Annotated in this window: 43 protein-coding genes and 2 pseudogenes (2 of these 45 cut by a window edge); 14 read left to right on the top strand and 31 right to left on the bottom strand. The window is 71.0% G+C overall.

Features of this window, described 5'->3' with window-relative positions; all coding sequences use genetic code 11:
• Window positions 1-700, bottom strand: partial view of a glycoside hydrolase family 3 protein gene (locus tag ACZ4WS_RS34015; protein ID WP_467986592.1) — the 5' portion only. Its footprint begins 2,333 nt before the window's first position; the window shows 700 of its 3,033 coding nt (coding positions 1-700); it begins with the start codon at window positions 698-700; the stop codon falls past the left edge of the window.
• A 290-nt stretch (window positions 701-990) separates the two neighbouring features.
• On the opposite strand from ACZ4WS_RS34015, the gene ACZ4WS_RS34010 reads away from it, so the two are divergent.
• Together ACZ4WS_RS34010 and ACZ4WS_RS34005 are read left to right on the top strand one after the other, a co-directional pair.
• Complete coding sequence (locus ACZ4WS_RS34010) at window positions 991-2,868, top strand: ricin-type beta-trefoil lectin domain protein (protein ID WP_467986590.1); 1,878 nt, start codon at window positions 991-993, stop codon at window positions 2,866-2,868.
• A 35-nt stretch (window positions 2,869-2,903) separates the two neighbouring features.
• Entirely contained in the window at window positions 2,904-3,446 is a 543-nt protein-coding gene (locus ACZ4WS_RS34005; RefSeq protein ID WP_467986589.1) for a hypothetical protein, read from the top strand.
• Between the two features lie 90 nt (window positions 3,447-3,536).
• On the opposite strand, the gene cimA is transcribed toward ACZ4WS_RS34005, so the two are convergent.
• From cimA to ureA, 6 genes are all read right to left on the bottom strand, one after another.
• Window positions 3,537-5,141: a citramalate synthase gene (gene cimA, locus ACZ4WS_RS34000; protein WP_467986588.1), complete on the bottom strand. Its 1,605-nt coding sequence runs from the start codon at window positions 5,139-5,141 to the stop codon at window positions 3,537-3,539.
• A 280-nt stretch (window positions 5,142-5,421) separates the two neighbouring features.
• Window positions 5,422-6,732, bottom strand: a complete 1,311-nt coding sequence (locus tag ACZ4WS_RS33995) for an MFS transporter (protein ID WP_467986587.1) — start codon at window positions 6,730-6,732, stop codon at window positions 5,422-5,424.
• An 85-nt stretch (window positions 6,733-6,817) separates the two neighbouring features.
• Window positions 6,818-7,408 carry a TetR/AcrR family transcriptional regulator gene (locus tag ACZ4WS_RS33990; protein WP_467986585.1) on the bottom strand — a complete coding sequence of 197 codons (591 nt, stop codon included), beginning with the start codon at window positions 7,406-7,408 and terminating at the stop codon, window positions 6,818-6,820.
• A gap of 19 nt (window positions 7,409-7,427) precedes the next feature.
• Window positions 7,428-8,465, bottom strand: a complete 1,038-nt coding sequence (locus tag ACZ4WS_RS33985) for an agmatine deiminase family protein (RefSeq protein ID WP_467986584.1) — start codon at window positions 8,463-8,465, stop codon at window positions 7,428-7,430.
• A gap of 9 nt (window positions 8,466-8,474) precedes the next feature.
• Complete coding sequence (locus ACZ4WS_RS33980; protein ID WP_467986583.1) at window positions 8,475-10,145, bottom strand: urease subunit alpha; 1,671 nt, start codon at window positions 10,143-10,145, stop codon at window positions 8,475-8,477.
• Window positions 10,142-10,834: an urease subunit gamma gene (gene ureA / locus ACZ4WS_RS33975; RefSeq protein ID WP_467986581.1), complete on the bottom strand. Its 693-nt coding sequence runs from the start codon at window positions 10,832-10,834 to the stop codon at window positions 10,142-10,144. The genes ACZ4WS_RS33980 and ureA overlap by 4 nt, the downstream gene beginning before the upstream one ends.
• A 145-nt stretch (window positions 10,835-10,979) precedes the next feature.
• Here ureA and ACZ4WS_RS33970 point away from each other — a divergent pair, with 145 nt between their 5' ends.
• On the top strand, window positions 10,980-12,407 hold the full coding sequence (locus ACZ4WS_RS33970; protein WP_467986579.1) for a cytosine permease: 1,428 nt from the start codon (window positions 10,980-10,982) through the stop codon (window positions 12,405-12,407).
• A gap of 277 nt (window positions 12,408-12,684) precedes the next feature.
• Here the strand turns inward: ACZ4WS_RS33970 and ACZ4WS_RS33965 are convergent, their stop codons facing one another.
• A complete protein-coding gene (locus ACZ4WS_RS33965; RefSeq protein WP_467986578.1) occupies window positions 12,685-13,773 on the bottom strand; it encodes a branched-chain amino acid aminotransferase in 1,089 nt (362 codons plus the stop codon).
• Between the two features lie 581 nt (window positions 13,774-14,354).
• Window positions 14,355-15,398, bottom strand: coding sequence for a 3-isopropylmalate dehydrogenase (locus tag ACZ4WS_RS33960; protein ID WP_467986577.1), 1,044 nt, complete (start codon window positions 15,396-15,398; stop codon window positions 14,355-14,357).
• 142 nt (window positions 15,399-15,540) lie between these two features.
• Between ACZ4WS_RS33960 and ACZ4WS_RS33955 the strand changes: the two genes are divergently transcribed.
• Window positions 15,541-17,100, top strand: a complete 1,560-nt coding sequence (locus ACZ4WS_RS33955; protein ID WP_467986576.1) for a purple acid phosphatase family protein — start codon at window positions 15,541-15,543, stop codon at window positions 17,098-17,100.
• A gap of 56 nt (window positions 17,101-17,156) precedes the next feature.
• On the opposite strand, the gene ACZ4WS_RS33950 is transcribed toward ACZ4WS_RS33955, so the two are convergent.
• Window positions 17,157-17,288, bottom strand: a complete 132-nt coding sequence (locus ACZ4WS_RS33950) for a hypothetical protein (protein ID WP_467986575.1) — start codon at window positions 17,286-17,288, stop codon at window positions 17,157-17,159.
• 288 nt (window positions 17,289-17,576) lie between these two features.
• Complete coding sequence (locus tag ACZ4WS_RS33945; protein WP_467986574.1) at window positions 17,577-18,476, bottom strand: LysR family transcriptional regulator; 900 nt, start codon at window positions 18,474-18,476, stop codon at window positions 17,577-17,579.
• Window positions 18,477-18,588: 112 nt separating this feature from the next.
• On the opposite strand from ACZ4WS_RS33945, the gene ACZ4WS_RS33940 reads away from it, so the two are divergent.
• Window positions 18,589-19,581 (top strand): NADP-dependent oxidoreductase, encoded by a 993-nt coding sequence (locus tag ACZ4WS_RS33940; RefSeq protein WP_467986573.1) that lies wholly within the window; start codon window positions 18,589-18,591, stop codon window positions 19,579-19,581.
• Window positions 19,582-19,599: 18 nt separating this feature from the next.
• On the opposite strand, the gene ACZ4WS_RS33935 is transcribed toward ACZ4WS_RS33940, so the two are convergent.
• Window positions 19,600-20,142: a GNAT family N-acetyltransferase gene (locus tag ACZ4WS_RS33935; RefSeq protein WP_467986571.1), complete on the bottom strand. Its 543-nt coding sequence runs from the start codon at window positions 20,140-20,142 to the stop codon at window positions 19,600-19,602.
• Window positions 20,143-20,200: 58 nt separating this feature from the next.
• Between ACZ4WS_RS33935 and ACZ4WS_RS33930 the strand changes: the two are divergent.
• The 3 genes and pseudogenes from ACZ4WS_RS33930 to ACZ4WS_RS33920 form a co-directional block, all read left to right on the top strand.
• Window positions 20,201-21,202 (top strand): annotated as a pseudogene (locus ACZ4WS_RS33930) (glycoside hydrolase family 97 catalytic domain-containing protein); the annotation flags it as partial.
• A gap of 105 nt (window positions 21,203-21,307) precedes the next feature.
• Window positions 21,308-22,216, top strand: a complete 909-nt coding sequence (locus ACZ4WS_RS33925; RefSeq protein WP_467986570.1) for an alpha/beta fold hydrolase — start codon at window positions 21,308-21,310, stop codon at window positions 22,214-22,216.
• A 51-nt stretch (window positions 22,217-22,267) separates the two neighbouring features.
• A complete protein-coding gene (locus tag ACZ4WS_RS33920; protein ID WP_467986568.1) occupies window positions 22,268-22,474 on the top strand; it encodes a DUF5988 family protein in 207 nt (68 codons plus the stop codon).
• 31 nt (window positions 22,475-22,505) lie between these two features.
• Here ACZ4WS_RS33920 and ACZ4WS_RS33915 read toward each other — a convergent pair whose 3' ends face one another.
• The 3 genes from ACZ4WS_RS33915 to ACZ4WS_RS33905 form a co-directional block, all read right to left on the bottom strand.
• Window positions 22,506-23,381, bottom strand: a complete 876-nt coding sequence (locus tag ACZ4WS_RS33915) for an alpha/beta fold hydrolase (protein WP_467986566.1) — start codon at window positions 23,379-23,381, stop codon at window positions 22,506-22,508.
• A 91-nt stretch (window positions 23,382-23,472) separates the two neighbouring features.
• Window positions 23,473-25,104, bottom strand: coding sequence for an L-glutamate gamma-semialdehyde dehydrogenase (gene pruA / locus ACZ4WS_RS33910; RefSeq protein WP_467986565.1), 1,632 nt, complete (start codon window positions 25,102-25,104; stop codon window positions 23,473-23,475).
• A 239-nt stretch (window positions 25,105-25,343) separates the two neighbouring features.
• Window positions 25,344-26,270, bottom strand: coding sequence for a proline dehydrogenase family protein (locus ACZ4WS_RS33905; protein ID WP_467986563.1), 927 nt, complete (start codon window positions 26,268-26,270; stop codon window positions 25,344-25,346).
• Window positions 26,271-26,444: 174 nt separating this feature from the next.
• On the opposite strand from ACZ4WS_RS33905, the gene ACZ4WS_RS33900 reads away from it, so the two are divergent.
• Entirely contained in the window at window positions 26,445-27,875 is a 1,431-nt protein-coding gene (locus ACZ4WS_RS33900; protein ID WP_467986561.1) for a PucR family transcriptional regulator, read from the top strand.
• Window positions 27,876-28,161: 286 nt separating this feature from the next.
• On the opposite strand, the gene pdxR is transcribed toward ACZ4WS_RS33900, so the two are convergent.
• Complete coding sequence (pdxR, locus tag ACZ4WS_RS33895; RefSeq protein WP_467986560.1) at window positions 28,162-29,604, bottom strand: MocR-like pyridoxine biosynthesis transcription factor PdxR; 1,443 nt, start codon at window positions 29,602-29,604, stop codon at window positions 28,162-28,164.
• Between the two features lie 47 nt (window positions 29,605-29,651).
• Here pdxR and ACZ4WS_RS33890 point away from each other — a divergent pair, with 47 nt between their 5' ends.
• Window positions 29,652-30,824, top strand: coding sequence for an MFS transporter (locus tag ACZ4WS_RS33890; protein ID WP_467986559.1), 1,173 nt, complete (start codon window positions 29,652-29,654; stop codon window positions 30,822-30,824).
• A gap of 45 nt (window positions 30,825-30,869) precedes the next feature.
• Here ACZ4WS_RS33890 and ACZ4WS_RS33885 read toward each other — a convergent pair whose 3' ends face one another.
• Window positions 30,870-31,469: a TetR/AcrR family transcriptional regulator gene (locus tag ACZ4WS_RS33885; protein WP_467986558.1), complete on the bottom strand. Its 600-nt coding sequence runs from the start codon at window positions 31,467-31,469 to the stop codon at window positions 30,870-30,872.
• A 110-nt stretch (window positions 31,470-31,579) separates the two neighbouring features.
• Between ACZ4WS_RS33885 and ACZ4WS_RS33880 the strand changes: the two genes are divergently transcribed.
• Entirely contained in the window at window positions 31,580-33,145 is a 1,566-nt protein-coding gene (locus ACZ4WS_RS33880) for an MFS transporter (protein WP_467986557.1), read from the top strand.
• 323 nt (window positions 33,146-33,468) lie between these two features.
• Complete coding sequence (locus ACZ4WS_RS33875; protein WP_467986556.1) at window positions 33,469-36,534, top strand: helix-turn-helix transcriptional regulator; 3,066 nt, start codon at window positions 33,469-33,471, stop codon at window positions 36,532-36,534.
• A 56-nt stretch (window positions 36,535-36,590) separates the two neighbouring features.
• Here the strand turns inward: ACZ4WS_RS33875 and serA are convergent, their stop codons facing one another.
• From serA to ACZ4WS_RS33845, 6 genes are all read right to left on the bottom strand, one after another.
• Entirely contained in the window at window positions 36,591-38,180 is a 1,590-nt protein-coding gene (gene serA, locus ACZ4WS_RS33870; RefSeq protein ID WP_467986554.1) for a phosphoglycerate dehydrogenase, read from the bottom strand.
• Window positions 38,181-38,611: 431 nt separating this feature from the next.
• Window positions 38,612-39,613 carry a ketol-acid reductoisomerase gene (ilvC, locus tag ACZ4WS_RS33865; protein ID WP_467986552.1) on the bottom strand — a complete coding sequence of 334 codons (1,002 nt, stop codon included), beginning with the start codon at window positions 39,611-39,613 and terminating at the stop codon, window positions 38,612-38,614.
• Window positions 39,614-39,783: 170 nt separating this feature from the next.
• Window positions 39,784-40,311, bottom strand: coding sequence for an acetolactate synthase small subunit (ilvN, locus tag ACZ4WS_RS33860; RefSeq protein ID WP_385741503.1), 528 nt, complete (start codon window positions 40,309-40,311; stop codon window positions 39,784-39,786).
• A 20-nt stretch (window positions 40,312-40,331) separates the two neighbouring features.
• Window positions 40,332-42,188 (bottom strand): acetolactate synthase large subunit, encoded by a 1,857-nt coding sequence (locus ACZ4WS_RS33855; protein WP_467986550.1) that lies wholly within the window; start codon window positions 42,186-42,188, stop codon window positions 40,332-40,334.
• A gap of 226 nt (window positions 42,189-42,414) precedes the next feature.
• The gene (locus tag ACZ4WS_RS33850; protein ID WP_467986549.1) at window positions 42,415-45,414 is read right to left on the bottom strand and encodes a putative bifunctional diguanylate cyclase/phosphodiesterase; all 3,000 of its coding nucleotides are present in this window, start codon (window positions 45,412-45,414) and stop codon (window positions 42,415-42,417) included.
• A gap of 408 nt (window positions 45,415-45,822) precedes the next feature.
• Window positions 45,823-46,764 (bottom strand): 2-hydroxyacid dehydrogenase, encoded by a 942-nt coding sequence (locus tag ACZ4WS_RS33845; protein WP_467986548.1) that lies wholly within the window; start codon window positions 46,762-46,764, stop codon window positions 45,823-45,825.
• Between the two features lie 76 nt (window positions 46,765-46,840).
• On the opposite strand from ACZ4WS_RS33845, the gene ACZ4WS_RS33840 reads away from it, so the two are divergent.
• Both ACZ4WS_RS33840 and ACZ4WS_RS33835 read left to right on the top strand, forming a co-directional pair.
• Complete coding sequence (locus ACZ4WS_RS33840) at window positions 46,841-47,839, top strand: aldo/keto reductase (RefSeq protein ID WP_467986547.1); 999 nt, start codon at window positions 46,841-46,843, stop codon at window positions 47,837-47,839.
• A gap of 110 nt (window positions 47,840-47,949) precedes the next feature.
• Window positions 47,950-49,119: a PQQ-dependent sugar dehydrogenase gene (locus tag ACZ4WS_RS33835; protein WP_467986546.1), complete on the top strand. Its 1,170-nt coding sequence runs from the start codon at window positions 47,950-47,952 to the stop codon at window positions 49,117-49,119.
• 43 nt (window positions 49,120-49,162) lie between these two features.
• Here the strand turns inward: ACZ4WS_RS33835 and ACZ4WS_RS33830 are convergent, their stop codons facing one another.
• The 8 genes and pseudogenes from ACZ4WS_RS33830 to gatB all read right to left on the bottom strand — a co-directional run.
• Entirely contained in the window at window positions 49,163-49,465 is a 303-nt protein-coding gene (locus ACZ4WS_RS33830; protein ID WP_467986544.1) for a DUF6191 domain-containing protein, read from the bottom strand.
• Window positions 49,466-49,503: 38 nt separating this feature from the next.
• Window positions 49,504-52,557, bottom strand: coding sequence for a helix-turn-helix transcriptional regulator (locus ACZ4WS_RS33825; RefSeq protein ID WP_467986543.1), 3,054 nt, complete (start codon window positions 52,555-52,557; stop codon window positions 49,504-49,506).
• A 185-nt stretch (window positions 52,558-52,742) separates the two neighbouring features.
• Window positions 52,743-52,940 carry a hypothetical protein gene (locus ACZ4WS_RS33820; protein WP_467986542.1) on the bottom strand — a complete coding sequence of 66 codons (198 nt, stop codon included), beginning with the start codon at window positions 52,938-52,940 and terminating at the stop codon, window positions 52,743-52,745.
• Between the two features lie 183 nt (window positions 52,941-53,123).
• The gene (locus tag ACZ4WS_RS33815) at window positions 53,124-53,735 is read right to left on the bottom strand and encodes a hypothetical protein (protein ID WP_467986540.1); all 612 of its coding nucleotides are present in this window, start codon (window positions 53,733-53,735) and stop codon (window positions 53,124-53,126) included.
• Window positions 53,736-53,770: 35 nt separating this feature from the next.
• Window positions 53,771-54,346 (bottom strand): GNAT family N-acetyltransferase, encoded by a 576-nt coding sequence (locus ACZ4WS_RS33810; RefSeq protein WP_467986538.1) that lies wholly within the window; start codon window positions 54,344-54,346, stop codon window positions 53,771-53,773.
• Window positions 54,324-55,880: pseudogene (locus ACZ4WS_RS33805) on the bottom strand (MMPL family transporter); the annotation flags it as partial. The gene ACZ4WS_RS33810 and the pseudogene ACZ4WS_RS33805, both read right to left, overlap by 23 nt.
• 70 nt (window positions 55,881-55,950) lie before the next feature.
• The gene (locus ACZ4WS_RS33800; RefSeq protein ID WP_467986537.1) at window positions 55,951-56,244 is read right to left on the bottom strand and encodes a hypothetical protein; all 294 of its coding nucleotides are present in this window, start codon (window positions 56,242-56,244) and stop codon (window positions 55,951-55,953) included.
• Window positions 56,245-56,376: 132 nt separating this feature from the next.
• Window positions 56,377-57,671, bottom strand: partial view of an Asp-tRNA(Asn)/Glu-tRNA(Gln) amidotransferase subunit GatB gene (gene gatB / locus ACZ4WS_RS33795; RefSeq protein ID WP_467986536.1) — the 3' portion only. Its footprint extends 223 nt past the window's final position; only the last 1,295 of its 1,518 coding nucleotides appear in the window; its start codon lies off the right edge, out of view; the stop codon is at window positions 56,377-56,379.

Here is a 57,671-nt window from a genome sequence, read left to right as displayed (position 1 = left end):
CGGCCGTGCCGCCCTCCTTCACCGGGTACACGGCGGAGTCGGTGGTGACGGAGGCCCGCAGGGACTGGTCGGCCTTGCCGTACAACTCGACGTCGTCCATGGCGAACTGGCCCTTGACGCCGACCGGGAGCGTGACGGCGTAGCCCCACATCTGGGTGAGGCCGAGGACCTGGTCGATGCCGCCGACGGGCTGGTAGTCCGTGCGATACGTGAAGTCGGTGAACGGGATCTCGATCTGTTTCCAGCCGGTGAAGTCGTCGGTGAAGGACGTCGTCCACAGCTCGGAGGCCTCGCCGTTGGCGCCGCCGTCCTTGATCTCGAAGGCGATCTTCTTGGCGTTGTTCTGGCCGTCCCACCAGAAGCGGATGCCCTTGTGCGTGGACCAGTCGTGGGCCGGCTGGGCGTAGGCGAAGTCGTGGGTGAAGCCGCCGTAGCCGCTGATGTCGTACGTCCCGGAGAGGACCTTGGCACCCTCGGGGGCGTCGGCGCGGGCGGTCAGGGCCAGTTGGGGCGGGTCGTCGGCGTCGCTGCCCCAGGTGAAGATGCCGTCGGCGGGCGGATTCGCGAACGGAACCTCGCCCTCGAAGGTGTCCACGGGGACGGGGGGCGGGTCGTCGGCCCCGGCGGCGGCGCCGGCGGAGGCCAGGGGCAGCAGCCCGGTGAGCAAGGCGGCGGAGACGAGCAGGGCGGTTCTTCGCATGGACCTTCCCTCGGCTCTCGTGAATCCACTTCGGTGAGCGTCAGTGAACTTCAGCGATCCTCAGTAATCCTCTTGAGTACTCTTACGACTTAGATCACGGCGTGAGTTAACTGACGTCCCGGGAACCCGTCAAGACTTCACGTCAGAACCGGTACACAGCCAAGGGGCGGCCGGATCAGGGCTGTTGTTCCTTCAGTCTTTGAACGCGCACCCCCTTGACGCGCGCCCGCAGCCGTCATTTACTCACGCCTCGCACGCCCCACTCCCCCACTCCCAGAAGGGCGGCGCACATGAGCCTCCTGAGAAGACCCACCCGGACGGCACGGCTGCTGCTGGCCGGGCTGCTGACGACCGCCGGACTCACGACTGTCGGCTCCGTGCCCGCGCACGCGGCGGGCGAGCAGGTCACGGCCTGGCTGACCACGACGGACGACAGCGGCGGCCGCCATGTCACCCGCGGATTGCAGGCGCAAACCCCCTTCGCCTTCCAGTCCGGCAGCGGCGGCAGCGGCGAGAACATCACCGTCGACGAGAACACCCGCTACCAGACCTTCACCGGCGGCGGCGCGTCCTTCACGGACACCGCGGCCTGGCTGATGAACAGCAGCGGCGCGCTGTCGCAGACCACGCGCAGCGCCACGATGACGAAGCTGTTCTCACCGACCGACGGCATCGGCCTGTCCTTCCTGCGCAATCCGATGGGCGCGTCGGATCTGGCGCGGTACGGCTACACGTACGACGACGTGCCGGCCGGGCAGACCGACCCGAACCTGACCCAGTTCTCGATCGCACACGACCTCGCGGACGTGGTGCCGCTGACGAAACAGGCCCTCCAGCTGAACCCCTCGCTGACCGTGATGGCCTCGCCGTGGACGGCGCCGGCCTGGATGAAGGACAGCGGGTCGCTCAACGGCGGGTGGCTGAAATCAGAGGACTACGGGGCGTACGCCTCGTACTTCGTGAAGTACCTCCAGGCGTACCGCGATCAGGGTGTGCCGGTGTCGTACGTGACGGCGCAGAACGAGCCGACGTGCTGCTCCGGGTACCCGTCGATGAGCTGGAACGCCTCGGGCCTCGCGTACTTCACGAAGAGCGAGCTGCTGCCGAAGCTCCAGGCCGCGGGGCTGTCCACGAAGGTGCTGGCGCACGACTGGAACTGGGACGTGTACGACTCGTACGCCGCCCAGACCGTCGACGACGCGGCGGTGCGCTCGCACCCGAACTTCGGCGGGATCGCGTGGCACGGCTACGGCGGCGACGTCACCAAGCAGACCACCGTGCACAACCAGTACCCCGCGCTGGACGCGTTCGGGACCGAGCACTCGGGCGGTACCTGGATCGCCAACCAGCAGCGCGAGGACATGCTCAACATCGTCGACTACACCCGGAACTGGGCGAAGTCGGTGACGAAGTGGTCGCTGGCCGTGGACCAGAACATGGGCCCGCACAACGGAGGTTGCGGCACCTGCACGGGTCTCATCACGGTCCACAACGGTGACGGGCAGAGCGGGACGGTCGACTACACCATCGAGTACTACACGATGGGGCATCTGACGAAGTTCGTACGGCCGGGCGCGCAGCGCATCGCGTCGACCGCGAGCTCCTCCGTCCCGAACGTCGCGTGGCGCAACCCGGACGGTTCGAAGGCGCTGATCGCCTACAACGACGCGTCGGCCGCGAAGACCGTGACCATCAACTGGGGCTCGCAGCACGCGACGTACTCGCTGCCGGGCAAGACGTCGGCCACGTTCACCTGGTCGGGGACGCAGGCGGGCGGCGGCGACCAGTCGGGAGCCTTCGTCGGGCTCGCGGGCAAGTGCCTCGACGTGGCGGGCGGTTCCAGCGCCAACGGAACCGCCGTGCAGCTCTACGACTGCAACGGTTCGACGGCCCAGAACTGGACGGTGAAGGCAGACGGTTCGATCCAGGCGCTGGGCAAGTGCCTGGACGTGACGTCCGCGTCGACCGCCGACGGCGCGAAGGTCCAGCTCTACGACTGTAACGGTACGGGCGCACAACGCTGGTCGTACAACTCTTCGACGGGAGACGTGGTCAATACTGCTGCCAACAAGTGCCTCGACGTGACGGACAGCTCGTCGGCGAACGGGGCGCGGGCGCAGATCTGGAGCTGCACGGGGGCCGCCAACCAGAAGTGGCGGCTGCAGTAGGCCCTTGCACTCCTTGCGGTGGAGGAGGCGGGTCCATGCGACGTCGTTGGGCGGGCGTGGCGGGCGTGCTGGCGGGGCTCGGGCTGCTGAGCGGTTGCAGTCCGGCCTGGCTGCCGCTCGCCGCGGTGTGGCCCGGCGCGGACGGACAGCCGGTCGTGGCGATCCGTCCGTGCGGCGGCGATCACGCGAAGGACCTCGACCTCAGGAGCTGGGCCGAGGACGCCTACGTCGAGGACGAGCACGGTGAGCTGATCGACAACCCCACCAGCACGGCGTCCCCCGGGCAGGAGGACACAAACTGGGACGTGGCGAGCGGAGTCGAGGTCGGCAGGATCACCTTCCCGCTGTTCTCGCCCCCGTCCGCCTGGCAGGTGCGGAAGACCGGGCAGCAGAGACTGCTGCCCGGTCGTGCGTACGCCCTGCACTTCACCGGCGCGCGCACGGGCTGGTCGCCGTACGACGGCGACCTCACTTTCAGCGCCGAGGACCTCGCCTCACTGCGCCCCGGCCAGGTCTGGGCCGACGGCCGCGCGATGAGCCGCGGCGAGTTCGAGAAACTCGCCGCGAACTCCTGCTGAAGCGAGGACTCCTGAAGTGAGGACTCCCGCTGCAGCGGGCCTGCGCCACGGTTGTCGAAGCCGGCCCACGCCACGGGCCCTGAAGCGGTACTACTTCGCCGGCTCCACCCCGGCCCGCAGCAGCCCGTACGTGTACGCGTCCTCCAGTGCCTGCCAGGACGCGGCGATGACGTTCTCGGCCACGCCGACCGTGGACCACTCGCCCGCGCCGTCGGACGTGGAGATCAGGACGCGCGTCGTGGACTGGGTGCCGTGCTTGCCCTCCAGGATGCGGACCTTGTAGTCGACGAGCTCCAGCTTGGCGAGCTGGGGGTAGATCTTCTCCAGGGCCACCCGGAGGGCGCGGTCGAGGGCGTTGACCGGGCCGTTGCCCTCCGCCGTGGCGACGATGCGCTCGCCCTTGGCGAAGAGCTTGACCGTGGCCTCGTTGGCGTGGCTGCCGTCGGGGCGGTCCTCGACGATGGCCCGCCAGGACTCGACCTGGAAGTACGTGCGGGGCCTGCCTTCGACCTCGGCACGCAGGAGGAGTTCGAAGGACGCGTCCGCCGCCTCGAACGTGTAGCCCTTGAGCTCGCGCTCCTTCACGCGTTCCACGATCCTGCCCACCAGCTCGCGGTCGCCGCTGATGTCGATGCCGAGCTCTTTGCCCTTGAGCTCGACGGAGGCGCGGCCCGCCATGTCGGAGACCAGCATCCGCATGGTGTTGCCGACCTGCTCGGGTTCGATGTGCTGGTACAGGGCCGGATCGACCTTGATCGCAGAGGCGTGCAGGCCCCCCTTGTGGGCGAAGGCGGAGACGCCCACGTACGGCTGGTGCGTGGCGGGGGTGAGGTTGACGACCTCGGCGATCGCGTGCGAGATCCTCGTCATCTCGCGCAGGGCGCCTTCGGGGAGCACCTTCTTGCCGTACTTCAGCTCCAGCGCCGCCACCACCGGGAACAGGTTCGAGTTGCCGACCCGCTCGCCGTAGCCGTTGGCCGTGCACTGCACGTGGGTCGCGCCCGCGTCCACCGCGGCCAGGGTGTTCGCGACCGCGCAGCCCGTGTCGTCCTGGGCGTGGATGCCGAGCCGGGCGCCGGTGTCCGCGAGCACCGTGGCGACGACCGCCTGGACCTGGGCCGGGAGCATGCCGCCGTTCGTGTCGCAGAGCACGACCACGTCGGCGCCCGCCTCCGAGGCCGCGCGGACCACGGCCTTCGCGTACTCCGGGTTCGCGCGGTAGCCGTCGAAGAAGTGCTCGCAGTCGACGAAGACCCGGCGGCCGTGGGAGCGGAGGTAGGACACCGTGTCGCGGACCATCTCCAGGTTCTCCTCGAGGGTGGTCCGCAGGGCGAGTTCCACATGGCGGTCGTGGGACTTCGCCACCAACGTGATCACCGGGGCACCGGACTCCAGCAGCCCCTTGACCTGCGGGTCCTCGCTCGCCTTGGCTCCCGCGCGGCGCGTGGAGCCGAACGCCACCAGCTGGGCGTGCTTGAACTCGATCTCCTGCTGGGCACGGGCGAAGAACTCGGTGTCGCGCGGGTTGGCGCCGGGCCAGCCGCCCTCGATGAAGCCCACCCCGAAGTCGTCCAGGTGCCGTGCGATGGCCAGCTTGTCCGCCACCGTGAGGTTGATGCCCTCACGCTGCGCGCCGTCACGCAGGGTCGTGTCGAAGACGTGGAACGAATCGTCGAGCTCGCTGGTTGCGGTCATGGTCTCTGGCTCCTGTGTTGGATCTCGGTCTACCGGAATGACCGGCTCCACCGCCCTCAATGATCCCTCGCGCTCTCCTCCCGGCTTGAGGTGGGCCAGGAAAACGAAAAACCTCTCGCGGGTGCGAGAGGTCTGCGCGCGGGTCGAGGACGACGATGGCCGCCCGTACCTGGTCGTACGTGGCGGTCACTGCGGACCGGCGCGCCTGCTGCCAATAATCATGGCGAACGAGAGCACGGGGGCAGTCTGGCACAGGCCCGCCCCCGAGCTCACCGGTGTCTCAGGATGCGAGCTGCGCGTCCGGCTCCTGCGGCTGCTTCCGGACATCCCCGACCCGGTTCAGGTCCACGTCCCGCGTCTCCCGCATCGTGGTGTACACCACGAGTGAGACGGCCGCGCAAGCCGCCACGTACCAGTAGAAGCCCGACTCGATTCCGCCGTTCTTGAACCACAGGGCGACGTATTCCGCGGTCCCTCCGAAGAGGGAGTTCGCGAGGGCGTACGGCAGGGCGACACCCAGGGCGCGGACGCCGGTGGGGAAGAGTTCGGCCTTCACCACCGCGCTGAGCGCCGTGTACGGGGTGATCATGATCAGCGCGAAAAGGGCGAGGCCGAAGGCCGGCCAGAAGCTGTCCACGCCCGACAGCAAGGTCATCACGGGCACGGTGAGGAAGGTCGCGCAGACGCCGAAGGTGATCAGCATCGGGCGGCGGCCGATCCGGTCGGAGAGCGCTCCGGCGAGCGGCTGGAGGCAGGCGAAGACGAGCAGCGCGAAGAAGGAGACGAGGGTCGCGGTCTGCTTGGACAGGCCCGCGGTGTTCGACAGGTACTTCGTGAGGTACGTCGTGTACGTGTAGTACGCGAGCGTGCCGCCCATGGTGAGGGCGACGACGAGGAACGCCTCGCGCTTGTGCTGCCACAGCGCCCGCAGGGTGCCCTTCTCCCCGCCGGAGGCGTCCTCCTCGTACACCTCGGTCTCCAGCATGGTGCGCCGCAGGTAGAAGACGACCGCCGCGCCGGCGGCTCCGACCACGAACGGGATGCGCCAGCCCCAACTACCCAGCGCATCCTCGGACATGGTGCGCTGGAGGATGATCTGCAGGGCCAGGCCGATGAGTTGGCCGACGGTCATCGACACGTACTGGAAGCTGGAGGCGAAGCCGCGCTTCTTCGGGTCGGTCGCCTCCGTCATGTAGGTGGCGCTGGCCGCGTACTCGCCGCCGACCGAAAGTCCTTGCAGCAGACGGGCGATGAGGAGGACCACCGCACCGCCGTAGCCCGCCACCGCGTAGGTGGGAGCGACGGCGATGAGGATGGCCGAAACCGACATCAGGGTGACGGTCAGCGTCAGCGCGGTCTTGCGTCCCTTGCGGTCGGCGACCCGGCCGAGCAGCCAGCCGCCGACCGGGCGCATGAAGAAGCCGACCGCGAAGATGCCCGCGGTGTTCATCAGTTGGGCCGTGGGGTTCCCGTCGGGGAAGAAGGCCCCCGCGAAGTACGTGGCGAAACTCGCGTACACGAACCAGTCGAACCACTCGACCATGTTGCCGGCCGAACCGACCCAGATCTTCTTCCAGTGCTCTCGTCCCATGTGCGGCCACGGTGCCGGGTGATCGCCGCCGCGACAAGGGCGCCTCGAGTTTTGTTCATTGCGTTCACTGTCCGCGAGCGGCCGGTCAGCCGAGCGACTCGTCGAGGAACTCCCTTACGTGGCCGAGGACTTGACCCCGATCGGTGCCGCGCAGGCCGATCGCCACATGGATGGAGAAGCCGTCGAGGAGGGACCGCAGCCGGGCGGCGAAGCGGTCCGGGTCGAGTGTGCGGAACTCGCCGCGCGAGACGCCCTCGGCGAGCAGCGCCACCAGGTCGCGGTGCCAGGCGCCCTCGATGGCGGCCTGCCGCTCGCGGGCGTCGTCGTCGGCGTTCTGCGAGCGGTTCCAGACCTCCAGCCAGAGCGTCCAGTGCGGGTCGCGGTGGCCGTCGGGGACGTACAGGTCGACGTACGCGTCGAGCCGCTCACGGGCGGTCCCCCGCCCGGCCAGCAGCCGGCTGCGCTCGGCACCGAGCCGGCCCTCGCTCCACTCCAGGGTCCGCAGCAGCAGTTCGTCCTTGGAGTGGAAGTAGTACAGGAGGTGGCCACTGCTCATGCCCACCTCTCGGCCGAGCGCCGCCATGGTGAGCTTCTCCAGACCGCGCTCGGCGATCATGTCCATGGCGGCGGCGAGGACGTCCTCCCGCGGGGGTGCGTTCTTGCGCGCACCGGCCATCCGTGACTCCTGTTGCTCTTCAGACCTTCGGCTGCTGCTGGGTGATGCAGTGGATGCCACCGCCCCCGGCAAAGATCGTACGTGCGTCCACCAGCGTCACCGTCCGCTCCGGGAACAGCCGCCGGAAGATCCCGGCCGCTATCTCGTCGCGCGGGTCGTCGAAGCCGCAGAGCACGACGCCGCCGTTGCAGAGGTAATGGTTGATGTAGGAGTAGTCGGCCCAGTGGCCGTCGGCCTCCAGGACGGTCGGGGCGGGGACCTCGACGACCTCGAGACGGCGGCCGCGCGCGTCGGTCTGCGCCTGGAGCAGCCCGATGATCTCCTTGCTCACCTCGTGGTCGGGGTGCGCCGGGTCCGGCTGGGAGTGCGCGACGACCACACCGGGGCGCGCGAAGGCGGCGACGATGTCGACATGGCCGAGCGTGCCGAAACCGTACGGCGGATAGTCGCCGGTCAGTCCGCGCGGCAGCCAGATCGCCTTGCGGGTGCCGAGCTGGGCGTGGATCTCCGCCTCGACCTGCTCGCGGGTCCAGTCGGGGTTGCGCTCGGGCCCGAGCTGCACGGTCTCGGTGAGCAGCACGGTGCCCTCGCCGTCGACGTGGATCGCGCCGCCCTCGTTGACCAGCTTCGAGGCGTACGTCCGTGCCCCCGCGAGGTCGGAGACGTACGCGCCGATCTTGGAGTCGTGCTCCCAGCAGGCCCAGTCCTGGGCGCCCCAGCCGTTGAACGTCCAGTCCACCGCCGCGAGTTCGCCCTTCCCGTCGGTGAGGAAGGTGGGGCCGATGTCACGCATCCAGGCGTCGTCGAGTTCCCGTTCGACGGTGTCGATGTCGGCGCCGAGGAGCTCGGAGGCTTCCCTGGACTGTCCCGGACCGCACACGACCGTGACCGGCTCGAAGCGGCGGATCGTACGGGCCACCGCCGCCCAGGCCGCCCGCGACTCGGCGAGGTCGTCCGGGGTGTCGAAGGTGGGGTTGGAGCCCGGCCACGCCATCCAGGTGCGCTCGTGCGGGGTCCACTCTGCGGGCATTCGGAAGCCGTCGGCGGCAGCAGACATGGGTGATCCTTAGAGGAAGTACAGGCGGTTGAGAGACACGGAGTCGGCGGGTTCGGAGCGCAGCGGGTCGCCGTCGAGGGTGACCAGGCCGGTGCGCTGGTCGACGTCGACCGCTCCGGTGCGGGAGTTGAGCCGCAGGTCGGCCGGGCCGATGCCGCGGGTGCCGCGGACGGCGACCCGTCGGCGGCGCGTCGGCATACGGTCGTTGCCCTGGTCGAGCGCCGCCTGCGCCACGAAGGCCACCGAGATCTCGGCGGGCGTCGCGCCGTGCGCCCCGAACTGCGGTCCCAGGACGAGGGGTTCGCAGGTGTCGGTGGCCGCGTTCGGGTCGCCGACGACGCCGTACGCCGGGAAGCCGGACTTCAGGACCAGTTGTGGCTTGGCGCCGAAGAACTCGGGCCGCCACAGCACGATGTCGGCGAGCTTGCCGACCTCGATGGAGCCGACCTCGTGCGAGAGTCCGTGCGCGATGGCGGGATTGATGGTCAGCTTCGCCATGTAGCGCAGCACGCGTTCGTTGTCGTGGTCCTCGGGGGCACCGAACTCGGCCTTCATCTTCCCGGCCATCGCGAAGGTCCGGCGTACGGTCTCGCCCGCGCGGCCCATGCCCTGCGCGTCCGAGGACGTGATGCCGATGGCGCCCAGGTCGTGCAGGACGTCCTCGGCGCCCATCGTCCCCGCCCGGATCCGGTCGCGCGCCATCGCCGCGTCGCCGGGCAGGTCGGTCTTCAGGTCGTGGACGGAGACGATCATCCCGTAGTGCTCGGCGACCGCGTCCCGGCCGAAGGGCAGGGTCGGGTTGGTGGAGGAGCCGATGACGTTCGCGACTCCCGCCATCTTCAGCACGTTCGGCACGTGTCCGCCGCCGCAGCCCTCGATGTGGAAGGCGTGGATCGTGCGCCCGTCGAGGACCCGCAGCGTGTCCTCGACCGACAGGCATTCGTTCAGCCCGTCGCTGTGCAGGGCGACTTGGACGTCGTGCTCCTCGGCGACGCGCAGCGCGGTGTCCAGGGCGCGGGTGTGGGCGCCCATGTCCTCGTGCACCTTGAAACCGGAGGCTCCGCCCTCGGCGAGGGCCTCGACCAGGGGCGCGTCCGAGGACGACGAACCCCGGCCCAGGAAGCCGATGTTGACGGGCCAGGCGTCGAAGGCGCTGAAGGCGTGGCGCAGCGCCCAGGGCGAGTTGACTCCGACGCCCCACACCGGGCCGAACTCCTGGCCGATGATCGTGGTCACCCCGGAGGCCAGCGAGGCCTCCATGATGCGCGGCGACAGCAGGTGGACGTGCGTGTCCACGGCGCCGGCGGTGGCGATGAGCCCCTCGCCGGACACGATGGACGTGCCCGTACCGACCACCACGTCGACGCCGTCGAGGGTGTCGGGGTTCCCGGCCCGCCCGATCGAGCAGATCCGCCCCTCGCGGATACCGATGGAGACCTTCCGGATCCCCTGGGCCGCGTCGATCACCACGACATTGCTGATGACGACGTCGCAGGTCTCGCGGACGGCGGCGGCCTTGAGGTGCAACCCGTCGCGGGCCGTCTTGCCGAAGCCCGCCAGGAATTCGTCGCCGTGCTTCTGGGCGTCGGACTCGACGCGGATCGTCAGCCCCGAGTCGCCCAGGCGAACGCGGTCGCCCGCGCGCGGACCATGGGTGGCGGCGTACTCGTACGGATTCATCGTTCCGCTCCTCGTTCCGCTCCTAGATATCCGCAGGCGGCGGCCCTGCGCAGAGCCTCTTCCTTCGCCCCCGGCGCGTCCAGCGGTCCGTCGACCAGCCCCGCGAACCCGATCGCGATCCGCTCGCCCCCGATGGGCAGCAGCCCGACCTCGACGCTGTCGCCCGGCCCGAAGCGCACCGACGATCCGGCGGGAACGGCGAGCCGCATCCCGTAGGCGGTCGCGCGCTCGAAGTCGAGCCGCGGGTTGGCCTCGAAGAAGTGGAAGTGTGAGGTGACGGAGACCGGCACGGTGGCCGTGTTGGTGACGAGGAGCCGTACGGCGGCCTCCGGCTCGGCGTGCTCCGGTCCCGGCAGCAGCGCGCCCGGGGCCTGATCCCCCAGCCCGCCCCCGATGGGATCCGACACCACCGCGAGCCGCGAGCCGTCGTCGAAGACGGCCTCGACATGCACCTCGGTGACGACATCGGCGACGCCCGGCAGCACGTCGTCCGGACCGAGCACGGCCCGCGCCACGGCGATCGCCTCGGCGAGCCTGCGCCCGTCGCGAGCGGCCTCGCAGACGGTGTCGGCGATGAGAGCGGTCGCCTCCGGGACGTTGAGCCTGAGACCGCGAGCCTTGCGCGCGCGGGCCAGCTCGGCGGCCCCGAAGAGCAGCAGCCGGTCACGCTCCGTGGGGGTCAGTCTCACGACGCGACACCTCCTTGCCTTCCACGATTTAGAACACCACTCTAACCAAGAGATTCACAAGACGGAAACATTGACTGGCCACCATTACTCAGTACACATTGAACGTCGCTCTAACTCGCAGGCGGCCGATCGAAGGAGACCAGCCATGCCGATAGAACAGCGCGGCGTCGACACCATCCCGGACGAGGAGCGCACCAGCGGGCCGCGCGACCTCGTGTCGATCCTGCTGGGGTCCAATCTCTGTCTCGGCGTGATCATCTTCGGCTGGCTGCCGCCGTCCTTCGGGCTCGGCTGGTGGGCGTCGGTGAGCTCGATCGTGGCGGGCACGGTGGTCGGGACTGCGCTCACGGCCCCGCTCGCCCTGGTGTCCCTGCGCACGGCGACGAACCTCTCGACCTCCTCCGGCGCCCAGTTCGGCGTGCGGGGACGCCTGGTCGGCTCGGTGGTCGGCCTGCTCCTCGCCCTCGGCTACACCGCGCTGACCGTCTGGATCGGCGGCGATGTGATGGTGAGCGTCCTGAACCGGCTCTTCGGGCTGCCGGTGAGCGGTCTCTCGTACGCCGTGGTCTACGCGCTGCTCGCCGCCGCCACCGTCACGGGCGCGGTGTACGGCTACCGCGTACTGCTCGCCATGTCCCGCGTGCTGGCGATCGGCATGACGGCGCTCCTGGTGGTGGGCGTGATCGCGTACGCCCCGCACTTCACCACCGCCGCGCTCCCGGAGACCGGTGGCTATCTGCTCGGCTCCTTCTGGCCGACCTGGCTGCTGGCGGCGGTGGCGGCGGGCCTGTCCGGGCCGATCGCGTTCATCACCCTGCTCGGCGACTACACGCGCTACATCTCCCCGTCCCGCCACTCCTCCCGAACGGTCCTGCACGCCACCTGGCTGGGGCTGATCGCCGGTCTCCTCGTCCCCCAGCTCTTCGGCACCTTCACGGCGTACGCGGCCCGCGCGGCCCTCGACTACGCGGGGCCGCTGGTCTCCGCCTCCCCCGCCTGGTACCTGGTCCCGCTGCTGCTCGCCGCCTCCGCGGGCTCGGTCGGCAACGCGGGTCTGATGCTCTACTCCATGGGTCTCGACCTCGACGCGATCCTGCCCCGTGCCTCGCGCGCCCGCGCCACCTGCACGGTCGCCGTGGTCGCCACGGTCTGCGTCTTCGTCGGCCACTACGCCTGGAACGCGCAGTCCGCGATGACGTCCTTCGTGCTGCTGCTGACCGCGATCGGCACCCCCTGGGCGGTCATCACCCTCATCGGCTTCGCCCGCTGCCGCGGCGTGTACGACCCGGACGCCCTCCAGGTCTTCAACCGGCGCTCCCGGGGCGGGGTTTACTGGTACCGGGGCGGCTGGAACCTCCAGGCCACCGCGTCATGGGCGCTGGGTGCCTTCGTCGGACTGCTGGCGGTCTCGCTCCCCTCGTACCAGGGTCCGCTGCTGTCGGTGACGGGCGGGGTGGACTGCAGCTTCGTGCTGTCAGGGGTGGTGGGCGGTCTGGCCTATCTCGCGCTCGCCCCGCGCCCCGACCGGGCGCCGACGCCCGCGGAGGCCGAGCGGTCGACGGTGGCGTCGTGACACGCGGGAAGGCTTCACAACGCCCGGCGGGAGAGGGTCGTAGCGCTCGGCGGGAAAGCGTCGCGGCGCCCGACAGGAGGGCTACATGACGCCTGACGGGAAGGCGTCGTAACGCCCGGCAGGAAGGCTGAATGCCCCCCGGCGCGAAGGCGCCGCAACGCCCGGCAGGAGCGCTTCATCACGCCCGGCGCGAAGGCGCCGCAACGCCCTGCCGCAAACGAGAAGGGGCCCGCCCCGGTCACACACCGGCGCGGGCCCCGTCTCACGGGCACTCGGGTCAGCCCAGGGGGTGCATCCACCCTTGCTTGTCCTCGGCGACGCCCCGCTGGATGTCCAGCAGCGCCTCGCGCAGCTTCAGGGTGACCTTGCCGGGCTCGCCGCCCGACTGCTGCCACTCACCGCCGGCGCGCTTGACCGTGCCGACGGGGGTGATGACGGCGGCGGTGCCGCAGGCGAAGACCTCGGTCAGGGTGCCGTTCTCGGTGTCGCGCTGCCACTGGTCGATGGAGACGCGGCCCTCCTCGGCCGTGTAGCCGAGGTCGCGGGCGAGGGTGAGCAGGGAGTCGCGGGTGACGCCCTCCAGGATGGAGCCGGTGAGCGACGGGGTGATGATCTTGTCGCCGTACACGAAGTACAGGTTCATGCCGCCGAGTTCCTCGACCCACTTGTGCTCGACGGCGTCGAGGTAGGCGACCTGGGCGCAGCCCTGGGCGGCGGCCTCGGCCTGCGCGAGCAGGGAGGCGGCGTAGTTGCCGCCGGTCTTGGCGTCACCCATGCCGCCGGGGACGGCGCGGACGCGGTCCTCGGAGAGCCAGATCGACACCGGCTTCACGCCACCCGGGAAGTACGCGCCCGCGGGGGACGCGATGACGAGGAAGAGGTACTCGTTGGCGGGCTTCACGCCCAGGCCGACCTCGGTCGCGATCATGAACGGGCGCAGATAGAGGGACTCCTCGCCACCGTGCGCCGGGACCCAGTCGCGGTCCTGCTGCACGAGCACGTCACAGGCCTTGATGAACGTCTCGACCGGCAGCTCCGGCATGCCCAGACGACGGGCGGACGCCTGGAAGCGCTTGGCGTTCTTGTCCGGGCGGAAGCTGGCGACCGAGCCGTCGGGCTGGCGGTACGCCTTGAGTCCCTCGAAGATCTCCTGCGCGTAGTGCAGGGTCATGTTCGCGGGGTCGAGGGAGAGCGGGCCGTACGGAACGAGCTGGCCGTCGTGCCAGCCCCGTCCCTCCGTCCACTTGATGGTCACCATGTGGTCGGTGAAGTGGCGGCCGAATCCGGGGTTGACCAGGATCGCCTCGCGCTCCGCGGCGGAGAGCGGACTGGCGGAGGGCTTGAGCTCGATCGTGGGCGTCGTCATGAGTGTTGTCCTTCACCGGTTGTGTGTGACGGGCCGCGCTCACGCCTGTACTGCCAGTGGCCAGTGCTAGGACGTCCGAGCATTCCCTCATTCCGCGGCTCCTCGTTCGATTATCGCGTGCGGGGCCCTGGGGACGAAATGGCTCGGATGGTTGCGACGTGAGGCACTATCTGCGGATAACTCGTTCGTGTGATGTTCGGCCCCCGAGCTTGCGGTCCGATGCGAGAGTCGACGTACCGTGATCACGCGACTTGGAACGTCGGGCACGGCGCCAGCGTGCGGGGCCCCTGCTCCACCAGCGAGATGGTTCAGGGCCTCCCCGTCGCCTCTGGCCGCGTCCATATGGCCGAGTCGCCAGGGACTCCGCCCGCCCGGATCGGACCACGGACAGGATCCATGTTGCCGCCTGGGATGCGAAAGCGGACGACCAGTGCGCCCAAGACCGTTCGGGGCGTGCCAGTACGAGGGATCGCTCTCGAGTACTGCCAAGGAACGGTTGATGGTGGCACCCGGTAACCGGTGCCCAACACAGGAAGCCGCCGGGCCCATGCGACCCGGCGGCTAGCGTGAGAGTCGACGGGTCAGCCGGCTACTCGTACGGCGAGCGCGTCGCCGATTTCGTCGGTCGAGCGGGCGGGCTGCCCGACGCGCTCCGCGAGGTCGGCGGCGACGGCGTCCTCGACGCGGGCGGCCTCGGTCTCGTAGCCGAGGTGACGCAGCAGGAGGGCGACGGACAGGACGGTGGCGCTGGGGTCGGCCTTGCCCTGGCCCGCGATGTCGGGCGCCGAGCCGTGCACGGGCTCGAACATCGAGGGGAACTCGCCGCTCGGGTTGATGTTGCCCGAGGCGGCGACGCCGATGCCGCCGGAGACGGCCGCGGCGAGGTCGGTGATGATGTCGCCGAAGAGGTTGTCGGTGACGATCACGTCGAAGCGGCCGGGGTCGGTGACGAGGTAGATCGTCGCGGCGTCGACGTGGATGTAGTCGGTGGTGACCTCGGGGAAGTCCTTGGCCACCTCGTTGAAGACGTTCGTCCAGAGGTGACCCGCGAAGGCCAGCACGTTGTTCTTGTGGACCAGCGTCAGCTTCTTGCGCGGACGGGCCTGCGCGCGGGCGAAGGCGTCGCGGACGACACGCTCGACGCCGAACGCCGTGTTGACGGAGACCTCGGTGGCGACCTCGTGCGGCGTGCCCTTGCGGATGGTGCCGCCATTGCCCGTGTACGGGCCCTCGGTGCCCTCGCGGACCACGATGAAGTCGATCTCCGGCTGGCCCGCCAGCGGCGTGGGGACACCCGGGAGGAGCTTCGACGGGCGGAGGTTGACGTGGTGGTCGAAGAGGAAGCGGAGCTTCAGCAGGAAGCCGCGCTCCAGCACGCCGGAGGGGACGGACGGGTCGCCGATCGCGCCGAGCAGGATGGCGTCGTGCTGCTTGAGGGCCTCGACGTCCGCGTCGGTGAGGGTCTCACCGGTGGCGTGGTAGCGCTTGGCGCCGAAGTCGAATTCCTTGGTCTCCAGCTTCACATCCTGCGGGAGGACGGCGGAGAGGACCTTGAGACCCTGGGCCACGACTTCCTGGCCGATGCCGTCACCGGGGATCACTGCGAGATCGATGCTGCGAGACATGACGGCACCGTACTCCTTGTCCCATGGAATGACACGCCATGTCCGCCATACGGACACGCCGGTGTCGGCAGGTGCCCACCCATCACCTCCCGTTCACCCGTACGTATGGCGGGTGTTGGGACTTGCTGGGAAGTTCACCACCATGGACCTTCCCGACTTCGGCATTCCGCCGCAGCTCGCGCGCCGGATGAACATGGCGGAGCAGCACGAGTACCTGCGGACGAAGCTCACCCGCCGCCGCGCACTGGTGACCGCGGGCGCGCTGGCGGGCGGCGGACTGCTGGCGGGCTGCCCCTCGGGGACGGAGACGCGCACGTCCACCCCGGGGTCGAGCCCCGCCGCCGGACAGGTGCACGGCTCCGTCGTCGCCCCCTTCGGCCGCCACCTCGCCTTCGGCGCCGACCCGAAGACCCAGATGCGGATCTCCTGGCAGGTGCCGTTCGCGGTCAGGAAGCCGTACGTCCGCGTGGGGTTGAAGCCCGAGGACCTGAGCCGGAAGATCGAGGCCGAGGTCCGCGACCTGCACACGCCGGGGCTCACGGGGCAGCGGCCGGCGCTGGACCAGTACTACCTGCACGTGGCGCTCGACGGCCTCCGCCCCGGAACGACGTACTACTACGGCGTCGGCCACGACGGATTCGACCCCGCGTCCCGGGAGCGGCTCTCCACGGTCGGCTCCTTCCGCACGGCGCCCGCCGGTCCCGAGAAGTTCGTCTTCACCGCCTTCGGCGACCAGGGCGTCACCCCCGACGCGCTCGCCAACGACCGCGTACTCCTCGGCCGGCACCCGGCCTTCCATCTGCACGCGGGCGACATCTGCTACGCGGACGTGACCGGCCTCGGCAAGACTTCGGACGGCTACGACCCCAGCAGCTGGGACCTGTTCCTCAAACAGACCGAGTCGGTGGCGAAGTCGGTTCCGTGGATGGTGACGACCGGCAACCACGACATGGAGGCCTGGTACTCGTCGAACGGGTACGGAGGGCAGTCGGCGCGCTGGTCGCTCCCGGACAACGGCTTCGACGCGCGGAAGGCGCCGGGCGTCTACTCGTTCACGTACGGCAATGTCGGGATCGTGGCGCTGGACGCGAACGACGTGTCGTACGAGATCCCCGCCAACCGGGGCTACACGGACGGCCGGCAGACGGCCTGGCTCGACCAGCGGCTCGGTGAGCTGCGCGGGGCCGTCGACTTCGTCGTGGTCTTCTTCCACCACTGCGCCTACTCGACGTCGACGCACGCCTCCGACGGGGGCGTACGGGACGCCTGGCTGCCGCTGTTCGCCAAGCACCAGGTGGACCTGGTGATCAACGGGCACAACCACGTGTACGAGCGGACCGACGCCATCAAGGGCGGCACGGTGGGCAGGCCGGTGCCGGTGGGCGGGTCGACCGATCCGACGCGGGACGGGATCGTGTACGTCACGGCGGGCGGGGCGGGCAAGAGCCTGTACAGCTTCCCCGTCGGGGTCGAGGACAGCTACGAGGGGAAGGTCGCTCCCCACGAGTCCGTGGACACCTTCCACTGGACGAAGTCGCAGCACCAGCAGACGGCCACCGTGGAGTGGTCGCGCGTGCGGTACACCGGCTACTCCTTCCTCTCGGTGGAGGCGGAGACCGGCGCGACGCCGAAGCTCAAGGTGTCCGCGCTCGCGCAGAGCGGCGAGCGCGTCGACTACTTCGAGGTGCGGCGCGGGGCGTAGGCCCCACGCCGCACCCCGTGCGGGTGCGGCTCCCGGTATGAGGGGGTGCGGACGGGTCAGTGCCCCGTCGCACCGCCGTTGTCCCTGCGGTCGAGGGCGCGCTGCAGGGCAGCGGCGGCGTTCTTGCGCTCGGACTCGCTGGTACGGGAAACGTGGCGGACTCGGCGGCGGACGGTCGTCTCGGCCATGATGAATCGACTCCTTGCCTCCGGATGCGGGACAGCCGGAAGTGCGATGAGGGATTACGAGACGCCGGAAGGGGCGGGGAGCGGTGCCGCAGGGGTTGCCTGCCAAGGGCTCCGGCTCACGACCGCCATTCGCTTGGTCGAGCGAGACGTTCGGCTCCTACAAAGCTAAGTGAGGACGGAGCATCTGTCTCCACAATTACTCGGACTTCCTACTATCTGAGACGGTGGATTGAGCCACACCGCTCTGACCTGGGACGACGGCCCGCACGGCGTCACCCGCCGGGGAGGTCACACCTGCCGGGGGTGCAGCGCCCGCAGCTCCCTGATCAGCGCGCGGACGGCGAGCGTCGTGGCGAGCTCGGGTGTGGTGACGTATCCGACGGAGCGTGTCGGGCGCTCCGGACCGAGATCAGTGATCTCCGTTGTGAGCGGTGCACTCGTGAGGGACAGCGCGGGCATGATGGCCATTCCGAGACCACTACTCACCATCGAGAGCACTGCTCCGTCGTCCTCGGCGCTGACTGTCGCGCACGGGATCCAGTCCTGCGCGGCCCACCAAGTCCGCGTGTAGGAAGAGCAGTTCTCGGTCCAGTCGACCAACGGGAGCGAGCGCGGGTCCGGGTGACCGGCCGGGTGCACCAGGGAGTACGGCTCCTGAAGGAGTACGTCGCCGATCAGCTCCGGCGGCACGGGGGTGCTCGTGCCGAGGGTGGCTATCCCGACGTCCGCCCGGCCCTCGGCCACCTCCCCCGCCGTGCCGGGCCCGACCTCCCGTACGACGCGGACGGTCGGCTCGATCCCGGGGTGCCGGGCGGCCAGCCGTTCCAGCGCGGGCGGCAGCAGATGCAGCGCCGCGCTGCGGAAGGCGGCGATCCGCAGCGGCCCGGCCACGGTGTCCCCGCCGTCGGGCCCCGCGCCCGCGCCCCGCGCCTCCGCGACCAGCGTGTCCAGCATCCGCAGCACCCGCCGCGCGTGCGTCACCGCCCGCTCCCCCGCGGCCGTGGGACGCGCCCCGCGCCGCCCGCGCTCGAACAGCACGACACCCACCTTGCGTTCGATGCCGCGCACCGCGTGCGAGACCGCGGACTGCGTCATGCCGAGCGTGCCGGCCGCCGCCGAGAAGCCGCCCTCGCGGGCGACGGCCACGATGGTCCGCAGTTCCTGCGGTGCGAGGTCGGCTGTCGCCATCGGGGCTCCCACCTGGTGCCAACTGGTTCCATGAGGACGGCTCATGGATGCGGCCGTTCCATGAGCGCAACCCTCTGCCCGGGCGCCACATTCCTTTCTACGGTCCCGTTCCATGAACGACATCGCGCTCACCGTCCAGCAGACCGCCCGCCCGGCCGGCTACCCCACGCCGGACCACTTCCGCTTCGCCGAGTCGCCCGTGCCCGAGCCCGCCCCGGGCACGGCCCTCGTCGAGAACCTCTACTGGTCCGTCGACCCCTACCACCGCGAGATGATGGACGGCGACTTCGCACTGAATGCCCCGCTGGAGGGCCGCACGCTCGGCCGCGTGATCGCGTCCCGCGCCCCGGCGCTGACCGAGGGGGAGATCGTCTTCCACCGCCAGGGCTGGCGCACCCACTCCGTCGTTCGCCCGGAGGAGACCAGACGCCTCCCGCACCACGACGGCGTACCGCTGTCCGCGTACCTGAGCGTCCTCGGCGGCACCGGCCTGACCGCGTACGTCGGCCTCACCCGGATCGCCCAACTCCGCGAAGGGGACGACCTGTTCGTCTCGGCGGCCGCGGGCGGGGTCGGTACGGCCACCGGGCGGTTCGCGCGGCTGATGGGCGCCGGACGGCTGGTGGGCAGCGCGGGCAGCCCGGCGAAGGTGGCGTATCTCAGGGAACAGGTCGGCTACGACGAGGCCTTCGACCATCACGCGGGACCCGCGGCCGGCCTCCTCGCCAAGGCCGCCCCGGACGGCATCGACGTGTTCGTCGACAACGTCGGCGGCGACCAGCTCGGCGCGGCGATCGGCGCGTTGCGCGAGCGCGGCCGGGTGGTGCGGGTCGGCACGGTCGGGCAGTACAACACCCCGGAGGCGCCGCCGGTCCTCTTCAACCACGCCGACGTCGTGGAGAAGAGCCTGCGGATCGAGGGTTTCCTGGTGCGCGACTACCGTGACGTGCAGGAGGAGTTGTGCGAGTTCGCCGTACCCCATCTGCTCAGTGGCCGGCTCGCGCTCGACGAGACGGTCGTCGACGGCTTCGAGCGGATCGTGGACGCGTTCCTGTCGATGCTGCGCGGCGGCAACACCGGCAAGATGCTCGTGCGCGGCGTCTGACCCGTCCGAGCGGCGCCGTCAGAGCACGTCGCCGTCCCGCCAGTCGAAGACCAGCTCGTGCGCCGGATCGAGGGCGCCCCCGGGGGCGACGGGTCGTACGAACGTGGTGCCCTCCTCGCCGGGCAGCCGGACGACACCGTCCGGGGCCAGGGCACAGACGCGGCCCGGCCAGCGCTGCCAGCCGCGGGCGGTGTACAGGGGGGCGCCCTGCTCGCTCGCGGAGAGCGCGCCGAGGGCGTACGCGCCGTCGACGATCCGCTCCAGTGCCGCCATGACCCGGCCGCCCAGGCCCGTACGGCGTACATCGGCGCGCACGCCGACCGCCTCCACGTATCCGACGCGCAGCGAACGCCCCTGGTGCAGCACCCGGCGCTGGATCACCGAGCCGTGCGCCGCGAGGCCCCGCTCGTCGTGCACCAGGGCGTGTATGCCGCCGAGGCCGTGGTCCCAGTCCTCGTCACTGAAGTTCCCCGCGAAGGCGTCGTCCAGGAGGGTGCGGACGGTGCGGAGTTCGGCGGGGGCGAGGTCCGCCGTGTGGGCGGTACGCAGTCGGAAGGTCATCGGGTCAGTATCCCGGGGCTCGGGGCAGCCTCCGGACGGGCTGAAAGATCTCCAGGAGGCGGGGCAGAGCCTGGCCGCGCAGGAGGAGTACGTGGACTACGCGGCCGAGCGCGGCTGGCCGTACGAAGTCGTCGACGCGGGCTGGTACTTCAAGGCCGACGCCTGGGACGTCGTCGATCCCGACTGGCAGACGGACAGCTGGATGCCGGAGCTGGTGCGCTACGCGGCGGCGAAGGGCGTGGGCATCCATGTCTGGCTGCATTACAGCCTGCTCACCGACCCCGCCGAGCGGGAGAAGTGGCTTTCCACGCTGGAGAGCTGGGGAGTCAAGGGCGTGAAGATCGACTTCATGGACTCGGAGTCCCAGGAACGGATGCGCTGGTACGACGAGGTGCTGGAGTCCACGGCCCGCCACCACCTCGTGGTGAACTTCCACGGCTCGACGATCCCCAAGCGCATACAGCGCACCTGGCCGCAGGTCATGACGATGGAGGGCGTCGGGGGCGAGGAGAAGCGCACGAACACCCCGGAGCAGCTGGCCTCGCTTCCCTTCACGCGCAACGTCATCGGCTCCATGGACTTCACGCCGGGCGCGTTCCACCGTCCGTACCGCCCCAACGTCGCTTCCGACGCGGGCGAGTTGGGCCTGACGGTCCTCTACGAGTCCGGTATCCAGAACCTCTCCGGAACCCCCGAGTCCTACGACGCACGACCCGAGGCACGCCGCTACCTCGAGCAGCTTCCCGCCCGCTGGGAGGAGACCCGCCTCCTCAGCGGCGACCCGGGCCGCTCGGCGGTCCTGGCGCGACGCGCCGCCGACGGCCGCTGGTTCATCGGCGGCACGTTCACCGGCCCGGCCCGCACCGTCGACGTACCGATCCGCCTGAGCGCCGGCCGCTGGCTGGTGGAGACGGTGACGGACGGCCCGTCGGGGCTGGTGCGCGAGACCCGTGCCGTACACGGTGGCGACACCCTCGCCGTACCGGTGACGACGGACGGCGGCTTCGCGGCAATCGCCTGCCGCGCGCACGAGGGCCGTACGACCTGCGAAAAAACGTGATCCACCATCCCCCTAACCCTTGAAATTCACTTTACTGGTTATGGGTGAGTGTGATGCACTCACCAACACCACCAAAGAGAGTTTCAGGGGTTAGGGGAGCCGCTCATGAACGCGCACCGGATCCACCACCGCACGACCACCGTCCGCGGCCGCGAGATCCACTACCGGGAGGCGGGGCCCGCGGACGCCCCGGTGCTGCTCCTGCTGCACGGCTTCCCGACCAGCTCGCACATGTTCCGGGACCTGATGCCGCTCATCGCCGACGCCTACCACCTGATCGCCCCCGACCACCTCGGATTCGGCCGCTCGGCGGCACCCGCGGCCACCGAATTCCCCTACTCCTTCGCCCGACTGGCCGAGATCACCGGCGAGTTCACCGAGCGGCTCGGGCTGAAGGAGTACGCGCTCTGCATCCAGGACTACGGCGCCCCGATCGGTCTGCGCCTCGCGCTCGCGCGCCCCGAGCGGGTGACGGCGATCATCACGCAGAACGGCAACGCGTACGAGGAGGGGCTGGGCGCCGAGGCCTGGGCGCCCGTCCTCGCGCTGATCGCCGAGCGCACGCCCGAGACCGAGGCGCCGGTCCGCGAGATCAGCAGCCCCGACGGCATCAAGTGGCAGTACCTGCACGGTGTCCCGGACCCCACGCTCGTCAGCCCCGACGCGTACGCACACGACGCGGCCCTCATGGCCCGCCCCGGGCAGCCCGAGATCCAGCTCGACCTGATCTCCGACTACGGCTCCAACTTCGCCCTCTACCCGGCCTTCCAGGAGTACTTCCGCACCAGCCAGGTCCCCCTCCTGGCCGTCTGGGGCGCGCACGACGAGATCTTCGTCCCGGCGGGCGCCCTCGCCTTCCAGCGCGACCTCCCGAAGGCCGAGATCCACCTCCTGCCCACGGGCCACTTCGCCCTGGAGACGCACGCCGACCAGATCGCACGGCTCATGCGGGACTTCCTCGACCGGCACCTGACGACGGCCCGCGGCCGAGCAGCGGATCGCCCACACGACTGATCCTCTGCGCGGCATGCGGCATCGGGCTCCGGCAAGGGGAACGGTGACGTCATGAGCGACACGACCAAAGCACTGCTCGAAGGCGGCCCGGATGATCTGCCCGAACGGATCGTCCCGATTCCGCCCCCTGGAACGGATGTGAAGATCGAGTTGCGCGGTGGATACGAACACTTCAGGGCAACCCCGCGGCACGCGGACACGCCGGAGGGCAGGCTGCCCGTGTACGAGTGGTGGGAGCGGACGGAGTTCGCCGGGTAACGCCACGTCCGGCGCGGCGAGGGACGGCGGATCACCGCACCGCCGCCGTCACCGCCTCCCGGAACCCCTCCGGGTCCTCCACCCACGGCAGGTGCCCGGCCTCCGGCAGGATCACCCGCCGCACGCGCGGCAGGGCCCGCTCCAGCGAGTCCACCGCCGAGCGGGGACGGATGTCCCGCGCCCCGTCCACAACGAGCACCGGGAGGTCGAGCGCCTGGCAGGCGGCGTACAGCTCCGGGGTGGCCCAGGTCCGCTTCCGCTCGGCGTTGAGGGCGCTGTTGCAGTCGTAGTTGACTCCGAACCAGGGCTCGGCCATGCGCCCGGCGTGCTCCAGGTCCCGCTCGCCGTCGACGAACTCCGCCGACCACCGCAGTACGGCGCTCTCCCGTTCCTCCGCCTCCGACAGTCGCTCACGATCGGTCAACTCCCCCCAGCGGGCGTGCCGTTCGGTGCGCTCGCCGAGCCGGGCACGGAAGTTCTCCTCGTAGGCTCCGTGCCAGTCGGAGTCCGGTCCGATGCCCGTACCGCTCACGTACACCAGCGCGGCGACCCGCTCCGGATGCGCCAGCGCGTAACTCAGCGCCAGCTGCGCGCCCCACGAGTGGCCGAGCAGGGTCATCCGCTCCAGCCCGAAGTGCCCTCGCACGGCGTCCAGGTCGGCCACGAACCGCTCGGTCGTCCACGGCCCGGCGCACGGCTGCGACCGGCCGCAGCCGCGCTGGTCCCAGCGGTGGACCGTGGCCAGGTCCGCCAGCAGCCCGGCCACGTCCTCGAACATGTCCCACAGGCCGGGCCCGCCGTGGCACAGCACCAGCGGCTCGCCCCGCCCCGACCGGCACGCCCACAGCCGTACGCCGTCATCGGCCGTGACGGTCTCCGGCGTCTTCCCCATCTCCAAGAACGTCATGGCAGGAGTCTGCCCGGACCGCCGCGCACATGGAGCCGCCCCCGTCCTCGGCTGCGTGCCGTGAACGGGGGCGGAGTCGGTGCCGGGCGTGTCAGCCCATGTGCGGGTACCCGTAGTCGGTCGGCGGGACCAGCGTCTCCTTGATGGCGCGGGTCAGCGTCCAGCGCATCAGGTTCTGCGGGGCGCCCGCCTTGTCGTTGGTGCCGGAGGCGCGGCCGCCGCCGAAGGGCTGCTGGCCGACGACGGCGCCGGTCGACTTGTCGTTGATGTAGAAGTTGCCCGCGGCGTAGCGGAGCTTCTCCATCGTGTACGCGGCCGCCGCACGGTCGCCCGAGACGACCGAGCCGGTGAGCGCGTAGTCCGAGGCCGACTCCATCTGGGTCAGCATCTCGTCGTACTTCTCGTCCTCGTAGACGTGCACGGCGAGGAACGGGCCGAAGTACTCGGTCTTGAAGACCTCGTTCTCCGGGTCCGAGCACTCGACGACGGTCGGGCGCACGAAGTAGCCGACGGAGTCGTCGTAGGAGCCGCCCGCGACGATCGTGCAGGCCGGGTCCGACTTCGCGCGGTCGATGGCCGCCTTGTTCTTGGCGAACGAGCGCTCGTCGATGACCGCGCCGATGAAGTTCGACAGGTCGGTGACGTCACCCATGGTCAGGTAGTCGACCTCGGCCGCGAACTCCTCCTTGAAGCCGGAGTTCCAGATGGAGGCCGGAACGTACGCGCGGGAGGTCGCCGAGCACTTCTGGCCCTGGTACTCGAAGGCGCCACGGGTCAGCGCCGTCTTCAGGACCGCGCGGTCGGCGCTCGGGTGCGCGACCAGGAAGTCCTTGCCGCCCGTCTCGCCGACCAGGCGCGGGTACGAGCGGTACTTCTCGATGTTGTTGCCGACCGTCTTCCACAGGTACTGGAAGGTCTTGGTCGAGCCGGTGAAGTGGATGCCCGCGAGGTCCCGGTGCTCCAGGGCGACCTTGGAGACCTCGATGCCGTCACCGGTGACGAGGTTGATGACGCCCTTGGGGAGACCGGCCTCCTCCAGGAGCTGCATGAGCAGCACGGCGGCGTGGGTCTGGGTCGGGGACGGCTTCCACACGACCACGTTGCCCATGAGAGCCGGAGCCGTCGGCAGGTTGCCCGCGATCGCCGTGAAGTTGAACGGCGTGATCGCGTAGACGAAGCCCTCGAGCGGGCGGTGGTCCAGGCGGTTCCAGACGCCCGGCGAGTTGGCCGGGGGCTGCTCGGCGAGCAGGTCGCGGGCGTACTTGACGTTGAAGCGCCAGAAGTCGACCAGCTCACAGGGACAGTCGATCTCGGCCTGCTGGGCGGTCTTCGACTGGCCGAGCATGGTGGAGGCGGCGAGGGTCTCGCGCCAGGGACCGGCGAGCAGCTCGGCGGCGCGCAGGATGATCGCGGCGCGGTCGTCGAAGGACATCGCGCGCCAGGCCGGGGCGGCGGCGAGGGCGGCGTCGATCGCGTCCTGGGCGTCCTGCTGCGTGGCGTTGCGGCCGGTGCCGAGCACGGCCTTGTGGTTGTGCGGCTGCACGACCTGGAAGGGCTCGCCGCCGCCCAGGCGCTTCTCGCCGCCGATGGTCATCGGCAGGTCGACCGGGTTCTCGGCCAGCTCCTTGAGCTTGACCTCCAGACGGGCACGCTCGGGCGAGCCGGGGGCGTAGCCGTGCACCGGCTCGTTGACGGGGGTGGGGACCTGGGTCACAGCGTCCATGAGCTACCTCTTCCGAGTGAATCCCTGACTTCAGCCGGGAGAACCGAAGCCGTGTGCGTATGTTGGTCGGCGGTCAGGGCTTGACCGTCACGAGCCCGCTGCGGCGAGCGAGTGAGAAGCCCCCACGGGGGCGGAGTCACGGTTTCCGTAACTCCTTCTCGGGAACCGGGTCGGCTCAGCCGACCGACGGGCGGTAGCTGCCGTTACCCAGGATGTACCCGGATGCCGACAGCTACCGCTCAGCCCTTGGTAAGGATCGAGCGGGCGAAGAAGAGGAGGTTGGCCGGCTTCTCCGCCAGGCGGCGCATGAAGTAGCCGTACCAGTCGGTGCCGTACGCGGTGTACACCCGCATGCGGTGGCCCTCGGCGGCGAGCCGCAGGTGCTCCTCGCTGCGGATGCCGTACAGCATCTGGAACTCGTACTCGTCGAGCTTGCGTCCGGCCGTCCGGGCCAGTTCCTGGGCGATGGAAATGAGCCGCGGGTCGTGGGACCCGATCATCGGATACCCCTCGCCCTCCATCAGGATGCGCAGGACACGGACGTACGCCTTGTCGATCTCGGCCTTCTGCTGGTACGCGACCTCGGCGGGCTCCTTGTAGGCGCCCTTCACGAGGCGGACGCGGCTGCCGTTCGCGGCGAGGCGGCGGGCGTCGGCCTCAGTGCGGAAGAGGTAGGCCTGGATGACGCAGCCGGTCTGCGGGAAGTCCTTCCGCAGCTCCTCGTGTATGGCGAACATCGAGTCCAGGGTGGTGTGGTCCTCGGCGTCCAGGGTGACCGTGGTGCCGATGGCGGCGGCGGCCTCGACGACCGGGCGGACGTTGGCGAGCGCCAGCTCGTGCCCGCCCTCCAGCGCCTGCCCGAACATCGACAGCTTGACGGACATCTCGGCCTTCGTGCCGAGGTCCAGGTCCTTGAGGCGGTCGATCAGCGCCAGGTACGCGTCCCGGGCGGCGGTGGCCTGCTCGGGAGTGGTGATGTCCTCGCCGACGACGTCCATGGTGAGCTCCAGGCCCTTGGCCGTGAGGTCCTGGACGATCGGCACGATCTGGTCGACGGTCTCGCCGGGGATGAAGCGGTCGACGACCTGCTTGGTCACCGGCGCCGCCGAGATCAGACGGCGCATCCTGTCGCTGCGCGAGGCGGCGAGAATCACGGGACCCAGCACGGGGCACCTCCACAACAAGGCCAATAGAAGGCCGTACCCCCCGAAAAAATGGCGATTCGGGTACGGCACGGAGAACCACCGTGAAACCTAAGGATCCCTCCGATCCTCTGCCATCGACAGCTGTCACGCATCCGTGCCCTGGATCTCAGACATATGTATGAGCACCCCGCGGAAATGCGGGAGAATGCCCGAGTGACGGGTGAATACAGAGGTGACTACCAGGAGCTGGTGGACGACATCTCGGAGCTTCTCGGCGCGCCCGCGACGCTGGAGAACCGTGACTTCGAGCTGATCGCCTTCGGCGCGTACGACAGCGAGGGCGAGCTCGACGCGTCGGCCCTGGACCCCGTGCGCACCCGCTCGATCCTCACCCGCCGCTCCACGTCGGCGGTCCGGGCGTGGTTCGAGGGCTTCGGCATCGCGCGGGCGACGGGCCCGGTGCGGATTCCGCGGACGCCGGAGGCGGGGGTGCACCGGGGGCGGATCTGCCTTCCCGTACGCCATCGGGGGGTCGTCCTCGGTTACGTCTGGCTCCTTGACGACGACCCGGGGCCGACGGACGAACAGCTGACCGCCGCCATGGAGGTCGCCTCCCGCATCGGCGCGCTGCTCGCGGACGAGGCGCAGGCCGGCGCGGACCTCACCCGTGAGCTGCGCGCCGTCCTCACCGCCGAGCGCGGCTGGCAGCGCGACATGGCGGTCGCCGAGCTGCGTACGGCCCTCGGCCCGCGCGGCGACGGACTGCACACGGTGGTGTGCGTGGCGCCCTGGCCGTCGGCGGACCCGGACGACGCCCCGTCCGTCCGTACGGTGCCGGGGGCGACCGCGCTGTGCACGGTGCCGTGGGGTACGACCGGACAGAGCCTGGCCCTCCTCGTACGGCTGCGGTCGGCGGACGTACTGACGCCGGCACTGACGGCCGCCACACGCTTCGTGCGGGAGGCGGAGGGCGGGCGCGGGGTGGATCTGCCGGGTGGTGGTGCGGGATCGGGCGAGGCACGTCGGGGTTCGGGCGGGGCCGGTTCGGAATCGGGCAGAGCCGGGGCGGGTGCGGGCGGAGCTCGCGGGGGTTCGGGCGGGGCACGTGCGGGATCGGGCACAGCTCAAGGGGGTACGGGCGGGGCACATGGGGCAGGGCGCGCCACCGGCGACGGGCCGGTGACCGGCCGGGCGGCGGTCGCTGATCGTGCCCAGCGCGCCGCGGCGGGCGTCGCCTCCGCCCGCGTCGGTCTCGCGGAGCTCGGGGCGGCCTGGCAGGAGGCGTCCGCCGCCGCGCGCGCGGTCCTCGCCGAGCCCCGTCTCGGCCCGGTCGCCGAGTGGGCGTCCATCGGGCCCTTCCGGCTCCTGACGTCCCTCCCTCCGGAGGCCGCCCACGACCCCGCCGTACGCACCCTGCTGGCCCCCGCCCACCGCGAACTCGCCCGCACGGCCGAGGTGTTCCTCGACCGTGCGGGGCAGGCGGGCCGTACGGCGGCGGAGCTGGGCATCCACCGCCAGACGCTCTACTACCGCCTCTCGCGGGTCGAGCAGCTCACCGGGCTCGACCTGGACGACGGGGAGGACCGGCTGCTGCTGCACATGGCGTTGAAGGGGGCGCGGCTCTAAGGGAGTTGATGGATCCGCCGCCGCCTCGGCGGCGGCTACGCGTGCTCGTCGGCCCCGTCGTCTCGGCGGCTGGGCGTCCTCGTCGGCCCAGTCGTCCTCGTACAGGTCCTCCAGACCGCTGACGCACTCCTCGGCGAGCTCCCCCGCGAACCGCGGACAGGTCCATGCCTCGGGGCTGCGGGACTCCTCGACGGGCGGGAACTCCTGCGGCGCGTAGAAGTGGGGCAGGCCGCCCCGGAACTCCGCCTGCCGTCGAGGGGCGTGCCGTCTGTCGCTGTCACGATCTTCACGACGCGCGGCGAGGCGGTGAAGTTCCGGGCTTTCCCGCTCTGTTGAGCAGGTCGCCGATCGCCGCGACGCCCTCCGCGATCGCCCGCTCCCCCACATCGCCGAAGCCCAGGACCAGTTGGACCGGTGTGGTCGCGTGCGTCGAACGGCACGGGCTCATGCCGTACAGGCCGACGGACCGTTCGCGGGCCCCGATGACGACCGCCTGCTCGTCGGCGGGGCCGGCGAGGTGCGCGACCGCGTGGAACCCCGCGGCGAGACCGGTGAGCCGGACCCGCGGGGCGTGTTCGGCGAGGGCGGAGACCAGGGCGGTGCGGCGGGCCGCGTAGGTCGTGCGCATGCGGCGCAGATGGCGGTCGTAGCGGCCGGACTCGATCAGGTGCGCGAGGGCGAGCTGGTCGAGGGTCGGGGAGCCCCGGTCGGTCAGGCGCTTGGCCTCCGTGACCGCGGCGGTCAGCGCGGGCGGGCAGAGCAGCCAGCCGATGCGCAGGGCGGGCGCCAGGGACTTGCTGACCGTGCCGAGGGAGATCACCCGGTCGGCGGCCAGCCCCTGTAACGCTCCCACGGGCTCCCGGTCGTAACGGAACTCCGCGTCGTAGTCGTCCTCGATGACATACGCGTCGCGGCGCGTGGCCCACTCGATCAGGGCGAGCCGCCGCTCGGGGGCGAGGACCACCCCCGTCGGCCACTGGTGCGCGGGCGTGACGATGACGGCCCGCGCCCCGGTCGCGTCGAGCGCCCGTACGTCGATGCCGTCGTCGCCGACCGGGACGGGCACCGCCGTCAGGCCCGCCGCGTCCGCGGCCGCCGTCGCGGTGGCGGGCGCGCCCGGGTCCTCGTACGCCACGACGCGCACGCCGGTCCGGGCCAGGCTCCTCAGTGCCAGCCCGAGGCCCTGGGCGTAGCCGGAGCAGACCACGGTCCGCTCGGGGTCGGCCGCCGCCGCGCGCACCCGGCGCAGATACCCGGCCATGACCTCGCGCAGGGCCGAACTCCCGCGTGGATCCCCGTAGTCGAGGTCCACCACCGGCATGGCACGGCCCGCCTCGCGCAGGGCCCAGAGCCAGTCGGCGAGCGGGAAACCCCTCAAGTCCGGTACGCCGTGCCGGAAGTCGGCGATCAGGCGTGGCGGCGCCGGGTGCGCGGAGGCGGGCGCGGGAGGCACATGGGCGCCCGCGGCGACCCGGGTGGCCGAGCCGACGCGCGTCACCAGATAGCCCTCGGCCTGGAGTTGGGCGTAGCAGTCCTGGACCAGACCCCGGGACAGGCCGAGCACGCGGGCGAGTTCACGGGAGGACGGGAGCCGTTCGCCGGCGCCGAGCCGGCCCGTGCGGATCGCGTCGCGCACCTGCCGTTCCAGCTGCGCGCGCAGTTGCTCGCCGCTGCCCCGGTCGACGGACAGCAGTAGCTCGGGCGACAAACCGGCCCACTGTGGCGGCATGGAATTGGAGCTTACCGGCGGTCCGGCTGCTGCCTAGCGTCGTTCTCATGACGCCTGCCGAGATGACCTCGACGACTCCCCCGACGCCCCGGCCGCCCCTCGTCACCCGCGCGCTGACGCTCCGCTTCGTGAGCATGCTCGGCGCCTCGGTGAGCTTCTTCCTGCTCCTGTCGGTCGTGCCCCGCTACGCCACGGCGTCGGGCGCGGGCCTGGCGACCGGCGCCCTGATGCTCTCCACGGTCCTCGGCGAACTGGCCGCTCCCCGTTTCGTCACCCGCTACGGCTACCGGGTCGCGCTGGTCGCCGGGCTCTGCCTGCTCGGCGCGCCCGCGCTCGTCCTGACCGCCTCCGACGGCATGGCGTGGATCGTGGCCGTCTGTCTGGTGCGCGGCCTGGGCTTCGCGCTCACCCTCGTCGCGGGCGGCGCGCTCACCGCGTCGCTGATCCCGGCCGAGCGCCGCGGCGAGGGCCTGGCGCTGGTGGGTGTCGTCTCCGGTATCCCGTCCCTGATCGCTCTGCCGCTGGGCGTGTGGCTCGCCGCGCACGTCGGGTACGGCCCGGTCGCCGTGGCCGCGGGCGTGGCGGCGCTGGCCGCGATCGCCGCCGTACCGGGCCTGCCGGACCGGGAGTCGACGTCCGGGAAGCCGGTGGGTGTGGTGGCCGGGCTGCGCACCGGGGGTCTGGTCCGCCCCGCGGCGGTCTTCGCGACCACCGCGCTGGCGGCCGGGATCGTGGTCACCTTCCTGCCGCTCGCCGTCCCCGCCGCGTACACGGGAGTCGTCGCCGTGGCTCTCTTCGTCCAGCCCGCCGCGTCGACGGCGGCCCGCTGGGTCGCGGGCCGGTACGGCGACCGGCACGGGCCCGCGCGACTGGTCGTACCCGGCCTGGTCCTCTCGGCGGCGGGCATGCTGATCACGGCCCTGACCGGCAGCCCGGTCGCCGTCGTCGCCGGAGTGGCCGTGTTCGGCATCGGCTTCGGCCTCGCCCAGAACGCCACGCTGACCCTGATGTACGCGCGGGTCCCGACTTCCGGATACGGCACCGTCACCGCGCTGTGGAACCTCGCGTACGACGGCGGCATGGGCGTCGGCGCGGTCGGTTTCGGGGCACTCGCGGGGTGGACGGGCTATCCGTGGGCGTTCGTCTTCACCGCCTTGCTGATGCTCGCTGCCTTGGGCCCGGCCTTCCGCGACCGGCGTGCGGGCAGCCCGGAGATTTGATGATGGAAAATGTCTGTCATCCCCGAACAGCGTGAGGTGCCGGCGTCAGTCCGTAGCAGCGGCGGCGGCCCCCGCGATCACCCGCCGCAACCCCTCGGTGAGCCGCTCCGCGTCGGTGGCCGAGTCGGGGTCGAACAGCCACTGGACCATGAGCCCGTTGAGAAGCGTCTGGTAGAGGCGGCCCTCCGTGTCGACGGTCTCCTTGTCGAGCTCGGTCTCCGGGATGCCGTTGAACATGGGCACGATCCCGGACCTGCCCTGCTCCTGGGCCTCGATCAGCAGCCGGCGCACCTCCGGCATGCGATCCCCCTGCACGATGAGTTCGAGGCTCAGCATCCAGATCGCGCGGGTCTGGGGCAGCGAATCGATGATGGTCGCCCAGACCTCCTGAAAGCGCTCCAACGACCCGGCGGGCGCGGCCGGTTCACCCCCCGCGCCCCAGCCGGGCGCCTCCGCGTCGCCCATGCTCTCGATCAGCGAGACGTAGGCCTGCGCGAGCAGCGCGTCCTTCGATCCGTAGTGGTAGCCGATGGACGCCAGGTTGGTCCCCGACTCCTTGACGATGTCGCGCGCCGTCGTGCGCACGAACCCCTTCTCCAGCAGGCAGCGCTTGGCGCCTTCGAGCAGATCCTCACGATGTCCCATGCCGACCACCCTACCTTCGATCTAGACAACCGTCCCATACGGGCGTCCTATACGAACGTCTTAAACGCTCGTACTAGACAAGCGTTTAAGACGCTCGTACAGTTCCTGACATGACGAACTCAACGAGCGCAACTCCCGCGCCCGGGGCACCCGGAGCCCTCGCCGGCCGCCGCGAATGGACCGCCCTCGGTGTCCTGATGCTTCCGCTGCTCCTGGTCTCGATGGACGTCTCGGTCCTCTACTTCGCGATCCCCTCGATCAGCGCGGACCTGGAGCCGAGCGGCACTCAGCAGCTCTGGATCTTCGACATCTACGCGTTCGTGCTCGCCGGGCTGCTGATGACGATGGGCTCGCTCGGCGACCGCATCGGCCGCCGCAAGCTCCTCCTGTTCGGCGCCGCCGCCTTCGGCACGGCCTCGGTGATCGCCGCCTACGCCAACAGCCCCGAGACCCTGATCGCCGCCCGCGCGGTCCTCGGCATCGGCGGCGCGACCCTGATGCCGTCGACGATGGCGATCATCCGCACGATGTTCAGGGACCCCGGCCAGCGCGCGAAGGCGATCGGCATGTGGTCCGGCGTCATGACCGGCGGCATCGCGCTCGGTTCGGTGATGAGCGGTGTCCTCGTCGAGTACTTCTGGTGGGGCTCGGTCTTCCTGGTCAACCTGCCCGCGATGGTGCTCCTGCTCGTCCTCGGCCCGATCCTGCTCCCCGAGTCCAAGAACCCGGAGCCCGGCCGCTTCGACCTGCTCAGCGTGCCGCTGTCGATGGCGGCGGTCCTGCCCGTCATCTACGGCATCAAGGAAATCCCTTCCGAGGGCTGGAACGTCCGGTACGTCGTCTCGATCACCGTCGGCCTGGTCTTCACCGCCCTGTTCGTCCACCGCCAGCGCACCGCGAAGTCCCCGCTGATCTCCCCTGCCCTGTTCCGCGGCCGCGGCTTCGCGCCGGCCGTCGTCCTCAACCTGATCTCCTCCTTCGGGATGATGGGTTCGGCGTACTTCACCACCCAGTACCTGCAGTCCGTCCTCGGCAAGAGCTCCATGGAGGCCGCGCTGTGGGCGCTGCTCCCCACGGTCCTGGTCGGCGTCGCCGCCCCGGTCGCCGCGCAGCTCGTGCAGAAGGGCGTGCACCGCGCCCATGTCGTCTCCGGCGGCTTCGTCGTCGCCGCCTGCGGCTACGGGCTGCTGACCCTCGCCGGAACGGACTCGTTGTGGCTGGTCCTCGCCGGTGCGGGCGTCCTCGCCGCCGGAATCGTCACCGTGATGTCCCAGATGATGGACCTGGCCCTCAGCACCGTCCCCGTCGCCAACGCGGGCGCCGCGTCCTCCCTGCTGGAGACGGGCGCGGAGTTCGGCGGCGCCCTGGGTATGGCGGTCCTCGGCTCCATCGGCACGGCGGTCTACCGCCACGACATCCCTTCGGGCGCCCCGGCCGCGGCCCACGAGACCCTCGGCGGCGCGCTCGCCGTCGCCCGGCAACTCCCGGGCGACGCCGGTCAGGCCCTGGCGACAGCCGCCCGGGAGGCCTTCACCAGTGGCATGCAGGCCGCGGCGATCGCGGGGATGGTGCTGCTGCTGGGCGCGGCGGCGCTGGCCACGGTGGCACTGCGCAAGGTGCACGTGCGGGAGGCCGAGGCCGTCGAGACTGTCGAGGGCGACGAGGCGCTTGCCTGACGGAGCGGGTCGAGAGCGCCGGGGGGGGGGGGGGGGGGGGGGGGGGGGGGGGGGGGGGGGGGGGGGGGGGGGGGGGGGGGGGGCGTTGGGGGGGGGGGGGGGGGGGAGGGGGCCCGGGGGGGGGGGGGGGCCCCCCCCCCCCCCCCCGCGGCATTTCCGGCTGTCCTGCGGCGCGCTTCTGGGACGGGCGGGAGATGTCCAGCCCGTCCGGCCTTTGAGGACGAGGCCGTTCGGGCCGATCTGGGGTCTGGGGGCGGAGCCCCCAGGTCGGGGCAGCAACAAGGCGCGGTGAGTTGTCAGTGCCGCGTGCCAGGATGGGTCCCGTGGCACAGACATTCGGTACGCCGTTCATCGGCCGGGAAAGTGAACTCGCCCGGCTCGCAGGCGTGCTGGAGCGAGCCCAGGACGGCGACCCCCGCGCGATCCTGCTGGCGGGCGACGCCGGCGTCGGCAAAACCCGTACCCTGGCAGAAGCCGCCACGCACGCCGCGAGCACCGGCATGACGGTCCTCACCGGCCACTGCGTGGACCTGGGCGACGTGGGCCTGCCCTACCTGCCGTTCACGGAGATCCTCGGCGTGCTGGCCGCCGACGACCGGTTCGCCCCCGCCCTCGCGGCACACCCGGCGGTCGGCCGCCTGCTCGGCGGAGGCAGCGGCACCAGCTTCGGCTCCAACTCCAACTCCAACTCCAACTCCAACTCCAGCTCCGGCTCCGGCTCCGGCTCCGGCACGGACGACGCCCCGGACGCCGGCAGCCGTCTGCGGCTCTTCGAAGGCATGGCCGCGCTGCTCGCCGACATCGCGGACATCACCCCGCTCCTGCTGATCCTCGAAGACCTCCACTGGGCGGACCAGTCCTCCCGCGACCTGCTGCGCTTCCTCCTCAGCCGCGGACTCCTGCAGCGTCCGCAGGGCACCCCCACCCACCGCCTGGCGATCTTCGCCTCGTACCGCGCGGACGACCTGCACCGCCGCCACCCCCTGCGCCCCCTCCTCGCCGAGCTGGTCCGGCTGCCCGCCGTGGACCGCCTGGAGCTGCGGCCGATGGCCGACGCCGAGGTGGCCCGTCTCGTACGGGCGCTGCGTACGGACCCTCTGTCCGACACCACCGTCCGCCGTATCGTCGACCGCGCCGAGGGCAACGCCTTCTACGCGGAGGAGCTGCTGGCCGCCACCGCCGACGCCCTGCCCGGCGACTCCGGCCCGGCGGGCGGCGCCATGCCCAGCGGCCTTGCCGACGTACTGCTGATCCGGATCGAGCAGCTGTCCGAGACCGCCCAGCAAGTGCTGCGCACGGCCGCCGTCGCCGGGCGCCGCGTCGAGCACGACCTGCTGCGTGACGCCGTACAACTGCCGGAGGACGAGCTGGAGTCGGCGCTGCGCGAGGCCGTCGGCCGCCAGCTGCTGGTTCCCGGTGAGGACGCCACGTACTCCTTCCGGCATGCCCTCACCCGCGAGGCCGTGTACACCGATCTGCTGCCCGGGGAGCGGGTCCGGCTGCACAGGACGTTCGCCAAACTCCTTGCCGGGCACGGCCATTCGGCCAAGAGCGCGGCGGAGCGCGCCCATCACTCGCGGGAGAGCCACGACCTGGCGGACGCGCTGACGGCCTCGCTGGAAGCCGCCGACCACGCCCAGCGGGTCGGCGCGCCCGCCGAGGAGCTGCGCCACCTGGAGACCGCCCTCGAACTGTGGCCCGCCGTGGACCCCGTCGCCCGCCCCCAGGACGGCGACTCGGTGACCCTCACCCTGCGCGCCTCCGCGGCCGCCGCGCACGCCGGCGAGGCCCACCGGGCCGTCTCCCTCACCCGCGCCGCGCTCGCCAGGGCGGGCTCGGACGCGGACTCCGAACTCGCCGCCCGCGTCCGGTACACCCTCGCGGGCAATCTGATGCGCATCGACAGCCTGAAGGCGGCGTTCACGTACAGCAGCGAGGCGCTCGCCATGATCCCCGCCGAGCCGCCGTCGTACACCTGGGTGTGGGCCGCCGCCACCCACGTCATGGCGGCGCGGTACGTGGGGCGGGACGAGGACGCCGAGCGCGTCGCCCGCCAGGCGCTCCGCACCGCCGAGGAGCTCCGACTGGCCGACGCACAGGCCGACTTGATGATCTCCCTGGTCGGCCTGGAAGCGCACAACCGGCGGACGCCGGCGGGCCGGGACCGGCTGCGGCAGGCCCGCGAGCTGGCCCGGGGCGCCGGGAACATTCCCGTCGAGATGCGCGCGCTCTACAACCTCGCCGTCGGCTGCTACGAGTCCGGTGACCTGGACGAGTGCCTCACCTCGCTCTCCGACGGCCTGGACCGCGCCCGCCGCACCGGGCTCCTCTCCTCGCCGTACGCCCTGGAGCTGCGCTACCTCCAGTCCCTGGTGCTCTACACCCTGGGCCGCTGGGACGAGTGCGCGCGAGCGGCCGCCGCGGACGCCGAGCGGCTGCCCGCGGCGGGCGGGTTCGCGACGGGTCCCGCGCTGTACGTCGCCGTGGCGCGCGGCGATCACGGAGCCGCCGACCGTGCCCGCGCCCTCCTCGACGGGCCGTTCGACTGGATGGCCACGCTCGTCGCGGGCATCGCCCTGACCGACGCCGCTGCCCTACGAGGCGACGCCGGGGGCGCGGTCGAGCGGATGCGCGCCACGATCGCGGCGCTCACCGGCGACTCGGCCACCGACCGGCCCGACGCCGGGGTGCGGCTCGCCGCGCTCGCCCTCTCCGCGGTCGCGGACACGGCGGCGGAGCTGCGCCTGACCGGCGACGGGGCGGGGGCGCGCCGCTGGGCCGACACCGCCACCGAGCTGGTGGAGGTGGCCCGGGTGACGGCCGCCAAGGGCGAGGACGGTTCGCGGCAGGGCCCGGAGGGTCTGGCATGGCTGGCCCGCGCCGAGGCGGAGTGGCTGCGCGCGCACTCCGGGCCGGACGTGGCGGCCTGGGAGAAGGCGGTTGTCGCGTTCGGCTACGGCGATCCGTATGAGCTGGCTCGCTGCAGGCGGCGGCTCGGCGAGGCGCTGTTGGCGGCGGACCGCCGTGCGGAGGCGGCCGAGCAGACGCGTGCGGCCCGTGACACCGCGGTGCGCCTCGGGGCGGCGCCGCTGCGTGAGGCCCTGGACGCGCTCATCCGGCGCGGGCGGCTCGCCGAGTCACCGTCCGGCGCGGATCGGATACCCGTGCTGACCGCGCGGGAGAGCGACGTGCTGCGGCTGCTCGCCCTCGGCCGGACCAACCGCCAGATCGGCGAGGAGCTGTTCATCAGCGGCAAGACGGCGAGCGTCCACGTGTCCAACATCCTGGCCAAGCTGGGTGCCGCGAGCCGCACGGAGGCCGTGGCCATCGCCTATCGCGAGGGGTTGGTCGAGCCCTCACCGGGGGCTCCGCCCGAGGTACAGCCCTGAAACAGGCTGGGGCCCGGTCACCGAAGTGACCGGGCCCCAGCGTCGTACAACGAACCTCAGACGAGGTTGACCGAACGGGCGGACGTCGCGCCGATCTCCTCGGCCACCTCGGTGAGCACGTTCTGCGGGACCGTGTCGTCGACGGTGAGGACCGCGAGGGCCTCGCCGCCGGCGGCCGCGCGGGCGACCTGCATGCCGGCGATGTTGATACCCGCCTCACCGAAGATGCGGCCGACGGTGCCGACGACACCGGGACGGTCCTCGTAGCTGAACACGACCATGTGGTCGGCGAGCGCGAGGTCCACGTCGTACTCGCCGACGGCGACGATCTTCTGCAGGTGCTTGGGGCCGGCCAGCGTGCCGGAGACCGAGACCTCCTGGCCGTCGCCGAGCGTGCCGCGCACGGTGACGACGTTGCGGTGGTCCGGGGACTCCGAGCTGGTCGTCAGACGCACCTCGACGCCGCGCTCCTGCGCGAACAGCGGGGCGTTGACGTACGACACCGTCTCGTCGACGACGTCCTCGAACACACCCTTGAGCGCGGAGAGTTCGAGCACCTTCACGTCGTGCTGGGTGATCTCGCCGTACACCTCGACATCGAGGCGGACCGCGACCTCGCCCGCGAGCGCGGTGAAGATCCGGCCGAGGTTCTCGGCGAGCGGCAGGCCCGGCTTGACGTCCTCGGCGATGACGCCGCCCTGGACGTTCACCGCGTCGGGGACCAGCTCACCGGCGAGCGCGAGGCGCACCGAGCGGGCGACGGAGATACCGGCCTTCTCCTGCGCCTCGTCCGTGGAGGCGCCGAGGTGCGGGGTGCAGACGACCTCGTCGAGCTCGAAGAGCGGGGAGTCCGTGCAGGGCTCCTTGGAGTACACGTCCAGGCCGGCGCCCGCGACGCGGCCCTCCTTGAGCGCCGAGTACAGCGCCTCCTCGTCGACGATCCCGCCGCGCGCGGCGTTCACGATGCGCACCGACGGCTTGACCTTGTGCAGCGCCTCGTCGCCGATGAGACCGAGGGTCTCGGGGGTCTTCGGCAGGTGGACGGTGATGAAGTCCGAGACCTCGAGCAGCTCGTCGAGGGACAGGACCTTCACGCCCATCTGCGCGGCGCGCGCGGGCTGCACGTAGGGGTCGTACGCGACGACCTTCATGCCGAAGGCCGACATGCGCTGGGCGACCAGGGCGCCGATGCGGCCGAGGCCGACGACACCGAGGGTCTTCTCGGCGAGCTCGACACCGGTGTACTTGCTCCGCTTCCACTCGCCGTTCTTCAGCGCCGTGTTGGCCTGCGGAATGTGACGCGCGGTGGCGAGGAGGAGACCGCAGGCCAGCTCGGCCGCGGTCACGATGTTCGAGGTGGGGGCGTTGACGACCATCACGCCGGCCTTGGTGGCGGCGGAGACGTCGACGTTGTCCAGGCCGACGCCGGCTCGTGCGACGACCTTCAGCTTCTTCGCGGCGGCGACGGCCTCCGCGTCGACCTTGGTGGCCGAGCGGATCAGGATCGCGTCGACATCGGCGATCGCGGGCAGCAGCTCGGCGCGGTCCGCGCCGTTGCACTGCCGGATCTCGAAGTCCGGGCCCAGGGCATCGACGGTCGCGGGCGACAGCTCTTCAGCGATGAGTACGACAGGTTTCGAGCTCACGTGAGTCCTCACAAGTCCAATGCGGACGGCCGTCCCGACGGCCGCAGGCGGTGGAGGGTTGTAGCGGCCCCGGGGAAGTGTAGGTGCGTTCCTGCGTCGTTCGGTGCGTGCTCTCGGTGTGCCGGACGAAGGCTCTCGTAGCGGAGCTACTTGGGCCTTTGGCCGGTGCGGCGAGAATGCGTGCCGGGCGGCGTGGGGGCGTGCCTACACTTCCTCGGGGTCGCTCGAGCCGCGTGGAAGACGCACGACGCTGTGGGCCTGACGCGTATGTTGTGGAGCAGTCTAGTGGCGCTACCCGGGTCGTCTTACGCCTCTGCGGAAGGATCACCCGGACGTGGCTGTACTGGATGGACAACGCCGCGCTCTCGGGCGTTACCCAAGGTTCGGCGAAGGGGCCGGAGCGTTCTGCTCCGGCCCCTTCGCCGTACGGCTTACGCCTCGTCGTCGTTCACCCACGACATGAGCTTGCGCAGCTCCTTGCCGGTGGTCTCCAGGAGGTGGTTCTCGTCCTGGGTCTTGTACTCGTTGTACTTCTTCAGACCGCCGTGGTACTCGGCCATCCACTCGCGGGCGAACGTCCCGTCCTGGATCTCGGCGAGGACCTTCTTCATCTCGGCCTTGGTGGCGTCCGTGATGATGCGGGGACCGGTGACGTAGTCGCCCCACTCGGCGGTCTCGGAGACGGACCAGCGCATCTTCTCCAGGCCGCCCTCGTACATGAGGTCGACGATGAGCTTCAGCTCGTGGAGGCACTCGAAGTACGCGATCTCCGGCTGGTAACCGGCCTCGGTCAGCGTCTCGAAGCCCGCCTTGACCAGCGCGGCCGTACCACCACAGAGGACGGCCTGCTCACCGAACAGGTCGGTCTCGGTCTCCTCGGTGAAGGTCGTCTTGATGACGCCGGCGCGGGTGCCGCCGATGCCCTTGGCGTACGACAGCGCCAGCGGGAACGCGGAACCGGTCGCGTCCTGCTCCACGGCCGCGATGCAGGGAACGCCGCGACCCTCCTCGTACTGGCGGCGGACGAGGTGGCCCGGGCCCTTGGGGGCGACCATGCAGACGTCGATGCCGGCCGGGGGCTTGATGAAGCCGAAGCGGATGTTCAGGCCGTGGCCGAAGAACAGCGCGTCGCCGTCGTTCAGGTTGTCCTTGATGGACTCCTCGTACACCTGGGCCTGGATCGGGTCCGGCACCAGGATCATGATGACGTCGGCCTCGGCAGCGGCCTCCGACGGCGTCACCACGCGCAGGCCCTGCTCCTCGGCCTTCGCCTTGGACTTGGAGCCCTCGTGCAGACCGACGCGGACGTCGACACCCGAGTCGCGCAGCGACAGCGCGTGGGCGTGGCCCTGGCTGCCGTAGCCGATGACCGCGACCTTGCGGCCCTGGATGATGGACAGGTCGGCGTCGTCGTCGTAGAACAGCTCGGCCACTGGGGTTCTCCTTGGTGTGCGGTGTTGCGTCCCACCGTACGGCGGGCGGGGGGAGGGAAGTTTTCGGGTCTCGGCATACGGGCGGTCGACGATCACCGACCGCCCGTATACCGAGACCGTTTACGGCCTCAATGAGACCGATTGCGGCCTCAGGAAGACCGCTTACAGACTTACGCGGATCGGTCCAGCGCGCGCAGCGACCGGTCCGTGATCGAACGCGCCCCGCGTCCGATCGCGATCGTGCCGGACTGGACGAGCTCCTTGATGCCGAACGGCTCCAGCATCTTGAGCATGGCCTCCAGCTTGTCGCTGCCGCCGGTGGCCTCGATGGTGACGGCCTCCGGGGAGACGTCCACGGTCTTGGCGCGGAACAGCTGGACGATCTCGACGATCTGGGAGCGCGTCTCGTTGTCGGCGCGCACCTTCACCAGAACGAGTTCGCGCTGTACGGCCGAGCCGGGCTCCAGCTCGACGATCTTCAGGACGTTGACGAGCTTGTTGAGCTGCTTGGTGACCTGTTCGAGCGGCAGTGCCTCGATCACGTTCACCACGATGGTGATGCGGGAGATGTCGGGGTGCTCGGTGACACCGACGGCGAGCGAGTCGATGTTGAAGCCGCGCCGGGAGAACAGGGCGGTGATCCGGGCGAGGACACCAGGCTTGTTCTCGACGAGGACGGAGAGGGTGTGCTTGCTCATGGTTCTGACTCGGCTCTCTCTCAGTCGTCTTCGTTGTCGCCGAAGTCGGGGCGAACGTCCCGGGCGGCCATGATCTCGTCGTTCGAGGTGCCGGCGGCGACCATCGGCCACACCATCGCGTCCGCGTGGACGATGAAGTCGACCACGACGGGGCGGTCGTTGATGGAGTTCGCCTCTTCGATGACCTTGTCCAGGTCGTCCGGGGACTCGCAGCGGATCGCGTAGCAGCCCATGGCCTCCGACAGCTTCACGAAGTCGGGAACCCGGGTGCCGGCGCTCGGCTCCTTGCCGGTCGCCTCGGGGCCCGAGTGCAGCACGGTGCTGGAGTAGCGCTGGTTGTAGAAGAGGGTCTGCCACTGGCGGACCATCCCGAGGACGCCGTTGTTGATGATGGCGACCTTGATCGGGATGTTGTTCAGGGCGCAGGTGGTGAGCTCCTGATTGGTCATCTGGAAGCAGCCGTCGCCGTCGATCGCCCAGACCGTACGGTCCGGCTGACCCGCCTTGGCGCCCATCGCTGCCGGGACCGCATAGCCCATCGTTCCGGCACCGCCGGAGTTCAGCCAGGTCGCGGGCTGCTCGTACTGAACGTAGTGCGCGGCCCACATCTGGTGCTGGCCGACGCCCGCGGCGAAGATCGTGCCCTCCGGGGCGAGCTGCCCGATGCGCTCGATGACCTGCTGCGGCGACAGCGAGCCGTTGTCGGGCTGCTCGTAGCCCAGCGGGTACGTCTCGCGCCACCGGTTCAGGTCTTTCCACCAGGCGGTGTAGTCGCCGGCGTGACCCTCGCTGTGCTCCTTCTGCACGGCCTGGACCAGGTCGGCGATGACCTCGCGGGCGTCTCCGACGATCGGCACGTCCGCGGCGCGGTTCTTGCCGATCTCGGCCGGGTCGATGTCGGCGTGGACGATCTTGGCGTACGGGGCGAAGCTGTCCAGCTTGCCGGTGACGCGGTCGTCGAAGCGGGCTCCGAGGGCGACGATCAGGTCGGCCTTCTGCAGCGCGGTGACGGCGGTGACCGCACCGTGCATGCCCGGCATTCCCACGTGCAGCGGGTGGCTGTCGGGGAATGCGCCGAGCGCCATCAGTGTGGTGGTGACGGGCGCTCCGGTGAGTTCTGCGAGGACCTTCAGCTCGGCGGTGGCATGGGCCTTGAGGACGCCGCCGCCGACGTAGAGGACGGGCCGCTTGGCCTGGGTGATCAGCTTGGCGGCCTCACGGATCTGCTTGGCGTGCGGCTTGGTCACCGGGCGGTAGCCGGGCAGGTCCTGGGTGGGCGGCCACTGGAAGGTGGTCTGCGCCTGGAGGGCGTCCTTGGCGATGTCGACGAGGACGGGGCCCGGACGGCCGGTGGAGGCGATGTGGAACGCCTCCGCGATCGTCCGGGGGATGTCCTCGGCCTTGGTCACCAGGAAGTTGTGCTTGGTGATCGGCATGGTGATGCCGACGATGTCCGCCTCCTGGAAGGCGTCCGTGCCGATCGCCTTGGAGGCGACCTGGCCGGTGATCGCGACCATGGGCACGGAGTCCATGTGGGCGTCGGCGATCGGCGTGACCAGGTTGGTGGCGCCGGGGCCCGACGTCGCCATGCAGACGCCGACCTTGCCGGTGGCCTGTGCGTAACCGGTGGCCGCGTGACCCGCGCCCTGCTCGTGACGGACGAGCACGTGCCGCACGCGCTTCGAGTCCATCAGCGGGTCGTAGGCCGGAAGGATCGCACCGCCGGGAATGCCGAATACCGTGTCGGCCCCGACCTCCTCGAGAGAACGGATGAGGGACTTCGCACCCGTCACCTGCTCGGGCGCGGACTGCTGTCCTCCGGAACGGGGCCGCGGCTGCGGATGGTGGGCCCCGGTGGCCTGCTCGGTCATCGGCATTCTCTTCTCGATGCTGAGGGTTTTTGCGAGGTTTGTGCGGTGTACGACTGGTGCCTGTGCAACAAAAAACCCCTCGTGCCGTGAGGCAAGCGAGGGGAGCGCGCCGGGTGCGGTCGCTGGGGGTTCCGGGTCCGTCCGGTGGCCACCAGCTTCAGCCGACGCGCTTTCCAAGTACGAGAATTCGGGTGCGCATGGCATTGACCCTCCCCCCGGCACGCACTGACTGTCAAGTGGGTGGGACGGGAGTCTCATTATGTGAACGGAGGACCGTACCGCCTCCATAGACAGCGGGCACACCACTGGTGTACACCCCCGCGCCGCCGCCCGCGAACGCGGGCTCGGCCGGTCCGTGCGGCACTGGGTACTGTCCACAGGACAGCGCCCGGCGCAGCCGGAACTCGTCGAGCGGCCCGGAGAACGCCATGCCCTGCCCATGGGTGCACCCCATCGCGCGCAGGGCGATGACCTGCTCCGGAAGATCCACTCCGTCGGCCACGGACTGGAGCCCCAGGTCGGTGGCGATCCGCAGCAGCCCGCTGGTGATCTTGTGCAGGCGCGCGGACTCGACGACCCCCTCGACAAGACTTCTGTCCAGTTTCAGTACGTCGACGGGGAGCCTTCGGAGGGCCGTGATGGCGGCGTACCCGCTGCCGAAGCCGTCCAGGGCGATCCGGACGCCGAGGCGCCTGAGCGCGTTCAGCCGGCGCTCCAGCTCGTCCAGGGAGAGCCGGGGGTCGGTGTCGGACAGCTCGATGACCAGGGCGCCGGAGGCGAGCCCGTGCCGGGCCAGCAGGGCTTCCACGGAGCCGAGGGGCACGGAGCGGTCCAGCAGGCGCCTGGCGTTCATCCGGACGGCGACGGGCACCGCGCTGCCGGTGGCGGCGCGCTCGGCGGCCTGCTCGACGGCCTCCTCAAGGATCCAGCGGCCCAGCTCGGCCGTTTTCTCGCTGTCCTCGGCGACGCGCAGGAACTCGGCGGGTGTGAAGAACACGCCCTGGGCGGAGCGCCAGCGCGCCTGCGCGGTGACCGACGTGATCCGGCCGTTCTCGAGCAAGACCACGGGCTGGTGCAGCAGCGCGAACTCACCGCCCTGAAGAGCGGAGCGCAGCCGGGTCGCCAGCTCCGCCTTCCGCACGACGTCCTGCTGCATCTGGGGCGCGTACAGCTCGACGCGTCCCTTGCCCGCGGCCTTCGCCCGGTACATGGCGAGATCGGCGTTGCGCAGCAGCTCACCTGCCCCCAGGCCCGGTTCGGCGAAGCCGACGCCGATGGACGCGGCGACCCGGACATCGTTGCCGTCGATGACATACGGCTGCGAGAGCCTGATTCTCAGGCGGTCGGCGAGCTCCAGGATCTGCTGCTCGCGCGCGGTACGGTCGTGGGTGCCGTCGCCGACGATCAGGGCCGCGAACTCGTCGCCGCCGAGGCGGGCGGCGGTGTCGCCGTGCCGCACCGAGTCCTGGAGTCTGCGGGCGGCCTGGACGAGGAGCTCGTCGCCGGCCTGGTGCCCGATCGTGTCGTTGACGGCCTTGAAGCCGTCGAGGTCGATGAAGAGAACGGCCGTGCCGCGGTCGGAGGAGCGGCGGCCGGAGAGCGCCTGCTGGACGCGCCGGGTGAACAGCGCGCGGTTGGGCAGGTCGGTGAGCGGGTCGTGCTCGGCATTGTGCTGCAACTGCGCCTGCAGGCGCACCCGTTCGGTGACGTCACGGCTGTTGAAGATGAGGCCGCCGTCGTGCCGGTTGACAGTGGACTCCACGTTCAGCCAGCCGCCGTCGCCCGACCTGAAGCGGCATTCGATGCGGGTCGTCGGCTCCTCGATGTGGCTGGCGGCCAGGAAGCGGCGCACCTCGTGCACCACGCAGCCGAGGTCCTCGGGGTGGATGAGGGCGGCGAGCTCGGAGCCGACGAGTTCGTCGGCGTCCCGGCCGTAGACCCCGGCGGCGGCCGGGCTGACGTACCGCAGGACGCCGTTGGGCGCGGCGATCATGATGACGTCGCTGGAGCCTTGCACCAGGGAGCGGAAGTGGTTCTCCTTCTGGGCCAGCTCCTGGGTGAGGGTGATGTTGTCGAGCAGCATGATGCCCTGGCGCACGACGAGGGCGAGCACGACCAGGCCGGCGGTGATGAGCACCACGCGGTCGACATTGTGGCCGTTCAGTACGTTGTAGAGGATGCCCAACGTGCAGACGGCGGCGGCCAGATAGGGGGTGAGCGCGGCCAGCGAACCGGCGATCGGGCGGGTGACCGGATACCGACTGTGGCCTCCTTCCTGGGGGAGCACCTGCACGGGTCCCCCCTGCTGCCCTTCTTGTTGCCGTAGGTCTTGCTGCTGCAGTTCTCTGCGCTGCCCCGGGATGTGCTCGTGCACCACGCGCGCGTGCCCGTCCACACCGTGCCCGTCCACACCGTGCCCGTCGGCGTCCGGCTGCCCGTGCCGGGAGCCGACCCAGGGGGCGTACGCGAGGAGCAGCGAGCCGGCGAACCAGCCCGCGTCGAGGAGCTGCCCGGAATGGTAGTTGTTGTGCAGGAGGGGCGAGGTGAACAGGGCGTCGCACATCACGGTCAGGGCGAGCGCGCCGATCGCGGTGTTCACCGCGGAGCGGTTCACCGACGAGCGCCGGAAGTGCAGCGCCAGCACCATGCTGATCAGAGCGATGTCCAGCAGTGGGTACGCCAGTGACAGCGCGGTGTGCGCGACGCTCGGCCCGTCGAACTTCGCCGCCTGGGCGAGCGCGAGGCTCCAGGACAGCGTGAGCAACGAACCACCGATCAGCCAGGAATCCAGCGCCAGGCAGACCCAACCCGCCTTGGTCACAGGCCTCTTGGCGAGCACGAGCAGTCCTACGATGGCGGGTGGCGCGAAGCACAGAAAGAACAGGTCGGCGTAACTCGGGCTGGGCACTTCGCGGTTGAGTACGACCTCGTACCAACCCCAGACCAGATTGCCGAGCGAGGCCATGGCGGAGGAGAGCGCGAAGAGCAGCCACGCGGGTCGAAAGCGGCTGCGACGGCTGCGGGCGTAGAGGAAGCAGGAGACCGCCGCGGTGCCCGCCGCGGCGGTCAGACCGAAGTCACCCATGATCAGCGCGAGGCTCGCGGAGCCCCAGCCGAGCGCGGAACCGACGGCGTATCCCGCGCACAGCAGGGCCAGTACGAGTTGCGAGACCAGGCCCGACCCACCGCCGAGTACCGGCCGACGGGTCAGCAGCACCCCTGGGGAGCTCACCGGGCCCACTCGGTCCGCGCCCCGGGATCCCGCTGGTCCCCGTGTGCTGCGTGCGCATGCCTCCGGCGGGCGCTGTGCCTGCGGTGGTGATGGCCACCATGACCGCCATGACCGCCGTGGCCGCGTCTGCGGGTGGCCGTGCGCCAGGGTCGCCGTCGGCGGCCCCGCCGCGTCGGATCGTTGGTCCATAGGCCGTGCATCGCCCGTCGCCCCCCTCGCAGTCTGAATGTCCATCCCCCGCGCCGAACGGTGCGCGGCGCAGCCCCTGTCGGGACGATACACCAGTCTCGTCACTCAGGGACATAGTTCCTCTACGCTCCGTGACGACCAGGGAGTATGTCGGCACTGCCCGCATTCGGGGAACTGCGGAGGGTGCCCGAAACGGACGGGGAGCGAACGGGAGGCGACTTACGCGCCGGTCGTGAGCACCACGTTCTGGAGCGGCTCCCCGCTCGCGAAACGGTTCAACTGCGCGACCAGGAGCCGCTTGGCGCGCGGCAGGAAGGCCGAGGTGGGGCCGCCGACGTGGGGGCTGATGAGCACGCCGGGCGCGTGCCACAAGGGGTGTCCCTGGGGCAGCGGTTCGGGATCGGTGACATCGAGGGCCGCGGTGATGCGGCCGTTCTCCAGCTCGGCGAGGAGCGCCTTGGTGTCCACGACGGGACCGCGGGCGACGTTCACGAGGAGCGCACCGTCCTTCATGCGGGACAGGAAATCGGCGTTCACCAGGCCACGCGTGCTCTCGCTGAGGGGCGTCGAGAGCACCACGATGTCGGCCTCGGGCAGCAGGGCGGGCAGTTCCGTGAGTGGGCGCACGGGACCGCGCGCCGTGGTGCGCTCGGAGCGCGCGACGCGCGCCACCCGCGCGAGCTCGAAGGGCGTGAGCCGGTCCTCGATCGCGGATCCGATCGACCCGTACCCGACGATCAGTACGGACTTGTCGGCCAGCGCCGGACGGAACCCGGAGAGCCACTCCCCCTTGTCCTGAGCCCGTACGAAGTCGGGGATGCCCCGCAGTGAGGCGAGGATCAGCGCGAGGGTGAGCTCTGCGGTGCTCGCCTCGTGCACCCCCTGTGCATTGCACAACCGCACGCCCGGGCGCAGGAACTTGAGGCTCGGCTGGACATGGTCGACTCCGGCGGAGAGCGTCTGCACGGCCTGGACCGATGTCATTGCGGCCAGGGGCCGCTGGGAGACGGCGGGCGGCTTCATATAGGGCACGACATAGAACGCGCAGTCGGCGGGATCCGCGGGAAACTCCTGGTCGCCGTCCCAGAAGCGATAGTTGAGGCCCTCGGGGAGCCCGTCGATCTCGTCGGCGTGAATCGGAAGCCACACATCGGAAGTCATGGTCTGGAGGCTATGTCAGGCACCGGGACGCACAGAGGTTAGGTTGGGGTGCCAGGAGAGGGAGGGTTACGGCCAGGTGGAGCGCAGGACGATCGGGGCGGCGGCGCTCGATGTGGGGGCGGTCGGGCTCGGGTGCATGCCGATGAGCTGGGCGTACACCGGTTCGCGGCAGCGCGGTGAGGAGTCGCTGCGCGCGGTGCACACGGCGCTCGACCGGGGTTCGACGCTGCTCGACACGGCCGACATGTACGGCCCCTTCACCAACGAGCTGCTGGTGGGGCGGGTACTGAAGGAGCGGCGCTCCGAGGCCTTCGTGTCGACCAAGGTCGGCCTGCTGGTGGGCGAGCAGCACATCGTGGCCAACGGCAGGCCCGGCTATGTGAAGCGGGCGTGCGACGCGTCGCTGCGGCGCCTGCAGACGGACGTGATCGATCTCTACCAGCTGCACCGCGCGGACCCCGAGGTTCCGGTCGAGGAGACCTGGGGCGCCATGGCGGAGCTCGTGTCGGCCGGAAAGGTGCGATCGCTCGGGCTGTGCGCGGTGGGCGCGCGCTCCGGCCGCCGCTCGGGGGCGCGGCTGCACGACGGAACGATCCGCCAGCTGGAGCGGGTGCAGCAGGTCTTCCCGGTGAGCGCGGTGGAGGCCGAGCTGTCCGTGTGGTCGACGGAGGCCCTCGACGCACTGCTGCCGTGGTGCGCGGCGCGCGGGGTCGGCTTTCTGGCGGCGATGCCGCTCGGCAACGGCTTCCTGACCGGCACGCTGACGCCCGGCGAGGGCTTCGAGCCCGACGACGTGCGCGCCCGGCACCCCCGCTTCACGGCCGAGATGATGGCCGCGAACCAGCCGATCGTCGCCGGGCTGCGCCGCGTCGCCCGCCGCCACGGGGAGGAGGTCACGCCCGCGCAGGTGGCGCTGGCCTGGGTCCTGGCGCAGGGGCGGCACGTGGTCCCGGTGCCGGGGGCGAAGCGGGAGCGATGGGTCACGGAGAACGCGGGGGCGGCCGGGCTGCGGCTGACGGCGGCGGATCTCGCGGAGGTGGCGCGGCTGCCCGGGGCGCTGGGGTCGTGGGACTGACGAGGTTCCCGGTGCGGCGGGACGATGCGCGGATTGCTTGTCCGTGATCGGGAACCCGTGGAACGCGAGCGGTGTATGAACAGTAGGACCGCCGCGTCGAAGGGACCTTGATGGTGCAACGTCGAGCAGTGACAGCCGTGTTGGCCGCGGCCGCGCTTCTGGTGACGGCCGGATGTTCCTCCGGGGGCGGGGGCGGCTCGGACAGCGGGAGCGCGTTCCCGAACCTCGGGAGTACGGCGCCGGAGTCGTCCTCCCAGAAGGCCCCCGCCGAGGAGACACCGCCCGCCAAGGGCTCGGTGAAGGTGGTGCGCACCGTCACCGAGGACCTCGACACCCCCTGGGGCCTCGCCCCGCTCCCCGAGGGCGGCCTCCTGGTGTCCTCGCGGGACAAGGGGACGATCACACGGGTCGACGAGAAGACCGGCAAGAAGACGGTGCTGGGAGAGGTGCCCGGAGTGGCCCCCGCCGGAGAGGGCGGCCTCCTGGGCATCGCGCTCTCCCCGGACTACGCCTCGGACCACATGATCTACGCCTACTTCACGACGGCGTCGGACAACCGCATAGTCCGCATGCTGTACGACGAGCAGAAGCCGTCCGGAGAGCAGCTGGGCGCACCGGACACCATCTTCAAGGGCATCCCCAAGGGGATCATCCACAACGGCGGGCGGATCGCGTTCGGCCCGGACAAGATGCTGTACGCGGGTGCGGGCGAAACCGGTGACCGCGGGCAGGCCCAGGACAAGAAGGCGCTGGGCGGCAAGATCCTGCGGATGACACCGGAGGGCGAGCCGGCGCCGGGCAATCCGTTCGGCGACTCGGTCGTCTACTCGTACGGGCATCGCAACGTCCAGGGTCTCGCCTGGGACGACAAACAGCGCCTGTGGGCCTCCGAGTTCGGCCAGGACACCTGGGACGAGCTGAACCAGATCAAGCCGGGTGACAACTACGGCTGGCCGGTGGTCGAGGGCAAGGGCGACAACTCCAAGTACCACAACCCGATCGCCCAGTGGCACACGGACGAAGCCTCCCCCAGCGGCATCGCCTACGCCGAGGGCTCCATCTGGATGGCGGGCCTCAAGGGCGAACGCCTGTGGCGCATCCCGCTGAACGGCACGAAGGCCTCCGCCGCCCCCCAGGCCTTCCTCCAGGGCAAGTACGGCCGCCTCCGCACGGTCGTCTCCGCGGGCGGCGACAAACTCTGGCTGACGACGAGCGAGACGGACGGCCGCGGCAGCCCCGGGAAGGGGGACGACAGGATTCTGGAGCTGGAGGTGAAGTAGCCGCGTAGGGCACAGGCGCAGGGCACAGGCACGGCGCAGGGCCTCAGGCCTCGTCCGGCTCCAGTTCCGCGTCCGGGTCCGGATCCGAGTCGGGGTCCGGATCCGAGTCGGGGTCCGGATCCGAGTCGGGGTCCGGATCCGAGTCGGGGTCCGCGTCCGCGTCCTCCCCCGTGCTCGCCCGCTCCTGCCCCGGCAGCCGTACGACCACCTTGCCGGACGAGAGGTCGATGGGGCCGCGGCCCGGGTCGCCGTCGTTCAGGTCGACGCGGGTCAGTTCGAGCCGCCTGCGTTCGTCGTTGGTGTGCTTGCGACCTGGTGCGAAGAGCTCCTCGAACATGTTGAACACGGCGCCTCCTCCGGCCCGGATCCCTTACAGCGTAAGCCTCAGCCTGCCGCCTGGGCAGCGGGGGGCTCCGGCGGAAACAGCCGCAGCCGGTGGGCCACGGCCGCCGCCTCCCCCCGTCCTGAGACGCCCAGCTTGGCCAGAATGTTCGACACGTGGACGCTGGCCGTCTTCGGGGAGATGAAGAGTTCCTCGGCGATCTGGCGGTTGCTGCGGCCGGCGGCGACGAGACGGAGGACGTCGCGCTCGCGGCCGGTGAGGCCGAGCGCCACGGCCGGGTCGACGGGGGCAAGGGCTGACGGTTCGGGGGCGCGGCCCAGGGCGAGGCGGGCCCGCTGGGCAAGCAGGGCGACCGCATCGCCGAGCGGGCGCGCGCCGAGGTGGTCGGCGGCGGCCCGGGCCAGCCGGAGGAGCTCCGTGGCGCGGGCACGATCCTCGTCCTCCGCGCCCGAGGTCAGCAGGGCCTCGGCGAGGCGGTGCCGGACCCGGGCGAGGTCGTAGGGGCGCTCCAGGGGTTCGAAGGTGGTGACCACCTCGGACCAGTCGTGCGGGGTGGTCATGCCCTCGGCGCGCTTGAGTTCGGCGCGCACCCACTGCTCGTACGCGAGCCAGACGGGCGCGCCGGTGGCCAGCGACTTGGCGGCCGTGCGGATGCGTTCGACGGTTTCGGCGCGGGCCGTTTCGGCGACGGGCAGCCCGCGGGCGTCGGCCTCCGCCATGGCGGAGGCCAGCAGCAGCGGCCAGCCGTAGCGCTGGGTGCCGGGCGGGAAGCCCGCGTTCAGGGCCTGTTCCAGGGTGGTGCGGGCGTCGAGGAGGCGGCCTTCACCGGCGGCGATGCCGATGGCGACGCGCACCAGGGGCAGGGAGTGCTGCGGCGTGGGGTCGTGGGTGCCGAAATGGTCGCGGGCGGCGGCCATGCGGCGCCCCGCCTCGGCGAGGTCGCCGCGGGCGAGCGCGAGGGAGGACAGACGGGTGGCGCCGATACCGGACGCCTTGCCGCTGAGTCCGATGCGCAGCGTGTTCCCCGCGGCCTCGACGGCCTCGTCCCACTGGCCGAGTGCGTAGAGCGACTCCGAGAGGTTGCCCCAGACCCAGGCCTCGGTGTCCAACAGGCCTTGCTTGCGGGCGAGTTCGACGCCCTCCCGCAGGACCGAGGCGGCCTCGCGGGAGCGGCCGACCGACTCCAGGTGGGAGGGCAGGTTGATGTGGACCCGGCCCACGACGAGCGAGGCGCCGTACCGGTTCACCCGTTGCCTGACCTCGTACATCTCCTCGAGTCCCGCCTCGACGTCACCCGCGTCGACCATGAGGCCGCCGAGCGTGAGCCGGGCGTTCAGTTCGATGTCCCGGGCGCCCACCATGCGCGCGTACTCCACCGCTTGCTCGGCGGCCGCGAGGGCGCCGGGGCCCGGTTCGTGCAGCATGCACCAGGCGGCGACGTTGGAGAGGACGTCGGCGTGCACCGCGGAGGGCGGCAGGCCGCGCACCAGGTCCTGGGCGTTGGCGAGTTCCTGCCAGCCGTCGCCGCGGGCCTGTGCCTGGACCAGGCGGGAGCGCTGGGTCCAGAACCAGGCGGCGCGCAGCGGATCGTCCTCGTCCTCCAGCAGATGCAGCGCCCGCTTGGTGATCTTCAGGGCGCGCTCGCGCTCCCCGCACAGCCGGCCCGCGACGGCGGCCTCGGCCATCAGGTCGAGATAGCGAAGGGGCGTGGTCGCCGGGTCGCAGCCGCAGGGAGGGTAGACCTCCACGTAGTCGACGGGGCGCAGTTCGGCCCGTACGGCGTCGGGGGCGACGTCCCACAGCTCCATCGCCCGTTCCAGGAGCCGCAGTTGCTCGGAGTGGGCGTGACGGCAGCGGGCCTCGACGGAGGCGTCCAGGACGGCGGGGAGGGCCTTGGCGGCGTCATGGGCGTGGTACCAGTAGCTGGCCAGGCGGGTGACGCGCTCGGCGGACGGTACGAGTGCCGGGTCGGCCTCCAGGGCTTCCGCGTAGCGGCGGTTGAAACGGGAGCGCTCGCCGGGCAGCAGGTCGTCGCTGACGGCCTCGCGGACCAGGGAGTGGCGGAAGCGGTAGCCGTCGCCGCCGGGCGAGGCGAGCAGGATGTTGGCGCTGACGGCGGCCCGCAGCGCCTCGATGAGGTCGTCCTCGGCGAGCCGCGCCACGGCGGCGAGCAGCCGGTACTCGACGGTGGAGCCGCCCTCGGCGACGATCCGGGCGACGCGCTGGGTGCTCTCGGGCAGGCCTTCGACGCGTACGAGGAGCAGGTCGCGGAGGGAGTCCGTGAGCCCCGTACGGCAGCCCTCGTGCGCGGCGACGGCGAGTTCCTCGACGAAGAACGCGTTGCCGTCGGAGCGCTCGAAGATCTCGTCGACCTGGGCCGGGTCGGGTTCGTGGGCGAGGATTCCGGCGATCTGGCGGCCGACCTCGGCGCGGCTGAAGCGGCCGAGTTCGATGCGGCGGACCGTGCGGAGGCGGTCCAGTTCGGCGAGGAGGGGGCGCAGCGGGTGGCGGCGGTGGATGTCGTCGGCGCGGTACGTGGCGACGACGACGAGTCGGCCGCTGCGCAACGTGCGGAAGAGGTAGGCGAGCAGATGGCGGGTGGAGGCGTCGGCCCAGTGCAGGTCTTCGAGGGCGACGACGACCGTGCGGTCCGCGGCGACGCGCTCCAGGAGGCGGGCGGTGAGTTCGAAGAGGCGGGCCATGCCCTCCTCTTCGTAGTGCCGGCCGCGGGTGGCCTCGCCCAGCTCGGGCAGCAGCCGGGCCAGCTCCTCCTCCTGTCCGGCGGCAGCGGCGGCGAGTTCGTCCGGCAGCAGCTGGCGCAGCGCGCGCAGGGCGGTGGAGAAGGGGGCGAACGGCAGTCCGTCGGCGCCGATCTCGACGCAGCCGCCGCAGGCGACGACCGCTCCCTCGCGGCTCGCCGCGGCGGCGAACTCCTCGAGCAGGCGCGTCTTGCCGACCCCGGCCTCTCCGCCGACGAGCAACGCCTGCGGCTCGCCCGCGGCGGCGCGGGCGAGCGCATCGTGCAGTATTCCCAGTTCGTCGCCGCGGCCGACGAACACCGGGCTGACGGACCTGGTCTCCACGGACCCGAGCATCGCACAGGGGTCCGACAGTGCGGCACCGGTTATCGGAAGGGCGGTGGCCGCCTCGCGCGTAAGGGCGACAACCGCCCCGCGCGGGAGGGCGGTTGTCGCCTGGTACGGAAGGACGGCGGCCGGTGCGGCCACCGCCCGGTGAGGACGGCCGACCCCCGTACGACCGTCCTCACCCCGCCCGGCGCTCACGCGGCGCGGGCGAACCGGTGCCGGCGGGGACGGGGCGTATGGGCCTGCCCCTCCGGGTCGTTCTGTCCGGACTCGCGCGCGGCGGCGCGGCGGGCGGCACGGCGGCCGCGCAGGGCCTCCTGGGCCACTCGGTGGTTGTGGGCCTCGCGGATCAGCTCTGCGGATCGGATCTGGTGAAGCTCGTACTCGAACATCTCGTGCCCCTCGTGAAGAGTCGGTTTCGGCCTCGCTTGCTGCGATGTCTCAACCTTCGTCTGCCAGGGGGGTGCGCCACATCGGGAGAGTTCCGCATCTTGCGCACGCGAAGGGCCTTAGTCCCGGCGTAAGTGACTTACGCCGGGACTAAGGCCCCTCAGGAAAGCTCAGGAAGCGGGTGCTCAGCTGCTCGTGGTCGGCACGGCCAGGAGGATGTCGGAGTACTTGAGAACGGCCAGCAGCAGGCCGATGAACCCGAGCGCGACGCCCGCCCAGGCGACGGACTTGATCCACGGGGCCTGCACCCGGTCGGGGTTCCCGAACGCCGGGCGGGCCAGCACGACGACGCCGACGATCAGGGCCGCCAGCGCGAAGAAGCCGGCGACCAGCGCGTTGGTGTTCCACGAGTCGGCGTAGACCTGCTTGATCTGCGTGGCGACGCTCGCGGTCGACGCGGTCTCCAGCTGGCCGTACAGCGAGTCGCGCGCCTGCGCGACGGTGCCGAGCCAGCCGCCGGTCAGCGAGACCAGGCCCAGGGCGGCCGAGACGACCGCGGCCGCACCCTGGCCGACTCCCGCGGAGGCCTTGTCGGCGATCGCCTCGGCCTGGTCGGCCCGGTCCTCGTCGTAGTCGTACTCGTCGTCGTCCGGGGTGTCGGCCGAGGCGTCCGCTTCGGTCTCCGTCGCCTCGTCGGCCTTGGTGACGTCGGTCTTGGTGACGTCCACCGTCTCCTGGTCGCTCTTCGCCTCGGTGCCGGTCTCGACCCCGGTCTCGTCAACTGTCTTGGTTCCCATGACCCGCACCGTACGGATGCTGTCTGAGAGGTCCCTTAATGATCGTTGTGAGAGGCACGCGCGCGTGCCTCTCGCCATTCGGGGGCGAGGACGGACCACATCTCGAGATCGTGCCGTACGCCGCGATAGGGATGGCTCTCCCGCTGCACCCCGTCCCGGCGCATGCCCAGCCGCCGGGCCACGTTCAGGCTCGGCTGGTTCCCCGAGGCGGCGATCCACTCGACCCGGTGGATCCCGCGCTCCTCGACGGCCCAGTCGATGAGCACCCGCATCGCGCGCGTGATCAGCCCGCGTCCGGTACCGGCGGGTTCCAGCCAGCACCCGACCTCGCAGTTCCCGTGCTCCGCGTCGAAGTTCAGGAAGAGCACCCCGCCCACGAGCTTCCCGTTCAGCCACAGGCCATGGAGGGACCCGGTGTCCGCGGCGCGCATGTCGGCGTACCTCTGGAGCAGGGCCCGCGCGGACTCCACGTCCGTCGCCTTCGACCCGAAGGGGATGAACTGCCCGATGAACTCCCTGCCCCGGTCCAGATGCGCCAGGAACTCCTCGGCGCGCCACGGCTCCAGGGGCCGAAGTTCCACTCCGTCGTCACCCAGAGATATCGCGTACATCGCGCTGTCGCCCCTTCGCCAGTACGTCCGCCACCTCGGCGTCCGTCACCGCGGCCAGCCTCTCATGGGCGGCGCGGCACTCGGGCGGCTCGATGCTGATGCGCGGCAGCCGGCGGGGCAGCCACCAGTTGGCGCCGCCGAGCAGGTGCATCAGGGCGGGGACGAGCAGCGTGCGCAGGACGAAGGCGTCGAGGGCGACCGCCGAGGCCAGGGCGATGCCGAACATCGCGATGACGCGGTCGCCGCTGAGCACGAAGGCGAGGAAGACCGAGATCATGATGACGGCGGCGGAGTTGATCACGCGGCTGGTCTCGGCGAGGCCGACCCGGACGGCGCGCCGGTTGTCGCCGGTCTCCAGCCACTCCTCGTACATCCGGCTGACCAGGAAGACCTGGTAGTCCATGGAGAGACCGAAGAGGACCGACACCATGATCACGGGCAGGAAGGGCTCGATCGGGCCCGCGCGGCCGAGGCCGAGCAGTTCGCTGCCCCAGCCCCACTGGAAGATCGCGACGACGACTCCGAAGGCGGCGGCGACGGCGGCGATGTTCATCACGGCGGCCTTCAGCGGGATGCCGAGGGACCGGAAGGCGAGCAGCAGCAGGACGCAGCCGAGCCCGATGACGACACCCACGAAGAGAGGCAGTTTGCCGACGATGACGGCCGCGAAGTCGTCGTAGCTCGCCGTCACCCCGCCGACGTGCACATCGAGCGCGGTGTCGGCCTCGGCGCGCGGCAGTACGTCGGTGCGCAGCCTGTTGACGAGATCGCTGGTCTTCTGGGACTGCGGCGCGTACTCCGGGACGACGGCGAGGTACGCGGTGCTGCCACCGGTGTTGTACGTCACCGGGGTGACCGCCGCGACGCCCTCGGTCGCCCGGAGCGTGGTGTCCAGATTGTCGAGCGCGAGCTTGTCCTCGGCGCCGCCGACGCGCGTGACCAGCGTCAGCGGCCCGTTCACGCCCGGCCCGAAGCCCTCCGCGAGCAGGTCGTACGCCTGGCGCGTGGTCGCCGGCCTCGGGTCGTTGCCCTGGTCCGAGGTGCCCAGGTGGAGCGAGAACGTCGGCAGGGCGAGCAGCGCCATGACGACCACGGCGACGGCGCCGAGCAGTTTGGGGTGGCGTTCCACGAAGACGGCCCAGCGGGCGGCGAGGCCGGTCGGGATCTCCGGCTGGGGCCCGTGCTCGTACAGCCGGCGGCGCTCGCGGCGGCTCAGCGCGCGTGGACCGATGAAGGAGAGCAGCGCGGGCAGCAGGGTCACCGAGGCCGCGACGGTGAAGACGACCGTCAAGGAGGCGGCGATCGCGACGCCGTTGAGGAAGCCGAGCCGCAGTATGAGCATGCCGAGCAGGGCGATGCAGACGGTGGCGCCCGCGAAGACGACCGCGCGCCCCGTGGTCGCGACGGCGTTCCGCGCGGCCTCGGCCACCGGGAGCCCGCGTTTCAGCCCGCTCCGGTGCCGGGTCACGATGAACAGCGCGTAGTCGATGCCGACGCCGAGCCCGATCAGCATGCCGAGCATGGGCGCGAGTGCGAGACAAGTCACAGGACATTCGCCCGAACTCTGTCGCCTCAGTCGAACTGGTCCCCACCGGACTGTCGCCTCAGTCGAACTGGTCCCCCACCGCCATGACCATCACCCCGGCGACCAGCAGCCACAGCGCCCGTCTGGTGCGGCCCCGGGCGCCCAGCACCGACGCGACGGCGCACAGGGCGGCGCCCGAGGCGTAGGCCACGGGCACGAGCGCGGTCGCGCTGCCGGTGGAGCGCAGCGCCGATGCCGCGAGGCCGGCCAGGGTCAGCAGCGCTCCGGTCCCGATCGCCGTCCAGCGGGCGCGCCGCGCGTCCTGCGCCGGATCCTCGAAGTCGGGCGTCTCGGAGTCACTGCTTCCACTCATGGCGCGCGAGCGTAGCGCCTGAGGCTGTGCGCCTGATGACGGCCCTAGGGGGGTGCATCGGGACCGATGCACCCCCCTAGGGAGTAAGACAACCCGCGCGTAAGAAATCCAGCGCGCAGGAAAACGCGGGCCTCAGCCCTCGCTGACGCCGAGCTTCTCCAGGATCAGCTCCTTGACGCGGGCCGCGTCGGCCTGCCCCCGGGTGGCCTTCATGACCGCGCCGACCAGGGCGCCGACCGCGGCCACCTTGCCGCCGCGGATCTTCTCCGCGACGCCCGGGTTGCCGGCGATGGCCTCGTCGACGGCGGCGGTCAGCGCGCCCTCGTCCGAGACGACCTTCAGGCCGCGCTTCTCGACGACCTCGTCCGGAGTGCCCTCACCGGCGAGGACGCCCTCGATGACCTGGCGGGCCAGCTTGTCGTTCAGCTCTCCGGCGGCGACGAGCTGCGCCACCCGGGCGACCTGCGCCGGGGTGATCGGCAGGTCCTCCAGGGACTTGCCCGACTCGTTGGCGCTGCGGGCCAGTTCGCCCATCCACCACTTGCGGGCGGACGCGGCATCCGCACCGGCCTCGATCGTGGCGACGATCGAGTCGATGGCACCGGCGTTGAGGATCGACTGCATGTCGTGGGCGTTGACGCCCCACTCCTCGCGCAGCCGGTTGCGGCGGGCCAGCGGCTGCTCGGGCAGGCCGGCGCGCAGCTCCTCGACCCACTCGCGGGACGGCGCGACGGGGACCAGGTCGGGCTCCGGGAAGTACCGGTAGTCCTCGGCCTCCTCCTTCACGCGGCCCGAGGTCGTGGACCCCGTGTCCTCGTGGAAGTGGCGGGTCTCCTGGATGATCGTGCCGCCGGAGTTCAGCACCGCGGCGTGCCGCTGGATCTCGAAGCGGGCCGCACGCTCCACGGAGCGCAGCGAGTTGACGTTCTTCGTCTCGGAGCGCGTGCCGAACTTCTCGCGGCCGTGCGGGCGCAGCGAGAGGTTCACGTCGCAGCGCATCTGCCCCATTTCCATGCGGGCTTCCGACACACCGAGCGCCTTGATGAGCTCGCGCAGCTCGGCGACGTACGCCTTGGCGACCTCGGGAGCGCGCTCGCCCGCACCCTCGATCGGCTTGGTGACGATCTCGATGAGCGGGATACCGGCGCGGTTGTAGTCCAGGAGGGAGTACGTCGCGCCGTGGATACGGCCGGTGGCACCGCCCACGTGGGTGGACTTGCCGGTGTCCTCCTCCATGTGGGCGCGCTCGATCTCCACGCGGAAGACCTCGCCGTCCTCCAACTGCACGTCGAGATAGCCGTTGAAGGCGATCGGCTCGTCGTACTGGGAGGTCTGGAAGTTCTTCGGCATGTCCGGATAGAAGTAGTTCTTCCGGGCGAAGCGGCACCACTCGGCGATCTCGCAGTGCAGCGCGAGACCGATCTTGA

The sequence above is a fragment of the Streptomyces sp. NPDC029292 genome, assembly GCF_055569295.1.
This window is presented reverse-complemented; position numbering and strand designations above follow the sequence as displayed.

What these genes read in the sequence shown, in the direction of transcription:
- ACZ4WS_RS33925 (WP_467986570.1), top strand. Translation starts at nt 21,308, where the DNA reads ATGAACGCGCACCGGATCCACCACCGCACGACCACCGTCCGCGGCCGC.
- ACZ4WS_RS33890 (WP_467986559.1), top strand. Translation starts at nt 29,652, where the DNA reads ATGACGCCTGCCGAGATGACCTCGACGACTCCCCCGACGCCCCGGCCG.
- pdxR (WP_467986560.1), bottom strand. Translation starts at nt 29,604, where the DNA reads ATGCCGCCACAGTGGGCCGGTTTGTCGCCCGAGCTACTGCTGTCCGTC.
- ACZ4WS_RS33855 (WP_467986550.1), bottom strand. Translation starts at nt 42,188, where the DNA reads ATGCCGATGACCGAGCAGGCCACCGGGGCCCACCATCCGCAGCCGCGG.
- ACZ4WS_RS33945 (WP_467986574.1), bottom strand. Translation starts at nt 18,476, where the DNA reads ATGGCGACAGCCGACCTCGCACCGCAGGAACTGCGGACCATCGTGGCC.
- ACZ4WS_RS34010 (WP_467986590.1), top strand. Translation starts at nt 991, where the DNA reads ATGAGCCTCCTGAGAAGACCCACCCGGACGGCACGGCTGCTGCTGGCC.
- ACZ4WS_RS33835 (WP_467986546.1), top strand. Translation starts at nt 47,950, where the DNA reads ATGGTGCAACGTCGAGCAGTGACAGCCGTGTTGGCCGCGGCCGCGCTT.
- ACZ4WS_RS33815 (WP_467986540.1), bottom strand. Translation starts at nt 53,735, where the DNA reads ATGGGAACCAAGACAGTTGACGAGACCGGGGTCGAGACCGGCACCGAG.
- ACZ4WS_RS33980 (WP_467986583.1), bottom strand. Translation starts at nt 10,145, where the DNA reads ATGAATCCGTACGAGTACGCCGCCACCCATGGTCCGCGCGCGGGCGAC.
- ACZ4WS_RS33880 (WP_467986557.1), top strand. Translation starts at nt 31,580, where the DNA reads ATGACGAACTCAACGAGCGCAACTCCCGCGCCCGGGGCACCCGGAGCC.
- ACZ4WS_RS33970 (WP_467986579.1), top strand. Translation starts at nt 10,980, where the DNA reads ATGCCGATAGAACAGCGCGGCGTCGACACCATCCCGGACGAGGAGCGC.
- ACZ4WS_RS33915 (WP_467986566.1), bottom strand. Translation starts at nt 23,381, where the DNA reads ATGACGTTCTTGGAGATGGGGAAGACGCCGGAGACCGTCACGGCCGAT.
- ACZ4WS_RS33940 (WP_467986573.1), top strand. Translation starts at nt 18,589, where the DNA reads ATGAACGACATCGCGCTCACCGTCCAGCAGACCGCCCGCCCGGCCGGC.
- pruA (WP_467986565.1), bottom strand. Translation starts at nt 25,104, where the DNA reads ATGGACGCTGTGACCCAGGTCCCCACCCCCGTCAACGAGCCGGTGCAC.
- ACZ4WS_RS33920 (WP_467986568.1), top strand. Translation starts at nt 22,268, where the DNA reads ATGAGCGACACGACCAAAGCACTGCTCGAAGGCGGCCCGGATGATCTG.
- cimA (WP_467986588.1), bottom strand. Translation starts at nt 5,141, where the DNA reads ATGACCGCAACCAGCGAGCTCGACGATTCGTTCCACGTCTTCGACACG.
- ACZ4WS_RS33990 (WP_467986585.1), bottom strand. Translation starts at nt 7,408, where the DNA reads ATGGCCGGTGCGCGCAAGAACGCACCCCCGCGGGAGGACGTCCTCGCC.
- ACZ4WS_RS33995 (WP_467986587.1), bottom strand. Translation starts at nt 6,732, where the DNA reads ATGGGACGAGAGCACTGGAAGAAGATCTGGGTCGGTTCGGCCGGCAAC.
- ACZ4WS_RS33885 (WP_467986558.1), bottom strand. Translation starts at nt 31,469, where the DNA reads ATGGGACATCGTGAGGATCTGCTCGAAGGCGCCAAGCGCTGCCTGCTG.
- ACZ4WS_RS33810 (WP_467986538.1), bottom strand. Translation starts at nt 54,346, where the DNA reads ATGTACGCGATATCTCTGGGTGACGACGGAGTGGAACTTCGGCCCCTG.
- ACZ4WS_RS33825 (WP_467986543.1), bottom strand. Translation starts at nt 52,557, where the DNA reads ATGCTCGGGTCCGTGGAGACCAGGTCCGTCAGCCCGGTGTTCGTCGGC.
- ACZ4WS_RS33960 (WP_467986577.1), bottom strand. Translation starts at nt 15,398, where the DNA reads ATGTCTCGCAGCATCGATCTCGCAGTGATCCCCGGTGACGGCATCGGC.
- ACZ4WS_RS33800 (WP_467986537.1), bottom strand. Translation starts at nt 56,244, where the DNA reads ATGAGTGGAAGCAGTGACTCCGAGACGCCCGACTTCGAGGATCCGGCG.
- ACZ4WS_RS33985 (WP_467986584.1), bottom strand. Translation starts at nt 8,465, where the DNA reads ATGTCTGCTGCCGCCGACGGCTTCCGAATGCCCGCAGAGTGGACCCCG.
- ACZ4WS_RS33965 (WP_467986578.1), bottom strand. Translation starts at nt 13,773, where the DNA reads ATGACGACGCCCACGATCGAGCTCAAGCCCTCCGCCAGTCCGCTCTCC.
- ACZ4WS_RS33900 (WP_467986561.1), top strand. Translation starts at nt 26,445, where the DNA reads ATGCGGGAGAATGCCCGAGTGACGGGTGAATACAGAGGTGACTACCAG.
- ACZ4WS_RS33845 (WP_467986548.1), bottom strand. Translation starts at nt 46,764, where the DNA reads ATGACTTCCGATGTGTGGCTTCCGATTCACGCCGACGAGATCGACGGG.
- ACZ4WS_RS33950 (WP_467986575.1), bottom strand. Translation starts at nt 17,288, where the DNA reads ATGGCCGAGACGACCGTCCGCCGCCGAGTCCGCCACGTTTCCCGTACC.
- ACZ4WS_RS33935 (WP_467986571.1), bottom strand. Translation starts at nt 20,142, where the DNA reads ATGACCTTCCGACTGCGTACCGCCCACACGGCGGACCTCGCCCCCGCC.
- ACZ4WS_RS33820 (WP_467986542.1), bottom strand. Translation starts at nt 52,940, where the DNA reads ATGTTCGAGTACGAGCTTCACCAGATCCGATCCGCAGAGCTGATCCGC.
- ilvN (WP_385741503.1), bottom strand. Translation starts at nt 40,311, where the DNA reads ATGAGCAAGCACACCCTCTCCGTCCTCGTCGAGAACAAGCCTGGTGTC.
- ACZ4WS_RS33955 (WP_467986576.1), top strand. Translation starts at nt 15,541, where the DNA reads ATGGACCTTCCCGACTTCGGCATTCCGCCGCAGCTCGCGCGCCGGATG.
- ACZ4WS_RS34005 (WP_467986589.1), top strand. Translation starts at nt 2,904, where the DNA reads ATGCGACGTCGTTGGGCGGGCGTGGCGGGCGTGCTGGCGGGGCTCGGG.